We start from the raw sequence: 57671 nt of genomic DNA, 5'->3' as shown, positions 1-57671 counted from the left end.
ATACCGCTTCGAAAGGGGCGATAAATAGCCACTCTCAACCTTACTTTTACGCTGATGGTAGTCGCTATCAGGGACGCCGTGGTGACACCGGGATGACGGCAAAATGGAGTAGCTGGCCAATCGAAGAATACACCTATTTTGTTGGGCTTGATCACGCGTTTGAAAACGATTGGCAACTCCATGCCATCGCGACTTACAATACTATTGAGATGCAAGGTGGGCAGCTCTTTTTCGTCTATCCTGATGGGCCTATCAACCCAGATGGCAGCAGCGATAATGGATTCGGATACAGTGCTGTAATAAGTAGCTCTGAAGATGAACAAAAGACAATAGACTTGTCACTCCAAGGCCCAGTTGAGCTATTTGGTCGTACGCATGATGTTATTTTTAGCTATAACCAATTCAAGCGAGAGCGTACGTCATTTGGTAATGAAGCCGACCAAACCACGATTTCATTGGAAGGGTTAAATTTTCATGATTGGACAGGTGACGTGCCGCGCTATCCATTTAAAGATTTAGGCCGTGATAGTTTGACGGTAACAGACTCTAGTGGTGGGTTTGTGGCCGTGCGTGTTAACCCGCATGATGATGTTAAGCTTATTGTTGGCGCTAGGATCACCAATTGGGAGTATGATATTGACCTTTATGATCCTAATAACGGTAAGTTTCTTCGTAATCGCTATCATGAAAAGGTAGATACAGAAGTTACGCCTTATGCCGGACTCGTGGTTGATATTAATGAACAATATAGTGTTTACGCGAGCTACACAGAGGCATTTCAGCCGCAAGCCTATTTTGATATCAATGATAAAATGCTCGACCCAAGCACAGGCGAAAGCTATGAGCTAGGGATAAAAGGTGAGCTACTTGATGACACCTTGAACTTTACAGCGGCGGTGTATCGCAATGTTGAGAATGGACTTGCGATTGCCGATCCAAATTACCCAGACAGCTATCTAACTCCGCAGGGCAATAGACCATATATTCAGCGCGGTGAAGGCGATACGACAGAAGGCTTTGAAGTTGAATTTACAGGCTCTATCAATGAGCAGTGGAATATCAGCTTAGGGCTATCAAAACACAAAACTGAATCAAAAGATGGCAAAGAGCTGTTAACGGATCAGCCCAAAGAGCTGATCAACCTGTATACCACCTATGACTTTAGCGCGTTTGTTGACGGCTTTACTGCGGGGCTTGGAATTAATTGGCAAGGTAGCTTTTATGCAATACCACAAAGGCCATTGCCGGGCGGCGGTAGTGAGGCGTATAAGATCACACAATCTTCCGGTGCGTTACTTAATTTAATGGCAAGATATGAAGTGAGTGAACAGCTTAGTGTGTCGCTTAACTTCAACAATCTACTGGATGAAAGTTACTACAACAGTATTTCATCTTGGGACGGCTACGTAATGCACGGCGAACCGTTCAATTGGCAATTAGGGATGCGCTATAGCTTTTAGTGAGTCAACCTAAGCTTGAAATACGGAATGCACCGCCGAAGCGGTGTATTTTTTTGCCTCAAATTTTTTGCTTCAAAATAATAAGTGAATTGGCATTAGATTTTGCATTGTTCCGCAACTTCGTTATTATATAAAGTATATATGATATGTATATGGTTTATATAAGTGGGTATCGTAAAAATTTCAGATGAACTACACGATGAGATCCGTGAAGCGAGCACTGTGATGTCGCGTTCAATCAATTCACAGGCTGAGTTCTGGATTAAAATTGGGCGACTTGCCGAGCGTAATCCAACGCTTACGTTTACAGAGATCATTGCGGCAGAGATGTCACGAGTAAAGTTACAACAGCCAAAAGGAAATTGAGATGCAAGAGGTTACCTTCAAAACCGCTGATGAGATCCAATTGATGCGCGAAAGTGGGCGATTGCTTACGCAGGTGTTTGACTACATTGATAGTTGGATTGAACCTGGAATTTCTACGCTAGAGATTAATGACAAAGTGCACAACTTTATTGTTGATGAGCTTAAAGCGCGTCCAGCCAGCCTTGGTCAGTATGGTTATCAGTTCGTCCTCAATAGCTCTGTAAATGAGGTTGTGTGTCATGGTGTGCCGAGTAAATCGCAAATCTTAAAGTCTTCAGATATTGTAAACATCGATATTACACTCGAGAAAAATGGCTTTATCAGCGACTCCAGCAAAATGTACGTAATGCCTGAAGCATTACTCCCGGCCAAAAAATTAGTGGCAACGACTTACCAAGCGATGTGGGCTGGAATAAAAATGGTCAAACCAGGAGCAAAGCTTGGGGACATCGGTGCGGCTGTACAGCAAGTGGCTGAGAAAGCCGGTTACACTGTGGTACGCGAGTATTGTGGTCATGGGATCGGTAGAGAAATGCATGAAGCGCCAAATGTATTGCACTATGGCAAAGCAAATACCGGGATGACGCTAAAGCCGGGGATGACCTTTACCATTGAGCCGATGATCAATCAGGGAAGCGCAAAAATTAAAACCAAAAAAGATGGCTGGACTGTGGTAACTCGAGATAAAAAGCTATCGGCGCAGTGGGAGCATACGGTGCTGGTAACAGACGACGGTGTTGAAGTGTTAACCCTAAGAGCGGAAGAAGCGTAAGCAGTGCTGTACTTACGCTTTTTTTAACATCAAGTGGGTATAGCGACCTAGAGACGCATAAGGCTCTTGACGATTGTATTTAAGCTCTAAAGCGAGCAAAGCATCAAAACCTTCATCCGCCTTATTTAACTCCCTTAAGTAGTCATGAAAACAGCGAACACCGGTTTTTTGAATAACGTTGAGCTTTGCCTCATCAAGCCAAGTTGCCATATCAGTTTGGCTAATTGGCTTATTGGGGCTGAGACCTACTTTTTGTTTTACCTTAAGATCTTTTTGCACATAGTCGAAGTTACCGTACACCATATTGGCCATCAGATGCGCCTCATGGTTGAAATACATTAGCGAAAGCAAGCCAGTTTTGCTTAGCTGCGCCTTTAGCAGCATAAGTGCACTTTGTTGCTCAACCAACCATTCAAGCACCGCATGGCACAATACTAAGTCGAATTGTCCTAAGTTCAGCGTATCGAGCGCTTGCAGAGGCGCGTGGATAAAATGAAGGTGGTCATTTAGTCCAGCTTCATTCGCGCGCGTTTTGGCAAGTTCGAGCATCTCTTCTGAAATATCAATCACAGTGACATGGTGGCCAAGCGAAGCTAGAAAGAGCGCTAATTGCCCTTGTCCGCCGCCAACATCTAATATGCGTTTGCCACTTGATTGCGTTAGCCAGTTAACTTGTGTGCTTAAGTCACGCTTGAGCACCGCTTCTCTGATTTTACCTTTATTGGTGCCATAGATATTGTTTTTAAACTTGTGCGTTAGTTCAGCAAAGTTTCTATCTGTCGGTGCCGGTTTTTGCTGCTGCTTTTTTCTAGCCATGTGCGAGGTCACTTAGTTAAGCAAAGTGGTATTAAACTGGGTTGTCGATATCAATAAATTCAACATCCAAACCATATTGTGCAGCCAAATATTCGCCAAGTGCCTTCGCGCCGTATCGCTCTGTGGCATGATGTCCCGCCGCAATAAAGTGGATCTGTTGCTCGTTAGATGAATGAATGGTTTGCTCTGATGCTTCACCCGTTAAGTAGGCATCAATGCCTTGGCTTGCTGCGAGATCGATAAAGCTTTGCCCACCACCTGTACACCAAGCAATAGTGCTAATTGGATGATCGCCTGCAACATTTAAGAGCGGCTTTCTACCGAGCTTCTCTTCAACTAAAGCGGCAAAATCAACAGCTGTCATTGGCGTCGTTAATTTTCCTTTTACCGCTACGCTATTTTTATTCCAAGGTTCAAGCGGTCTTTCAAATTCAAGCCCAAGTAACTTACCGAGCTGTGCATTATTCCCGAGTTCAGGATGAACATCTAGTGGGAGGTGGTAAGCGATTAAGTTGATGTCATTGGCAAGCAGGGCTTGTAGGCGGCGCTTTTTCATGCCAGTGACACATTGATCTTCCCCTTTCCAAAAATAGCCGTGATGAACCAAAATGGCATCTGCACCACGTTCAATAGCGGCATCAATTAAAGCTTGGCTGGCGGTAACACCCGTGACGATTTTTTGGATTTCGTCAGTTCCTTCTACTTGCAGACCATTTGGACAGTAATCGTTAATTTGAAATGGCTTTAGTAATTCCGTTAATTGATTCACTAATTTGGTTCGTTTCATAACACCCCCTAACTCTTAGATAGCGCTAGTTTAACTGGTTTTACGATAGATCAAAAAGGGAGAATATCGTGTGGGGTAGAAAAGAAAAATGAGCCGCTCGTCCATGAGTGAGCTCATTGGGCTAGTAACTGGTGCGATTAAGGGTTTGTCACCTCAACGTCTTGTCCTGTTTGTAGACGCTCTGCGCCGCGAACCGCGACTCTATCACCGGCATGTAAGATATCGCTGGTGCGGGGAGTAATTTCAACCCATTGGCCTTTGCCATTGCCGACGGTGACAGGAATTTGTTCGGCTTTATTTTGCTCGTCTATTTTGACGATATGGGTGCCTTGCTTACGTAATATCAAGGCGTCTCGGTCAACCAGCAATACGGCTTGTTTGCTAGTGAGCGGCACTGCGACATCAACTAATTGGCCAATTGCCCACGTATGGGTTTGATCTGCTGCCAGTGCTGCACGCACTTCAACGGTTTGTGAGCGCGGATCGGTTGAGGGGATCACTGCTGTGACTTTTGCTGACGTATTATCTGGCTGAGATAAGTCGCCAGAACGTATTGGCAGCGCTATGCCTTTTTGCAAAAACTTCAAGTACTTAACTGGCACATATAAGCGAACTTCAAGATGATGGATATCTAATATGGTGAGCAGTTCATCGGCACGGTTTATTTCCCGACCCGCGCGCTTAAAACGTTCACTGATAACGCCATCAAATGGTGCACGGACCGTTGCGCGGGACAACTTATCGTCAATAACCTTAAGTTCGACTTCTGCTAAGGCGATATCTGACAGCGCTAGGTCATGTTTATTTTGCATTTCATCGACTTGGCTCTCTGCCGCACTGCTGGTTTTTGCGAGCTTTTTTAATCGAGTCAATTCTTGTTGATATAAGCGTAAATTGATCTTGGCTCGATTTAATAATTCGGCTTGGCGGGCCTTATCGAGTTCCAGTGGGAGTGTGTCCATCCGCACTAAGATTTCGTCTTTCGCGACACTGGTACCGGGTTCTGCTACGTACAACAAACGGCCACTAACTCCTGCGGTCAGCGTCACATCGTCTTTCCCATAAAGTGTGCCACTGACTTCAATTTCGCTCGTGAGAGGGGCTTTTGTCACTTCAGCGACGGTGACTGGCACCACGGCGACGACTTGTGGCGCAACGATCCCAGCACACAGTGCTAGGGCCTGAAGTGTCTGTTTTATTGGGTTTTTCATTCTGTTCTCACTACTCACTGATTGGCAACTAGGCTGAGCGGGGCTTTGGCCGTTGATTTGTTTGTTTCGGATGGCGGAGTTTGCCGCCCAAGTTGCAATAAACTTGGCATCAACACTAAGGTAAATAATGCACTGATAGCCATGCCACCGACGATGACGGTAGCAAGGCCACGGTAGATTTCTGAGCCGACGCCGGGCATGAGCATTAGTGGCAGCATGCCAAACAGACTGGTCAAGGTGCTCAAGTAAACGGGTCTTGCTCTTAGTAACACTGCTTGTCTGACCGACGCTTCACGGCTCATACCCGATGCCATCGCTACACGAGTCTGATCCACCAGTAGAATGGCATTGTTAACGACCAGCCCAAGCAAGATAATAAAACCTATCATGGTCAGTAAATCCAAGGACTGAAAGGTAAAGAGGTTTAAGATATACAGAGCCAGCACGCCACCTGCGATAGCCAGTGGCATCACTAACAATACCAAGGCGCTGTCTTTGGCGGACTTAAATAGCGCGGTCATCAACAAAAACAAAATGAACAACGCAAGGACAAAATTCAGTGCCATTTCTTCCATTGCGGAATTCATCTTTTGCGCATTCCCCGCCAAAATAGCACCGGCACTGGCCGGCAGGCTTGCGCGCACTTTTGGCATTACCTGTTCACTCAAGATGGTTTGCACTTGCTGCAGGCTCATATCAGCTGGAGGTGTGACAACAATGCTGACCGTGCGACGGCCGTTGACACGTCGCAGTTGCGTTGGGCCAACCGTACGTTCTATATTTGCCAACTCGCCGAGAGTTTGAATTCCTGACTGAGGCGTTACGATAGGCAAGGCTTTTAGTTCCTCAGGGCTTTGCCAAGGGATACCACGAAGAATAACGTTCATACGCTCGTTACCATCAAAATACTCATTGACGAATAATCCACCGGTATAAGCTTGTACCGCTTGAGACACATCTCGACGGGTTAATCCCGCTTGGGTGATCCTGCGATCGTTAGGCGTTAATCTAAGCTCTGGCTCTGCCATATCCAATCGCGGCTGAGGTCTGGCAGTTGCCTCTGGAAGCGCGGTTTGTACTGCTTGCAAAGCCACTTGCGCACCTGAGATTAAGTCGTCCATATTGGGACCTGTAAGGTCAATATTGATATCGCGACCATCGCCACCGTTGGCGACTTGGATCATGGAGCCGCGAAAGAAAAACACTTGAGTATCGGGAAGGTCAACGAAGATTTCTTCTTTGGCCACTTTCATCAACTCTTCCACACGTTGAGGGTCGGCTGAGTAGATAAAACCCCCTGCATTAGAACCAAACGCATAGAAATTAAAGTCTTTAATACCAGGTTCTTTTTCGCCTTGATAATAGGGCATTAAGCGCTTTTTAACACGCAGCAGCAATTCTTCTTCCATAAACTGTACGTTGCCTCCAGGTGGTGTCACTAGGCTAAAGAAAAAGCCATCGGTGGGGGCTCTTGGCATAAAGTCAGTTTTTGGCAGCATGGTCATGGTTGTAACCACCGAGCCACCCAATAATACGGCAATCCAAGTAAGTTGCTTTACTCTATTATTGGTCAACTTCATGATGAAATTGGTGAGCTTTTGCCAGTATTTATGATAAGGATCTGGCTTTAGTTCAGAGTCTGGCCACAAATGGTTTGCCAGTGGAATAAGGGTAATAGCACACAACATTGACGCAATAACGGCAATCGAAAGTGTCAGTGCTAAATCGGAGAATAGTTGCCCCTCAATACCTGCCATAAAGAGAATAGGTAAAAAGATGGCGACGCTGGTGGTTGTCGAAGCAAATAATGCTCCGGTCACTTGTGCTGCTCCTTTTAAGGCGGCTTTTTTGTTATCGAATCCTTCTGCTCTTAAGCGTGAGATATTCTCTTGGACTATGATTGCGGCGTCTAGTACAAGGCCCACTGCAAATGCTAACCCCGCCAGCGAGATCACATTAAGACTACGGTCAAAGATATTAAGTGCTAAAAAGGCGACCATCAATGAAACTGGGATTGTAGCTGCAATCACCAAGGTTGCTTTTAAGCCTCTAAAAAATAGCCACAGAATTAAACAAGATAAGAGTACCCCAAGGCCTAAATTACTTTTTACTAAAGAAAGTGCATTACGAATGTGGACAGAGGCATCAAAACTGAGTTCAATCGACAAGCCATTCTCAGCCAGCGGCCCTTGGTTTAGTTCATCAATTGCAAGGTTGATCTCATCAAGCAAGGCAACGGTATTTGCTTCGTTGGCCCGCGAGATCCGAATATAATAGGCCGGTTTACCATTGCGACCACTCATGCCCAAACGGTCTGAGAAGGTGCGCTCAACACTTGCAATATCACCTAAGTAGATAGGCCTGTCCCCAGAATAGCCGACACGCATTTGGGCCATACTGGAAAGGTCGTATTGGCCGGTGAATCGCACGGTATATTGGCGACGTCCAACGTTGGCGAGACCTCCAGAGGTATCGCGAGAGCTCGCAAGTACATTACTGATTTGATCTAAACTAATACCAAGCGCGGCGGCTTTGTGTGGGTCGAAAGTAATACGCAGCTCTTTTGGCCGCTCACTCGCAAGATCAACGCGTGCTACGCCAGGAATACGTGCAAGTCTTGGTTCAATAAACTCGTCGATTTGCTTTTGAAACTGCGCCATATCAAAATCAAGACTATTTGACTGATAGTCTTTGGGCGTGACCAGCAAAGTGGCTGCTGCTTCACCGTTATTACCGCCGGCGAAAACGACTGGGTCTAGCGCATCAAGTGGCAACGGTGGGGCCTGATTTAAGCTTGTTAGCACATCTAACATCGCTTGTTGCATATTTGCACCCACCGCAAATGTTAGTGTAATAGAGCCATTACCACGATTGATGTTAGTATTAACCTCAAGTGCACCGGGTGTGTTTTTTACCGCATTTTCTAGCGGTTCGATGATCACCGATTCTATTTCTTCTGGTGCTGCTTGGCGCCATCCCGAGAAAATCGTGATCTGTGGTTGCTCAATATCTGGTGTCAACTGTATGGGCAGTTTAAATATACTTAACAGCCCAAATAAAATAATCAACACCAAGATGACAATTACACTCGCTGGATTTTTTAGCGAACTGCGTGTCACGTTCATTTAGTATATTTCCAATCTTGCTTTTTCTGCATTGTAGTGTGATGTAAAAAAAGTGCCAGTAAGATGAATTTCACGTTTACCAAAGTTCGCGATAAATTAGCAAAAATCAGCGATAAAACGTACTTTTGTAATACCTTGTAACGCTTTTTTGTAGTTTGAAAAACTTTTTGATCTGAATTAAAGGCAAATGAACTTGTACTAGTAAGATCAATAGAAGTGGCTAAACTTAGCCGAGTATGATCAGTTCTTAGCAATAATTGATAAATGATGTTCAAAAGGAGGTTATATGTACGTTGCGTTAAAATGGGACCATATTATCGGAGCGCATTTTGTGCAATGGATAGTCGTAAAGTGCAGTGGTGTTACGGATAAGTTTGGATTACCTCAAGCCTTACCACCTAGGTGTGATATTGCCTATTTCACTGATCCACAATCGGCGGAGCAAGATGCTAAACAATTTGCGGATTACAAAAATACCGGGCAGGCGAAATATATTGAAAAAGAATATTCACCTAATTTGGGGGAACACTATGGCTTTAGCCATTATGCATGGGATCACACCTACCTTGGTGAGTTAGTTAAACATGCTGTGCTTTATTGGGAAGATGGCAAGCACTTTTCACCTGAACCACACCGAAGCGATATCGCCTATTTTATCGATCCGCAAACGAGTGAAATGGATAGTATCTTCTTTGCACAATATAAACTAGAGCGAGCAAAAATGCGCAGGCAACAGCAAGATGTTGGCTAACGCACTGAATTAGTTCACCAGTCAGCGAAGCAAGTTGCTCGTAATGATCATTGAGCGTTATCTACATCACTTTGCGCGTAAGTTGGATATTCACCTGGTTTAAAGCGATTGAGGTTATTGAGGAAACGATTATCTTTTACGGGCAGGGTGGCAGAGCCATAATCATACTGATTTAGCTTTTCTCGTAATTCGGAGTTGGAAATTCCATCCCCAGTCATTTTATTCCAACTAATGATTGTGGGAGTAACAAAGCGATGATAGTTATTTTCAGCGATTTCGTTTGATTTGGCGAAGCGTAGTGCATGGGTCAAAATACCATCTTTATGATAGACAATTTTTAAATGACCGTTCTCGAATGGTAGCTCATTGGCGGGTTTAGTGAATAAGTCACCATGTGCGCTATAGCTACCGTGTGTAACTATGCCATCTCGAGTCCATACCGCCGCATATTCCCAGTCATGTCGATGACCACCACCAAAATAATCAAACACTTGGTCTTTTTTAAAGTAAAGTGCATAGAAATGTCCACAATACTCGCCGCTAGCAGTGGTTTTACAAGCGTAGCGATGCACAGTATTAGAAGTATTTAAAAATTGATTATCTCGGCAATCACCTGTGATGCGCCCCGATGTCTTTAGCCCTGAATTTTGCACGCCAGTTCTACTGATCCCAGCACTCGGGAGGCAACCATCACCGTCAAAATCGAACACAGGTTCAGTACCATTGATAATGTAGGGTGCTGGTAGGGCTTCGTCTAATGCCGCAAAGTCATTGGCGTAAGCGTATTGTGTAGACGCTGCAACAATTGCGAGGGACAATAAGGGGAGTTGTGTTGTTGTCATACTGCTTTCCTTAATAAATGCAGTTGTGCCGTTTTGCACAACCGCTAACGATTAGAATCTAAGGTTAAAATAGAAGTATGACTTAAATGTATATCTAATGTTAAGTTTTTTGTTGGTTGTTTAGTTTGTTTTGAAAATCAGATCTGACAATGTCAAGTGCAGCAATGACTTCCTCCGCAGGAAGATCATGCTCCTCCAACAACATAATGAGGTCGACAGCAAGTTTTACATGAGTTGGTGCTTGTTCTAAAGGGGTACTCATACTTGAAATTGTTCCTTTTTAGCGATTTGTGCAATGGCAAAATCAATTGCACGCTCTACCGCTTGCTCCATCTTCGCACGCTCGGGCTGAGGCAGGTAAAACTCCATGTCTACATCGTAGCGAATATAGCGCGATGGCAGTTGGTTCAAAACGGTACAACAAAAGTCAGCCATTACGTCCTCATCATAGATTTTATCTAACTTACGACGGACGATATGTTCGACTACTAACTTTTCATAATAATTATGAATATCATCATGTAACTTCATACAGCCTCCTGCACATTCCTTTTAAGTTTATATCATAATAGCGGGGTTATCGAACAAAGCCAAAAAGGTTTGTTGATGTATATCTACAAGATGATCAACGTCGCGCTGATAGCCCCCACCTAGGGCAAAAGCTAATGGAATATTAAGATGATGCGCATACTCAAATACAATCGAATCTCGAGCCCTAACACCTTGCTTTGAAACACTAAAGTGTCCTAGTTCATCACCTTGATACACATCTGCGCCGGCGTTATAGAGGACGATGTCTGGCTGGTATAATCGAACTGCCAGTTGTAAGGCTTCGCGGACGGTTGCCACATATTGCGCGTCCTGTGTATTCACAGGCAAGGCAAAGTCCAAATCGGATTGCGGTTTAACGCGAGGAAAGTTACTTTCACAGTGGATGGAGCAAGTAATGATATCGTCTCTATCTGCAACGATTGTTGCAGTGCCATCGCCTTGATGCACGTCACAATCAAAGATTAGCACGCGCTCAACCTGTTGATGGGCAATGAGCGTTGCTGCGACCACCGCCCAATCATTAAATATGCAAAAGCCACTACCAAAATCGCGATGTGCGTGATGATAGCCGCCGCTTAAGTTTGCTCCAAATCCATATTCGAGCGCATATTTTGCTGCCGCTAGACCGCCCCCTAAAGAAATCAAAGTGCGCTGTACGAGTTGTTCACTCCAAGGAAAGCCCATTTTCTTAATGGCTTTTTCGCTCAACGTGCCGTTTAAAAAGGCATCAACGTAATTACTATCGTGGCAAAGTTGTAGCGCATCAGCTGTGATTTTTTGCTCGGGTTCTTTGATAAATTTAGCAAACTTACTGGCGTTTATTCGTTGGTATAATTTTTTATACTTGTTGATAGGGAAGCGGTGCTTTTCAGGTAGATTTAGCTCGCTATAAATAGGGTGGTAGTAAAGCATTAACGGCTCTGACTTTTCTCAACTTCTTGAATTTTTTGCTCTGTGGCCGAAATGGCTTTTCTACAGCGGCCAAGACGAGCATGAAGGGCTAATATTTCGGCATTGAGTTTGGCAGCCTGAGAGGGAGCTGCCTTATCCATCTGTAGTCTTCTGAGGTCAATCATTTCTTGCAACCGACGCTCAAACTCATGATTTTGCGACAGCTCCTGATATAACTCATGGGACGACTGCATAATCTTCTGCACTGCCTTCTTATACACTTTGGCTTTTTTTGGTGTATTCAGTTTGTTTTCTTTCGCCCAGACAGGGGTTGATTTTAACACCTTCAACACAGCTTCCATTTGCGAACCTATTCGTTCGATGGCGAATGCAAAGGCGTGACGCTGTTCGCTTGGCGGCAGATGGGACATTGCTTCTACTATTTCTTCAACATAGTCGCTGAGCTTTAAGCTTTTAGTGCGAAATACACGGGCATCAAATAAGCTGGGCTGTGCCTGCATATAACGATTCTTATCAAACCATTTTGCTGAGTCAAATTGCGCTGCTTGTTGCTTTAAGCGGCTGACTTGTTGCTCAAGCTTGATAAGTCCTGTACTCACGAGAAATACGCCTCAAAAATAAGCTTGCCCGCAAGTACAATAACCACAGTGTTAAAGAGAGGTTTGATCAGTTTGTTGCCAAACTTAATAGCTGAATGCGCACCGAGCCAAGCACCAAACATTAAAAATGCGCCCATGGTGATACCCAGCATAAAGTTAACATGACCCAGGGCTACAAAGGTGATAAGCGAAATAAAGTTGGAAACAAAGTTCATTGAACGAGCAAGGCCGCAGTTTAAAAGTAAGCTCATTTTATAGAGCATACTGTTGGACGCAGTCCAAAACGTGCCAGTACCAGGCCCTGCCATACCATCAAAAAATCCCAACGACAAACCTTGTGTCCATTGTTTGATTTTGAGTGCTCGGTTAGCCTCAGGCAAAGTATGGGAGTCTGTTGGGCTTAGCCTACCGACTAAGCTATAAATTGCGACAGCGATGATAATTACGGGAATAAGCTTGTTTAAAAACTCGATACTTAGAAAGTCGACAAGTAGTGTGCCCAATACGGCACCTATCGCAGTGGCAATAATGGAGCCAATCCAAAAGCTAGGCTTGAATAACTGCTTTTTGTAGTAGGTAAAGCTCGCGGTTAAGGAACCAAAACTCGCGGCAAGCTTGTTAGTACCTAAGGTTAAATGTGGAGGAAGGCCCGCAGTAAGCAAGGCTGGCACAGTTAGCAGCCCACCGCCACCTGCAATTGCATCAATAAATCCAGCAGCCAGTGCGACTAAGCAAAGTAACCCCCAAGTTGTGGGATCTAAAGCGAGTTCAAACATTATTAATCAATTTGCCTTTTGTATGGTGGCAGAGTATCAAGCATGGCTTTGCCATAACGTTTTGTAACTAAACGTCTATCTAAGATGGTGATACGGCCGGAGTCTGATTCTTTACGCAGCAGTCTACCACAGCTTTGTACTAATTTCTTTGCAGCATCGGGTACAGTGATAGATAAAAATGGATTCCCACCTTTACTTTGCACGAATTCCGCTTGAGCCTCTTCAATAGGAGAGGTTGGCACGGCGAAAGGGATCTTAGTCACCACGAGGTTCTCTAGGTATTTGCCGGGTAAATCTAGCCCCTCGGATAGGCTTTGTGTACCAAATAAGATACTGCCGCGACCTAAGTCGATATTTGCTTTGTGACGAGTGAGTAAGGCATCACGGGAAAGCTCCCCCTGTACCAAAATATTAAGATTTTTACCTCTTAATTTTTCTACCACATGATTCATTTGCCAATAAGAGGCAAACAGGACAAGGTTGGCCTTATTGGTGTCTAAATAGGTTGGCAGGGCATCCGCTAAATAATCGCTAAAGGCTTTATCCGTTGGATCTGTTTGGGTTTTTGGCAAATGCAATGTCGCTTGATTGGGATAATCAAACGGAGAATCAGCTTTGATATATTTAACACCTGGCTCTTTTGCCAACCCACTTTCGTGGGCGAAATGATCAAATGTGCCCAAAGCACTGAGGGTTGCGGAGCAGAGCACCGCGCCTGCACACTCACGCCAGAGGTTATCCTTCAAATAATAGCCGACTTCGATCGGACAATCACAAAGTAAATGGTCGTGATGATGTTTGTATTCTAAGCGTTTTATCCACCTTGCATGAGGCACGCTGTCGCCTTTTCGCGCGTAGCTAAACCAGAGTTTGTTGAGTTGCTCAAGCCGGTTGATATATTGACCGCTTTCAACCAATAACGGGTCGGCTAAAAAAGCTTGCACATCGCCGTCTGAAACATCGCCCGATAGTGCATCATGCATCTTGGTAAGACAACGCAGTGCATCTTGCGTGGCATCCGCAATATCTTTTGCTTTTACAGTGAGCGCCTCTGGTACTTCGCCATGACTAAAGCGGTAGGTATCGTCATCGTTATAAGTAAAGTCGCTCTGATCGAGTATATCCCTTACCGCTCTAAGGTACTTTGCAGCGTCATTGGCTGCATCATTCAGTTTGAAATTCTGCCCAATGGCTTTTTGTGAAACCACGGTGTTTGCCATTTTTCCGCTAAACTTAAGTAGCTTTTCTAGCCACTCGATAGTGCCTTTAATCGTCGCCGCGGCGGAAGAAAAATCTCTGGTAATATGGGGCAGGTGGTGCGCTTCGTCAATTACATAAAATGTTTCTTCTGGTTCTGGTAATATCGTTCCACCACCCAATTCTAAGTCGGCCAGTAACAAAGCGTGATTAATCACTAGCACATCCATTTGTGCGATCTTTTGTCGCGCTAAATGAAAAGGACATAAATGATGAGATTTTAATTGCCGTTGGCAAGCGTGTTTATCACAAGCGATAACATTCCAAACTTTATCTGGAATTGTGTCTTCCCAGCTATCTCTGTCACCTTGCCAGCGCTTTTCTTGGTATGCAAGTGCTAACTCTCTTAAGCATTTTTGCTCCATTTGAGAAAGTGGGCTGCTGGTTGTCGGCATCATCGACATTTGCATCTCATCATCGCTGACGGCAGCCATCAGTTTTTGTACACAAATGTAGCGTTGACGACCTTTTACAAGGTCAAACTTGAAGTCTATGCCTGAATGTTCTTTTAAAAACGGCAACTCTTTGTTGATCAATTGTTCTTGTAAGGCGACGGTTGCGGTTGAAATGACGAGTTTCTTTTTACTTGAGAGTGCGACAGGAAGCGCTCCGAGTAGATAGGCTAAAGATTTTCCGGTACCTGTACCTGCTTCAATCACGCAAATACGTTGAGTGCGGTGATAATCACCTGAGAGTGTTTTTGCGATTTCGGCGACCAGATAATTTTGACTCGGACGAGGACGAAAGCCATCTAAAGCAGAGGCGACATTTTGATGTGCTTGGCGGATGGTTTTTTTTAGTTTGTCTGAGAGCATAATCTATTTAGCCTAGAGTCCTGATATAAAGCAAGCCTACCACTTGAGTCTCGATTTTTAGTTAATCACTGCGTTAACGGATAGGTTTTATTCTGTTTGTGACTTTATGTTCAATAAACAGGTGGATATAATTACAGTGATTCGTCTATTTTAGGGTGGTATTGGAGTTGGCACAAGCGATATATCAGGGCTTTGTTTTATCGAGACAGCAGATGCAGGTAAGTGGCCAACTGCGCTTGTGTTATTGGCTCAAATCGCAACACCAGTTACTCAAGGTGTGGGTAGAGGATGAGCAGCCACTTTTTTTCATTAAACAAGATAAAAAAACAGAAGTAGAACAGCTGCTAAGTCGCGCTCAGTTGCAGTGTAGTATCTCGCCAAGTCAATTAAAGCACTTCGATCAAGCCCCTGTTTGTGTTGTAAAATTTCGCACCTTGAGCCACTTCTATGACGCAAAACAGCTACTTGAAAATAAAGTCGCATTATATGAAGAGGATATTCGCCATTCCGACCGCTATTTAATGGAGCGCTTTATTCGCGGAGCCGCTTGGGTCAAAGGTAAAGCCACGCAAAAACCGGGCTACATTGAAATTACTCAGGCGCAATTTAAGGCTTGCGATGATTATAGACCACACCTTGAAATGCTTTCTATCGATATAGAATGCAACGGCGAGGGGGTCTTATTTTCGGTAGGTCTAGCGACCGATACGGAAAAACTAGTGATCATGATAGGTGAGGCGCAACATGCTGCCGTCAATGTAGTTTGGGTTGAAGATGAAATTGCGTTACTAGAAGAGCTGGTCAAGCAAGTGAATCGTTTAGACCCAGATGTGTTAATCGGATGGAACGTGATTGAGTTCGATGCCGCAATACTTGTGGAACGCGCGCAGGCTAACAGTGTCGCACTTACGATAGGGCGAGATGGCGGAGCGATGTCGACCTTCAAAGGTAACTATACCCGGGTGTTTATTCCGGGGAGAGTGATGCTAGATGGCATCGATATGATGAAAAATGCGACCTATCACTTTGAAACATTTAAACTGAGCTTTGTGGCTGAGAAGATTTTGGGTCGCACCAAGCTTATTGCACAAGATGACAGGCTTGAGGAAATCATCAGACAGTTTCATCATGATAAACCTGCGCTCGCGGCGTATAACTTACAAGATTGTCAATTGGTGTTAGACATTTTTAGTAAACTAAACTTACTTGAATTTGCCCTCGCTCGAACTCAGCTGACGGGACTGGAGCTTGAGAAAATGGGTGGCTCAGTCGCTGCGTTTACCAACTTGTATTTACCCTTATTGCACCGTAGCGGTTACATTGCACCAAACTTATCTGAGCATGGCATTAACTTTGACAGTCCTGGTGGTTATGTCATGGATTCAAAGCCGGGCCTCTACCAAAATATTTTGGTGCTGGATTTTAAAAGCCTTTACCCCTCAATTATCCGCACTTTTTGCATAGACCCTATGGGGTTGATAGAAGGGTTACAGCATCCTGAGCATGCTATAGATGGCTTTAATAAAGGTAAATTTAGTCGCACGGAACATCATTTACCGGGATTAGTCGCAGCGCTTTCCAGCGCACGTGAACAAGCCAAATTAGACAAAGATATGATGCTCTCACAGGCGATAAAAATCATCATGAATAGCTTGTACGGCGTACTTGGGTCAAAAGGCTGTCGTTTTTACGATCCACGTCTTGCAAGCTCAATAACGATGCGCGGTCATCAAATAATGCAACAAACTCGAGCTTGGATTGAAGAGCTCGGATATGAAGTGATCTATGGTGATACTGACTCAACTTTCGTCTGTTTACCTGAGTCTTTGAGTAGCGAAGCATGCCAAACAATAGGCAAGCAGTTGATGATGGAAATTAACGAGCGCTGGCGCGCATTGCTGATGGAAAGCTTTGGCCTCCACAGTCATTTAGAAATAGAGTTTGAAACACACTATAGCCCATTCTTTATGCCTACCATTCGTGGTCAAGAAGTCGGCTCTAAAAAGCGATATGTTGGGCAGATCACAGAGCTTGGCAAGCACAAGCTGGTTTTTAAAGGCATGGAGACCGTGCGTAGTGATTGGACGGAAATCGCCAAAGAATATCAACAAGCAATTATTCGCGCGCTGTTTGATGGGCTCGACACGGTTGAGATCACCCACCAATATATAAATCAGATTTTCGCTGGAAAAGTAGACGAAAAGCTCGTTTACAAAAAGAAGCTTGGTAAGTCTGTTGAGTTATATACAAAAAATATCCCTCCTCAGGTAAAAGCGGCGAAACAGGCTATCGAAGATGGATTGTTGCAGACCGCCAAAAAGGGGGCGCAAATACCGTATTACTTAAGTACTGATGGGCCAAAGTTCGCGCAGCAAGGCAAGCTCGTAGATATTGATTATTATCAATACGTTGAAAAACAAATTTTGCCTATATATCAGATGCTTCCAAATGCTTCAAAATTATCAATTCGTTCTGATGGACAACAAAGCTTCGATTTGCATTAGAGCCTATTTGCCTTTCAAGTGAATTGGAAGATCAATCTATTTCTACCTGTTAGAGCAAATAGGATATGCCTTGCTTCTCACTGGGAAAGAAGGCTTATTAACAATTTTGTCGATATAGCGACCTTTACGAGTAATAAATCATCATTGCAGATGACTCACGTGTTAAATTAATTTTTTATAAAAAAGCTTTATATATTGTGAGATCATAAACACCAGTATCAAAGTAGATCCCTCACAACATTTTTCAGGTGTACTTTTTCCAATCAACAATTGATGGGTTTGAGCATAAACTAACCAATCTCTTTGTTTTTTGTTAATCCCATGTTCCGATTCTGTGTTTTTAAATTAGCACCAAGAAAAATTTTATAAAAAATTGAACTTATTTCTTATTTTTTAACCCATTGTATTTTATGACTATTTCTTGGTGTTTTGTTGTTAATTTGGGGGCTTGTTGGTTTAAAATATGAAAATGGATGTTGACCCTATGTTGGTGCTGAAAGTAGTATAACTGCGTCATGTATCAATTTGTTTCTGTTTTGGTCCAATTAGGGGCGTAGCAAGTCTATGTTTAATAGGAATAAATTTTTGCATTGCTTCATATAAAAAAAATCAGGGAGTAATCAATGTTAAATAATAAAGTAAGCAAGGCCGTACGCCTTGGTTTAGCGTTTGGTGCGGCATCGACTGCTGTATTCAGTGCAGCAGTTGTAGCTGAAGAAGACGCTTCAGTTGAAAGCGTAGAGCGAATCCAAGTTACTGGTTCTCGCATCAAGCGCACCGATTTAGAAACTGCAATGCCAGTAAGCTCTTTCTCAATGGAAGACATTAAAGCTTCAGGTGTTCCTACGCTTGAGCAGTTTGTTCAGCAACTACCAGTAATTAGCGGTGGTAGCTACGGCTCCAACGTAAACAATGGCGGTAATGGTTCTGTAACTATGAACCTTCGTGGTCTGGGTTCAACACGTACCCTAGTACTATTAAATGGTCGTCGTTTTAGTGGTGATATCAGCACAATCCCAATGGCAGCTATTGCACGCGTTGACGTACTTCGTGACGGTGCATCTACTATTTACGGTTCTGATGCAATTGCAGGCGTTGTAAACTTTATTACAGCGAAAAATTACACAGGTACAGAGCTTGAGTTCCGTTATCAAGAAACATCAGAAGGTGATGGTAAAACTGATTCAATCAACTTTGTAACTGGTATCGAGGGTGAAAAAGGTAGCTTAATCATCTCGGCAGGTTATGATAGTCGTGATGCTATATATGGTCGCGACCGCGATTTCTCTAGCTGTCCGCGTGAAGAAGAAAACGGTAAGATTGTATGTGGTGGTTCAACAACTTCTTATCCAGCTTCGTTCACAATTCCTGGAGAAGGTACGGCTAGATACGTAATGGACGAGAATGGCAATCCAAGACCATTCGTTACAAGTGATAAATATAATCACTCATCTACAAGTATTCTTTATCAACCACGCGAATCATATAACCTATTCGCAGCAGGTCGTTACGAGTTAGCAGAAACTGACTTTACTTCTATTGAGTTTTTCTCTGAGTCTATGTTTACTCACCGTAGCAGTACAACAAACCTTGCACCTGTTGGTACTTTCTGGACTATGAATGTTCCAGAGTCACATCCTAACAACAACACCGGTGGCGATCTAAACGTAAACCGTCGTCTTGCTGAGTCAGGCAACCGTCGTACAGATTTTGACGTATATGAGTACCTAATCACTACAGGTTTTGAAGGTGAGCTTTCAAACGGTTGGTATTGGGACTTTAGCTATGGTGTAAACCACCGTCGTCAAGACGAATTTATTGATGGCCGTGTACACAGAGAGCGCATGAATACACTGGTAGATCCAGAGCTTTGTGCTGCAAGTGCAGATTGTACTGCCGCAGTAGCTGGTACACCAAATGGTATCTGGAACCCGTTTGTTAAAGATAGCTTAACTCAAGATATGCTTGACTGGGTAATTGTTCCACTTACTGATACTAATATTTCAGACGATACACAGCTACAATTTAACCTTGCAGGTGACACAGGTGATTTTGAACTACCTGCTGGTGTGATTTCTTGGGCAGTGGGTTACGAACACCTTACAACGTCTTATGAAGCAATCGTAGATGGTGCATCAGGCCTTGGTGCTATTTATGGTACAGCCCCAGGTGGCTCTGTAGGTAAATACAACACTGAAGCGTTTTATGTAGAAGCAAATATTCCACTACTTGCTGACTTACCATTTGCTGAGCGTTTAGATTTGACAGTTGCGGCACGTCGCACAGAAGTAAACTTGATTGACGATGCTGAAACAACGAAAAAGGTTGCGCTAGAGTGGCGCCCAAATTCAGAGTTAATGGTTCGTGCTAACTACTCTGAAGGGTTCCGTACTCCATCTATCACTAACTTATATCGCCCATATACTCAGTCTGCTAATTCATATACAGATCCATGTGTAAACTATGGCGCTAGTGACAATGCAATCTTAAAAGAAAACTGTGCTGCTGATGGCCTTGCACCAAATTGGTCACAGCCTAATGCGCAATCGGGCTCATGGTTGGGTGGTAATCCAAACTTAGGTCCAGAAACATCAGAAAGTAAGACGTTTGGTATTGTATGGTCACCAGATTTTGTTGAAGGCTTTAGCGCGACGATTGATTACTACGATATTGAAATCAGCAACGTAATTTCAAGCCTAACGCTAGAAACTATCGGTGAGACATGTTACGGAAGTAAAGACTTCTCATCACCAGTTTGTGACTTGATCAAAGGTCCTGAAGCTTACGGTACTAAAGGTATTAGCCCTCGTCGTAACCTAGATGGCAACCTTGTAGGTGTTGATTTGTCGACACAAAACCTTGGTTTCTTTACTTCTAAGGGTGTCGACTTCGACTTTAACTACGCGACAGAAGCGCTAGGTGGTAATCTTCGCTTTAAACTAGCAGGTACACATCTACTAGAGCAAACTTCTCTTGAAGCTGAAGGTTTGGTTGTTGATGAGCTAGAAGGTAAATACGGTGCGGATATCGCGAATGGTGGACGTGGTGCGTTTAATGAATGGCGTGCAAACCTACGTACATCGTATGACCGCGATAACTGGGGTCTAGCACACACTTTACAATATCAAAGTGGCGTGGATGATTCTGCACCAAATGAAAATGCACTTTCTAACAGCGTTGGTTCTGTAATTTATAATGACCTTTCTGGTTATTATCACGCGACGGATAGCTTGACTCTATCACTAGGTATTAACAACCTATTCGATAAGCAGCCTCCTTATGTTAGCCGTGGTGATAATGGTCTTCTTATCCGTGTTCACCGCCTAACTGGTCGTGAATATTACGCGAAGGCGACATTTAAGTTTTAATTAATAAACTTAAATAAAGCGGGGACTTTCCCCGCTTTTTGTGTTTATAAACCAAAAATAAAGAAGGACTTGATATGAAAACAATAATAATAGTAGCTGCTACTTCATTTTTATTTGCGTGTAGCTCAACGGACAACTCCCAAGCAGAACAAAGCGTAGCCAATAAAAAGATTGAAATGAACTGCGAAGTTAGTTCTATGACAGGGAGTAAACTTAAGAGAAAACGTTGTGTTGATAAAAAGCAGGCTGAATATGAGAGAGAAAATGCTCGGCGCCTGATAAGAGATGCTGAAAATAACACAGCAACGACTGATAGGTAGCTCTTTCATATTGTAAACTAGTGAGTATTCAAGTGTGTTGTCTGAATACTCATGATTTGTCTTTTACTTTACATCTACCACTTTACTAGCTTTACGATAGCGTATTTTGAAGCCACTCCAGGCTGGCAATTCCCACCTTTTTGGTGCATCTTTCCTTGTACCGCTGATGTGAGTAAGCTCGATTCTTTTTCCTTTAAAATTATAACTTACTGCCATTGTCAGCTCCGGAATTGACCATGTTAGCGGAAACTTTTCAACAAATGGTGCTAATTCCCACGCTTCAACTTCATTGAATAACAAGTCTTGTTCGTTGATTAGTGCTACATCATCATAGCTTTCTACACCTAGCGCTGTGAGTTTCTCACTTAAAAAGGAGTTGAGTGTGGGTACAAGTTCATCGCGTCCATGAAATTGGTAGAACAATGCTGTTTGCTCAATACTGGCTTCTATTTGCTTGGCCAAACCTGAAAATAGCGTATTATTTTGGATAAGTAATACTAAGGCGGAAACAACATCCTTGGGGTTGTTAAGACGCTTAGTCTGTTGGCCTAAAACCTCGTCACCGTAATGTGTAATAAACTCACCCCAAAGCTCATCATTATCAATATGGGCAGAGCGTAATGTCTGGTTGCCAAGGCCCATTTCAAGTAATTGCTTTTTCGTTAGTACCGCATTACACATCGCGAGCGTCTTGGCTTGCTTGGTACCCTTACCTGCGAGTGAAAAAGTATCTAATACCAGTAATGCTTCTGCCTGTTCCGATACGCGAGTATGGTTTGAAGGCATGACTTCAGCTAGGCCATTGTTAAAGCCATTGCGACGGTTTTGCTTATTGATATAAACCCAATGTGGCATTAGCTTAGCTAACTCAATGACGAGTTTGTCATGGTCAAAACTGGCTGCCTTATCCAAAGGCGGTAATGCGAATGCTTCACGCAATTGCGCGCTAAATTGCTGTGCTTCTGTGAGCGCCTCAGGCGTAATATCAATTAATTCTTCAGTTTGTCCTCTCACCACCGCGATAGCGATTTCTATATCTGAGCCTCGAGTAAATCGGCTATTTAATCTTGTTAAGCGCTCCACATCATTAGGTAACTGGTAAACTCTAGCTGGTACAGACAGTAGCGAAATAAGGTCAATAGCCGCTTGACGTAGCGTGTTTGAAGCCAATTTATGGATCACATAACCAAACTCAAAATCGATGGGCAGCGGGTACAGCAGCTTGCCAAGCGGAGTTGCTATATTTTGTTCATCAATGGCTTCTAATGTAATTAGCTGTTGTTTAGCTTTGCTTAGTGAGCTTTCAGGAAGTGGGTCGATAAAATCAATAGACGAGACGCCTGTTGTTGCACAGCCCGCCGCAAGTACAAGCTCTGCCAGTGATTCTCTTTGGATCTCAGGCGGGGTGCTGTCTATCAAAGGCGCATATTGGCCATATAACCGGATACATAGTCCCGGTTGCGTACGTCCTGCGCGTCCTAGACGTTGCTTTGCTGAATCTCTTGCAATCGCATCTAAGCCTAATACGGTTTTTCCAAGGCGTAAATGAGTACGACGCTCAAGCCCTGAGTCAATCACGCAAGTGACATTGGGAATAGTGAGCGAGGTTTCCGCAACATTGGTTGCGAGAATAATTCGACGTGTATTTTGTGCGGTTAGTGCGATGCGCTGAGCCTCGGGGCTACAGCCACTATATAAGCCAACGGTAGTCGCTGGCAGCGCTTTCACTTTAGCTAAGCTTGCTTGGATCTCGGCCTTGCCAGGTAAAAAGACTAAAATATCGCTCTGGCAATGTTCCAATGCGTATTGGCAAGCTGCAAAAACTCGAGTATCGAGTTGCTCTTTTTGGGGCATAGTTCTTGGATCAGGGGCGTGAAAATACTCTTCAACGGAGTAAATAAATCCTTCAGATTCTAAGATAGGGGCGTCTAAATAAGAGGCTAGCTTTTGGCTGTTTAACGTTGCCGAGGTAACAATTAGCTTGTGTGATTGAGCCTGCTTCAAGAGCGCTAATAATAAGTCCATGTCCCAGCGTCTTTCATGAAACTCATCCAACATCACGACGCTGAATTCCGCAAGTTTGCTCTCAAAAAACCACCTTAATGCTACACCCGGCGTTGCATAAACTACCTGAGTATCTGGTGAAAACCTCCCTTCAAACCGAATTGCAAAGCCGACCTTATCACCAAGCGGTGAGCCGCTTTGAGCCGCGACATACTCAGCTAAAGAGGTACAAGCAATACGCCGAGGTTCTATGACTAATACTCTGCCATGTTGTGAGGCCCAAAGTGGAAGTTGGGTTGATTTGCCAGAACCTGTTGTCGCACATACAACAATCGCATTTTGTTCACTTAGTGTTTGCGTAAACTGAGGGTGTAAAGATTCAATGGGTAGAGACATACTAGTTCATTTGCATTTTTCCGCCATAGTAACAAAGTTTGCTTGAAAAAGTCGGAGTCAGTACCAATTAATATTTGAAGACTTATTCAATAAAGGCCAAAAGCCATGATAGAAATAGTGCTTATTATCGGCCTTATTCTATTTGTTTCTCTGTATTGGAATTGGGAAAAAATTCAAAGACTGCAGTGGCAAAGGAAATATCAAGGTCAAACGCTGAGCGCGTCAGATAAGCAAGTATTGCTAAAATACATGCCTATCTACCGTAAGATGACAGATGCCGATCGCTTACAGTTAGAAAAACATATTGTCTGGTTTCTTGGCGAGAAACGGGTGTTGGGTAGAGATGGGTTAACGGTATCACGACCTATGACCCTAATTATTGCCGCAGATGCCTGTTTATTGGTACTTAAGCAAGCTTGGCCACTCTATCCCAATGTTAAAGAAATATTACTCTATCCCAGTAGCTATTACGCGCCACAAACTTCTAGAGATGGTGCCGGTTTGGTTAGTTTTCACCAAGCCGTTCGTCAAGGTGAGTCTTGGCCTGGAGGTACTTTAGTGCTGAGTTGGCACGATGTACTTGAGGGAAATCGATTGCCTGAAGATGGTCACAATTTGGTGTTTCATGAGTTTGCCCATCAACTTGACCAACAAACTGGTGCGACGAATGGAACGCCCGCGTTACCTGTAGGAATGAGTTACCAAGACTGGGGGAGGGTGCTATCAAAGGCTTACCAGCACTTAAAAATGCAGCTGTCTTACAATATGCCTCATGCTATTCATTCATACGGCGCAACAAACGAAGCGGAGTTTTTTGCCGTGGTAACAGAGACATTTATTGAAAAGCCCCATGAACTAAAACAGGAAAACCCAGAGCTATATAATTTGTTAAAAGACTACTATCAGTTTGAGCCGAGAGATTGGCAACGACATTAAAGCATATAAATAAAAAAACCGCTCAGTTGAGCGGTTTTTTCTTAAGAGCGTCGATTAAGAAAAGCTAATTTCTTTTCTTTCGCGCTTTTCTCTTCTTTGACCTTCAGGACGGCGCTTATCACCACCGCCACTACGTGGGTCTTTAAAGCTACGCTTACGGTCTCTTTGCTCTTCACCTCTACCCTGACCTTGGTCAGCAGGGTGAGTGCTCTTAGTCATGTTCATAGGGCGCTGACAAATGTGAACGCTCTTGAAGTGGCTAAGTACATCACTTGGCATATTCTGCGGCAATTGAACCGTGCTGTGTTCATTGAACAGACGGATTTCACCGATGAACTTGCTTGAGATATCCGCTTCGTTTGCGATAGCACCAACGATGTTCTTAACTTGAACACCATGATCACGACCCACTTCGATACGGTAAGTATCCATTGGACCTGATGCACGATCACGGCTACGAGATTTGCGCTCACCACGGCTACCATCTCTGTCTCGACGCTCTCCACGACGATCATCACGCTCTCTACGCTCGCGCTGTTGAATTTGAATATCTTCAACTTTCAGCGGCGTTTGTTGCTGTGCCAGACACAATAGCGCTGCTGCTAAGTCTTCTTGGCTCAGCTCTAGCTTTTGTGCAAGGCCTGACGCCACTTTTGAGAAGAACTCAATGTCTTTGTGCTCAAGCGCTGCAGAAATCTTAGTCTCTAATGCACCAATACGCTTTTCTTCAACGACTTTCGCACTTGGTAATTCAACCTGTGCAATATCAGAGCGCGTATGGCGCATGATGTTCTTAAGTAAATAACGCTCGTTGTTCTTAACGAACAAGATTGCTTTACCTTGGCGGCCAGCACGGCCTGTACGACCAATACGGTGAACATAAGCTTCACAGTCTTGTGGGATATCGTAGTTAACAACAAGGCTTAGACGCTCTACGTCAAGACCACGTGCTGCAACGTCAGTTGCGATAACGATATCTAGTAAGCCGTTCTTAAGACGGTCTACTGTGCGCTCACGCGCCTGCTGGTTCATGTCGCCGTTGAGCGGTGCAGCTGAGAAGCCTTCACGCTCTAGTAGCTCTGCAAGCTGAACAGTGTCATTACGTGTACGTACGAACACGATAGCACCGTCGTAATCTTCCGCTTCTAAGAAACGTACGATCGCCTTGTTTTTGTGTGCAGTTGCACGCCAGTAAACTTGCTCGATCGTGGATACGGTAGAGTTACGCGGAGTGATCTTAACTTGTTCGGCGTTGTCTAAATACTTATTACAGATTGATTGGATCTGCTTAGGCATAGTCGCAGAGAACAAGCAAGTTTGCTTCTCTTCCGGTGTTTTTTCCATGATGCTTTCAACATCATCGATAAAGCCCATGCGTAGCATTTCATCTGCTTCATCAAGTACAAGTGCGTTTAGACCAGAAAGGTCAATCGTCTTGCGGTTGATATGGTCAATCAAACGACCTGGTGTTGCCACAATAATTTGGGCACCACGGCGTAGAGCACTCAACTGAATGCCGTAGCTTTGACCACCATAAAGCGCTAATACTTCAACGCCTTTAGTATATTTAGCATATTGCTGAAAAGCTTCAGCAACTTGAATAGCTAGCTCACGCGTTGGCGTAAGCACAAGAATTTGCGGTTGTTTAACGGATGCGTCTACTTGGTTTAACAATGGCAGTGCAAATGCTGCCGTTTTACCTGTACCCGTCTGCGCTAGTCCCAGTACGTCTTTTCTTTCTAGCAATAACGGTATACATTGAGCTTGGATCTCAGAAGGTGTTTTATATCCCAGCTCTTCGACTGCTTTTAAGATTGCAGGAGAAAGGTCTAAAGATTCAAACGTGACTGGTTCTGACATTAATGCGCCTCAACTATTTTAAAGAGGCGCGAATTGTACAGGAAAGATAAAACAAAAGCTTGCATAAATTCACACTATTTTATATGTGCATGATATTGATTAAAATTTAATCTGCATGGTTTTGCTAATTTACTGGTAGAGGCCCAAATTTGCTTTTGCGTAGGCTTCAAATTCAGTAAAGCCACCAATGTGAGCTTGGTCAATAAAAATCTGGGGTACGGTAGGACAAGGTTTACCCGCTGACTTTTCAAGGTCGGCTTTGCTTACCCCTTCTTTTACGATGTCAACATAGCGAAAATTGAAATCATCGCGCTCTTGCGTTAAACGTTCCGCTACTTCTTTAGCACGAACACAAAACGGGCAACCTTCACGACCAAAAATAACAGTAAACATATTTTTTCTCCTCTAAATGAATAAATTTAGTATAGAGAATTAATCATGAAGGTAAATTGAATTAACATGATGGGGTTAATCCAAAAAAGCGATTAACTCCGATAGACGGTTTTGATCAAGTGGAATCCAAACTTGGTTTTTACTGGGCCGTGTACTTCAAATAGCGGCTTCTTGAATACCACATCGTCAAAGGCCTTCACCATATCCCCTTTATTGAACTCACCAAGGTCGCCACCGCGCTTTTTTGAAGGGCAAAGGGAATGCTGTTTAGCCAATTTGCCAAAGTCAGCACCTTTGGCTAGTTTGGCTTTGATATCTAAACACTCTTTTTCGGTTTTTACTAAAATATGATAGGCGCACGCTTTAGGCATGAAGGGACTCTCATTACAAAAATAAATGCGATCATGCAGAGCTTGTGCGCCTATGGCAAGTTAAAATGTTACGCTGAAACCTATAGAAGGACGCATTTCAAAGTCATCGCTTTCCTCTTCTATATATAAATCATTGATTGATTTGACTCTATCGTAGTCAAGGTCAACATAGGCAGTATTGTCTCGGCCATATGCATTCATTAGCTCCAAAATTAGCTTGCCATCGAGACCAAATAATTCTGTTTTGCGTTCAAAACGAATATCTAGACGGTGGTAAGTGTCAAAACGCTCTGAGAATGGGTCGCCATACACAGGCAAGTAGCGGTTCGCAAATTCAGGATTCTCTTTTACACCCACAATTGGGGTATAGGCTTGACCGCTACGAGCGGTAAAGTTAAAGCCGCCAGACCACTTTTCACCAAAGTCATAGTGAAACACGGCATTCAGAATAAAAGGAGTATCGGCATAATAGTCACGCTTAATGCCGGTTAGCTCATCCTCACGCTCACTTTTTGCAAGACTTACTGCAACCCAACCATACCAGTCATCGGTTTTGTTTTTGTTAATAATAAAATCAACACCGTAGGCTGTACCGGAAGTCCCATTGATGTAGTTTACCTGAGATAAAGGGGCACTTTTTGGCAGGTCATCCATAGTTTTATAATAGGTCTCGACGGAATATGACCACTCATTTTCTAACTCCTGTTTAAAGCCTAAGGTATAGTGAGTTGAACGCTGTGCTTCAAGTTCAGGGTTACCAACAACAGGTAAAATGTATTCAAGATCTTGAATACGGCTGTAAGTACCAGCCTTGGCTGAGATCACGGTGTCATCGTTATAGAAGTAATTGAGCGCAAGGCGTGGATGGACAATGGTCTCATCACTGTAGTCATAATATTCGCCTACTATTCCTAATTCACTTTGCCATTTTGGTGAAAACTGCCAAACATGATTAATCCCAATAAAGGCAGAATCTGTTCCAGCACTCGATGTGCCCTTAATCCTTTCACCTTTATTTAGATCACAGTCGGGGTCAAACTCGGTGCAAACATAATTAAAAGCGTCGTAGCGGTAGGTGGATTTTTTGTCGTAGTAGCCAGCATCAGCAATGACACGTTGTTCTTTATTTAGTTTATAACTGGCTCGTACTTTATAACTGAGTTGTTCTTCTTCAAAATTCTCAAAATAGCCATCAGATAAAGTCGCACGTTGACCGTAGCGCATGGTGGCTTGGTGATTGAGATACCCGACGCCTGCGCGAATATGTAAGTCTTTGGCGTAGTGGTCCCACAAAATGTTCTGACTATTAAATTTACGAATATAGCGAGCATCACCCTGATATTCTGGAGTTTTAAGAGCAAGATCTGACGCACCTGAAAACCCAGCCGCAACCGAATCTTCCGCGCCATTGATATTTACCGTTAAGGTATTATTTGCATTGATATCCCACAGCCACTTGGCTTGATAGTCGTGGTCATCCGGTGGATCGTTAATGGTGATCCCTGTAGGCTTGCCATCATCGTCCTCAAGCTCCTCGCCATCACTAAAAAATAGCGGTAGGGTACTTTTTCTTGCTGACACATAGAATGCAGAGTTTTCAGTCGCTTTACCTTCAACAAAAATACCTGCGTTAAACATGGTTAAATCTAGTGTGGTGGCAATATCTTGGTATTTTGGATTACGCAGCGTGACGTCAAACACGGCACCAGTGGCATTGCTGTAACTGGTACCAAACCCAGCAGAATTCAGCTGAAAATCTTGAATTGTATTGCGGTTGAAAATAGAGCTGCCGAAATCGTGAAAGATATATCCTGCGGGCATAAAGTCCACTTCAAAGATATTGTCGTCAGGAGAGGAGCCTCGCACGGCAGGTGCGCCCATTGAACCACCCGCGGCAACAACGCCAGGCAGAGCAAAAGCAGCCCTGAGTGGGTCGCCCATAGCTCCTGGCATGTCTACAAGTTTTTGTGCATCTTCGGTAATTTCTGAAATAACTGAGCTGCGTTTGTAAATAACTTCGATGTGTTCAATTTTCTCCTCATCGGCTAATGCGTTATTGGCAAGGGTAGTGCAAAGCACGAGGAGTGAAATTTTACTGAGCGTAAAGTTCGGGGCGTGGCGCATGGTCGGCTTCCTATTCATCCTTTGTTAAGATGTGCGTTAGCCTAAACGAAATAATTGTTGATTAATTTCAGAGAGTCGTAATTAACTGTAAGCGGTTTAATGAAATTTCTTACAATCTCGCTCGGATCCCTATCTCGGATGAGTAACCAACAGAGCGCTCGGTTATTTTGAAGCCTTCATCAAGTACATAATATGTAGGGTAAGCCTGCACTTTATACGCTTGTGCCGTGGTTTGATTGCCGAGTAATACGGGCATGTCTAATTGTAGATCGCTGACAAACTTTGTTACCTCTTCGGTGGAACGATAATCCAGTGCAATCGCCACTGCTTTGACTTTGCCTTGCTGATGTAGTTTATTAATATTCGGCATGCTCACTCGACATACGCCGCACCAAGGCGCAAAAAAATACACGACGCTTTGTTGCCCTTTAAGCTGAATAGACGAATAAGTTTGCTTGGATTGTAAAATGGGTAGATGAAATGGCGGCGCCGTTTGTTCTCCCGAGTCGGTAAGCATGTTTCTTTCTTGATAGGCTGAAACGGCGAAAAACACCAGCACAATGATGAAAGCTTGGCCAAGCAGCTTGAGCATACAAATGATCCCGTAATAACAGTAAGCAACTATAAAGACCGCAGTGTAGCGATCTTTATTGCAGCGGATCAATGTATTTGAGCTTAAGCGTAGGGGTTGTCGCCTAGGTAGCGTTTCGCTTTTTGCTCTTTCAATTTAGCTAAGTCAACGAGTACCAGACCATCGATACAGTTATTAAAGTCGGGATCTATACTAAAGCTCAGAAAGTTCACGCCTTGCTCTTCGCAGAGCTCAGTATACTGTTTAAATAAGGTTGGTACTTGCGCACCCATATTAGCAAGAATATGTTTGAGCTCAGCGAAATCTTCTTTGATGTCATTGCCACTGAACATGTGTTGATAACGGTTAAGCTGATCATTACTCAGCTTCATTTCGTTGTTCGGCGTGGCGATATCAGCAAGGTTTGAAAAGTAATGTTGGTAGTGATATACCAACATGGCTTTTGCTTCATCCGGTAACGCGTTTGATAGACTGACTGCACCAAACATATAACGGTGCTCTGGGTAGCGCTTTACGAATGCACCAATCCCATACCACAGGTAATCTAGGCTCTTGCGACCCCAGTATTTGGGCTGCACAAAGCTGCGACCAAGTTCGAGGCCTTTTTCAAAGTATGGGGTCATGGCTTCACTGTACGAAAATAAGCTGTCGGTATAAAGCCCCGCTTGTCCATGCTCCTCTATCACTCTCTTGGCACTTGCAAGTCGATAAGCCCCCACCAGCTCGAGTTGTTTCGTATCCCATAGCAACAAATGGTGGTAGTGCATATCATACTTGTCGATATCACGCCGGTTACCACTCCCTTCTCCCACTGCCCTAAAGGCAATTTCCCGAAGGCGTCCAAGCTCTCTAAATATCACCGAGCTGCCGGTGTATTGGTAAACGTATATTTGCATGCCATCAGGTGTTTCACCGATACACTCGCATGCTTCCACTGCCTTTTTTAGTTCTTTACGATTTTCTGGAACTGCTATCGGGGTTTGTGTTTTGAGTGGCAGTGGTTTTTTACTGGCAAGACGATAGAGTTGCTTACGAATAAGCGCGACTATCTCTTTGTCTTTAAGGTTATCAATAAGATAAGACTCTGGAGGAATGCTGGCGCCTATTTCAAATTCTAGCGACTTTTGCCTTTGTTTAAACATCTCTTTGACCAATAATAAGCTGGCTAAAGGCTTGTAAATCATACTGGTGCCGTAAAAGAGTGGACTGTTTTTCGCTTTGATAAAAATGGGTAGAATGGGGCAATTGGCTTTTTTAGCCATTCTTAAAAAGCCAGAGTTCCATTTACAGTCTTTAATACCGGTTGGGCTTAAGCGAGAAACTTCGCCTGCAGGGAAGATAAGTAATGCTCCCTCAGACTTCAAATGCTTGTGAATATTTGCCAGTTCTTGCTTTTTACTGGTTCCTGAGAGGTTATCAACAGGCAGTAATAGGGGATGCATTGGTGTAACCGACATCAACATCCGATTAGCGACGACCTTCAAATCAGGTCGTACTTGTGCCAGCACTTTGATTAGTGCCAGTGCATCTAAAGAGCCAATTGGGTGGTTTGCGACGATCACCACCGGCCCTTCGCTTGGGATATGCTCTATTTGCTTTGGTTTAAAACGAGCGTCAAAATCTAATTCATCAAGTACTTGTTCCACAAACTCGAGCCCCTGCAAATGAGGGTAGGTATCAGCAAACGCGACAAACTCTTGCTCATGCAAGAGATAACCAAGTCCTTTTTTTACTAAACCTTTTACCTTTGGGGAGTTTTCAAGTTGTGGAAGATTTGCTTCAATGACTTTATCTACACTGATCATTTTTCATCACCTGTTGGCGCTTTTTTGCAAGAGTAAAAACTATTAATGACAAGCATGTTGCATTGGTATGTCATTTATTTTGCAGTGATAGCGTATAGCGAAAATAAAGGAACAATATGGCTTTACTTATTTGTGTTACTGGTCGTAATAATGACAAGTTAGTTGCTGAGTTAGCAGCGCTGCTGCCGCAGCAAACCTTGCTTGAATGGCCCGTTGATGATGTTAGCTTATTAAAGGAGGTCGAGTTTGTACTGGCATGGAACGCGCCAGAGACGCTATGGTCACAGCTTCCAAATTTAAAAGTTGTGCATTCTTATGGTGCCGGTGTTGATAGCATTCCGATGCGGCTGTTACCACCACATGTAGAGGTTGCGCGGATCGTTGACCCAAATTTAGCTGATGATATGGCTGAATATGTATTAGGCCAACTATTAAGTCATAAGCTTCGAGTTAGAGAGTATGGGCACAATCAATCTCAGCAAATATGGAAGCCAAGGCGCGCAAGAACAGGTCGCACGGTTGGTATTATGGGGATGGGACAACTAGGCCTTGCGGTCGCGCAAAAGCTATACGTAAATGGGTTTAATATCAAAGGCTGGTCCGGCTCTGCAAAACAACTCGACAATATTGAGCACTTCAGTGGGCAAGAAGAGCTCGCAGCCTTTCTTGCAGACCTTGATTACCTTGTGTGTCTTCTACCATTGACTGAACATACCAAAGGAATATTGAACGCCCAGCTGTTTGCACTCGCGCCGGATCATTGCGTACTCATAAATGTCGCAAGAGGTGGCCATCTTAACGAGACGGATTTACTCGACGCGTTAGCGGCTGAGACATTTGGAGGAGCTATTTTAGACGTATTTAACACAGAACCGCTTCCAGCATCACACGCCTTTTGGCAGCAGCCAAACCTTAGCATTACTCCACATGTTGCCGCATTAACCAGTTTGAATACGGCTGCTGAGCAAATTGCTAACAACTATTTAGCGATGCAGGAGGGCAGAGCACTCGTTCATTTAGTTCAGAAAAAGCAGGGCTACTAATTGATTAAATGGTGGTAATTAGCCATAGAGTAAGGTGCAAAGAGAATAGTATAAACTACTGTATAAAAAAACATCTTGAGAGTTTATGAATGATGCATTAATTTAACAAAAAAACAATAATAAAAAGGTCGAACCCATGAAGCAAAGTCAAGGTGGCGCGAAATTATCACTTGTTGTGGTTTCGGTTATTTTGTTAGGCGTATCTGCTTGGTTTAATCAAGCAAGTGCTGGTGAACTTCAGGGGACGATACCCACCGCAAATAGCAAATAAGCCGAGTTTTACTCGGCTTTTTGTTTTTTAGCGTTTAGCGTGGCGCTCTCTGTTTTCATGTTTTTTCTCTTCACTTTTTCTTAGCAGTACGTACGTAGAACCGCTACCACCATGGCATTTTAACGCTGAGTGAAACGCCAATACTTGCGGCATTTCTTGCAACCACTTGTTTGTATAGCTTTTGAGTACTGCAGGAAAGGGTTTACTGTTTAAACCAATGCCGTGCCTTAACAATAACACCCGAATACTTTTTGCATGGCAATCCGTAATAAAGTCAAACAAAGCTCTACGGGCATCATGAAAGGGTTTGCCATGTAAGTCTAAGGTGGCATCAACTTGATACTTACCTAATCTGAGATTTTTATACACGCCATCTTGAACACCACTTTTTTTATAGGCGAGTAGATCGTGCGGATCTAATAGATCAACGTACTCTGTAGATAAGTAATTAGGATCAAACTCCAGTTCTTGCTCGGCGGCTTCGCGTTTTGCGAGTTGCGAAATGGTTGGTTCGTTCTTGTGACGGCGTAATTCTGCTTTTTTGTCTTGAGCGAGAGGAGTGACGTCGCCCATTGAAGCTAAAAATAGCTCTTCATCAGTTATGGCCATACTGCTTCTCCATTAACAAGCAATGATGGCCATAATTTTAGCGCACCGAAGTGAAATAGGGAACTAATCGCTGGGAACTAGTCGCTAGGAACTAGTTGCAGCGGAGAACTAGTGAACTTCCATTTGACCAAAGGTGTAGACTTTGAATAGATAAAAAGTATTTATCAAAATCAGGCTTAGGTTAGAAATTACACTGGTGTTCATCAGATCAAGGCTAAACGAGATAAAAAGTACGCCACATGCGCACACAGCAGCTACTCTTAGTAGCGTTTTATGGTTAATAAAAAAGGCACCAAAACCTAAAGTAAGTAATACTAAGTTAAGTAGCCAGTCGAGCTCGTTTGCCATTGTCTGTTTGGTTCTCCAAATACGTTTAAAGGATCGCCATTATGGTGATCATTTAAGCTTCATTCAACTAATATATTTTATTGTTTTCACATTAGAAATTTTAATGGATTAACAGTGCCTGAATAGTTATGTTACGGCTGTTGCATAAGTCGTTATAAATCTATGTTAACGCTTTTAATTTCTTTATGACTTGACTGGGTTAATATTGAGTATCTTAATGATAAATATAAACAAGTTTATGAATCAGCGCAGATTAAGAAATGCATATCTATACTTAGTTACATATGTACAAACCTAAGAGAATTCCGCACAAGGCGATAACAAAAAGCCGTAGGCGACAAAAATAATTAAGGAAAGGCAATGAAAATGCTCAAGTACTACCTGTTTGCAAGTCTCTGTTTAGCTGCACTCACGGTCCACAGTATAGGCTCTTGGTTAATGCTGCCGCTTGCGTGGTTTACCGTCTCGATATCGTTAGTTACTTTTGCTTATGCTACCAACTATCCCCATATATTTAGAAAGCACGGTACAGGCAAGATCCCTTGGTATGCAACTTGGCTATTTTGGCCCTATTTAGGGTGCGTACATTTGTACAATGCGATTGAACGAGGCAGAGATGTTGTGGACGCGTTTCAGCCGCTAACTGATGACTTATTTGTTGCTTGTCGCTTATTCCCAAGCGACGTGGATATGCTCAAGGCAGAAGGGATAGAGGCTATTTTAGACGTAACTGCCGAGTTTGATGGTTTAAACTGGTCTGCGGAGCAGCAAGGCCTACATTACCTCAATATTCCGGTGCTAGATCATCAAGCACCCACCTCAGAGCAATTAGCGCATGGCATGGCATGGATAGCAGCGCAGCATGAATTAAAGCGAAAGGTTGTGGTGCATTGTGCGTTGGGGCGAGGACGCTCAGTGTTCTTTTGCACTGCATATTTGCTTGCAACCAACCCCGATTATACCGTCCGTGAAGCGCTGGAGAAAATCCAAAACCGCCGTGAAACGGCAAGGCTAAACAAGCATCAGCTAAAAGGACTAACAAAGCTACATCATAGCCAAACTTTTACCCATAACGAACGGGCCGCGTTAATCATTAATCCAGTATCGGGATCAGGAAAATGGTTCACCTACGAAAATGACATTGTGGGTATGCTGACGGAAAAATATAACTTATCCATTCACTTTACAGAGAAAGACACAGACGTTTCGGCATTGGCTACTCGAGTCATGTCCGAAAAACAGCCAAATATCGTAATTGCAGGAGGCGGTGACGGTACACTAGCGAGTGTTGCTCATGGGATGCATCAAAGTGATGTACTGTTTGGTATTTTGCCTTTAGGAACTGCTAATTCTCTAGCGACCGTGTTACTCGGCTCACTGTCCAAAATAGATCCCATTAACCGTTCTTGTGAAGCAATATTAGAGGGTAAAACCAAGCCTATTGATATAATGAACTGTAATGGTCGCACCGCACTTTTAGCTGCGGCAATTGGATTTGGGCAGGAAATGATCGAAAAGGCTGGGCGTGAAGAAAAGAATAGCTCAGGACAACTTGCCTACATTAGAGGGTTATGGCAGGCAGTGAGTGAAAATAAGCCCCTCAATTTTAAAGTCAGCTTTGATGGTGCTGAGCAATCTCAAATAGATTGTGTTAGTCTGGTTATAGCGAATGCGGCACCTAAAACCACCATTCTTGCTCAAGGTCATGGAGAACCAATCTATGACGATGGCAAACTGGACATTACGATTTTACCGGTCGAGCCGGATGGTGCGCAGAACCTTACGGTAGCCGAACTTATTTTACCTAAATTAGACGGCAAACCTTCTAATATTCGCACAGAACAGTGTGAAAAGATAAGTATCGAGTTTGAGCAGGAACAACACTTTGCATTAGATGGTGAAGTGCTGAGTGCGAAAAATATTGAAATAGTGATCCAAAAACACGCGCTGAACGTAATGGTTCCGAATTAGGTATTTTGCGGCCATTCACTTAATGTGCATAAGATAAAGATCAAAAGTGGAAACACTATTAGAGCATTGAGAGAGGGACTCAATTGAAAACCGTTTTATTAGTAGATGACGATCATGATTTCGCAGAGCTGGCTTGTCGTATAGTTGAATACTTGGGACATGACGCGTGTTTAGCAAATGATTTGGCGTCGGCCAGACAATGGTTAGAAACGCAAAGTTTTGATCATATCTTTCTTGATTTTATGCTGCCGGATGGCAGTGGTTTACATTTAGTGGACGAAGTTAGAGCTGCAGGGATCCGTACACCTATAACGATGGTTACGGGACATCCATCAGTAAAGTCAGCCTTGTCTCAACTTTGTCATGACGGGGTAAGTTATCTCACCAAACCCGTTGATGCAGACGATTTTAGAAATGCGCTAAGCCCTTCTAAAAACAAAACTAAACGAACCGAGAGTCAAGCGCACTTTGGTGTGCTGCTGGGTGAGTCTTCCAAAATGAAACATCTATATAAGATGATAGAGCGCGTGGCGGGCACCGACGCTAATGTGATGTTGATGGGGGAAAGTGGTGTAGGTAAAGAGATGTTTGCACGCGCCATTCACAATGCCAGTACAGTAACTGGGGATTTGGTTAACGTAAACTGTGGTGCAATCCCGAAAGACTTGATTGGAAGCGAACTCTTTGGTCATGAAAAGGGGGCGTTTACAGGTGCAAATGCTCAAAAAGTCGGAGTGTTTGAACAAGCAGAGAATGGCACTTTATTTTTGGATGAATTAACCGAGATGCCAATTGAGCAACAGCCAAACCTATTACGTGTACTTGAAACGCATACGGTGACACGAGTTGGTGGTACTAAACCAATAAAAGTAAATTGTCGGGTCATATCTGCGACTAACCGCAGTGTTGAAGACATTGCTACCAATGATGTACTGCGAGAAGATATTTATTTCCGTTTGGCAGTATTTCCAATCCATATTCCACCGCTCAGAGAGAGAAAAGAAGACATTCCTTTGCTCGCTGAGCATTTTCTGCAAGGGTTAAACAAGAAAGGTAATAGTCAATTTGTGATTAAGGCGGCGGATATGAATCGCTTAGTTGAATATGACTGGCCTGGTAATGTGCGTGAACTTAAGCACACGATTCATCGTGCCTATATTATGGCAGATCACGATGATCACAGTTTAGTATTTGATGCGAACTTCGCTTCACCATTTGCGCAGGCAAAGCGCATGGTGGAGCATGCACAGCTTAATCGCACTCCAATTCCACCACAGGTGGGCACGTCAAGTAGAGCAAACGCCATTCAAGTACCGACGCCTGAAATGAAGCCTGGTAAAACGATTGAAGAGGTAGAAAGAGAGCTGATCTACCAGACGTTAGAATCAGTAGAAGGTAATAAGACACTGGCTGCGCGAATGCTTGGGATCAGTACAAAAACACTCTACAACCGTTTAAACGCCTATGAAGGAGAAACACAGTCATAATTTCGGGGAGGAACAATGACACAACATGGTCAAGGTGAGCTTGCGAAATTAGTGCATGACGCACGCAAACCTTTGAATCAAATTTCAATGAACTCAGAGTTGATTAAGCTTATTGCTGAACAACCCGGTTCTCAACAACAGATAATCGAGATAGCTAATACGATTATTAAGGCAACTAAAGAATGCAGCGAGTTGTTACAGACGCTGGTGGAGCAAGGAAATAATGAGTGAACAATGAATCCAGAGTAAGCGCTTTTATGAACTTAAGCAATAAACTGAGTTTCATCTGGTTTGCCGTGATTGTGAGCGTAGGGCTGGTAGCGTCCAATGCGCTAATCGGTTTTAACAATGTTAAAGAGTTAAACCAAGTTCAAGAGAGTATTCGTAATACCAGCGAAGTGATGATGTCTCTGGATCAGCTTCATATCGCGATGTTAAATGCAGAAGCTGGACAGCGAGCATTTTTAATCTCAAATAAAGAAAGTGACTTAGCGCCGTTTGAAAAGTCATTGCAAAATCTTAATGAGAGTATTGCGAGAGTTGCCCAGAACCACTCTGAAAGTGATGTGCAGCAGCAAAAGATAAATAGCTATATTGACGGTGTGAAGAGGCGATTTAAAACGTTACAGAGTACGATAGTCGTTGCGCGTAATACCGATACGGGGAATGAAGCTTTATTACTTGATCGCGCTTCGGACTCTGGTGGCGATCTACGGGAAGAGTATACTCGGATCATGGCCGCGGAAGTGGATATCCGAGCTATTCAATTAAATCAGTTAAAACGGGTACGAAAGGAAGCACAGACTAATATCGTGGTGTTTACTTTGCTAAGTGCCGTGATGATTTTTGCCATATTGCTACTATTGGTCGCAAATCTGCGCAGTACCAAACAAGCTAAGCGCGAGTTAGAACAAGCTAATGACCACCTCGAAGAAAAGGTACAGGCGCGTACTGAAGCGTTAGAACATTACGCTGAAGAGCTTAACCGTAGTAACCGAGAACTCGAAGATTTTGCGTTTGTTGCCTCCCACGACCTGCAAGAGCCACTAAGAAAGATCCGCGCTTTTGGTGATCGCATCGAAAAAAATTATGGTGAACATTTGGATGATAAAGGGAGGGATTATCTGGCTCGGATGACAGGTGCTGCGCAGCGTATGTCGACGCTAATCACTGACTTGCTTGAGCTATCCCGTGTTACCACCAGAGCAAAACCATTTGAAGAGCAAGATCTCAATCAAGTTTTACAGTTTGTGTTGGAAGATTTAGAAATTGCGGTCAAGGACAGCAATGCAAGTGTGAATGCCGCCGTTTTACCGACAGTAAAATGTGATGCCAGCCAAATACACCAACTATTTTTAAATTTACTTTCTAACGCTATCAAGTTTAGAGTAGACGGGCGTGATCCGGTTATTACGATTACAGTTGAAAACAGCCAATTGGTGGGCCAAGATGCCTATACTTTAGTAGTGGAAGATAACGGTGTTGGTTTTGACGTTGAATACGCGGATAAAATATTCTCGCCTTTCCAACGGCTACATGATAGAAAAAAATATGCTGGTACTGGTATTGGCTTAACCGTGTGTAGACGCATCGTTGAGCGGCACGGTGGGGCAATTTCAGCAACCAGTGAAGATGGTAAAGGTGCTAAATTCACGATCACATTACTCGTTGAACCAACACCAATTATTCAGGAACTGAAAAATGAACTATAAAAAAACTCAGCCGATCCATATTTTGATGGCGGATGATGACGAAGATGATCGCTTGCTAGCTCAGGATGCGCTAGAAGAGAGCCGTGTACTCAATGCGTTTCAATTTGTTAAGGATGGGGTTGAGCTTTTAGAATATTTAAGAAATGAGGGCCAGTTTACTGATAAGCAACAGTACCCAAGACCAAACCTCATTTTACTTGACCTGAATATGCCAAGAATGGATGGCCGAGAAGCGCTACAAGAAATTAAAAAGGATCCAATACTGCGCTCTATTCCTGTAGTCATCTTAACGACTTCGAAAGAGGAAGAAGATAAGCTAAGAGGATATGACTCTGGCGCGGCATCTTATATTACTAAGCCTGTTGATTTTGATGGCTTAGTGGATTTGATGAAGCATTTAGGCAAGTACTGGATTGAAATAGTAGAACTGCCAAATTAACCCTATTGCGCTTGTGCAAGCAAGCGCTCACACACTCCAAGTCGTCCTATACTTGTTTCAGCCTGTCGTGACGACCTAAACGAGTTACTATCACTTCATTTACGGAGGCCAATATGACAAAGGAGTCAGTCAGTGAAGTCAATGTGTTACTCATTGAAGATGACGAAGACGATTATATTTTAACCTTAGATTATTTGGAGTCGATCCCTAACTTTAAATTTAATCTCGTTTGGCAGAGCCAATACCACCAAGCTCTAGAAGCGCTGGAGAGCAATGGCTTTGATCTTTGCTTGTTGGATTATCAGTTAGGCCCGCAAACTGGGTTAAGTGTGTTAAAAGAAGCCAAAGCAAGACAGGTTCATACGCCGATAATCATGTTAACGGGACAATCGGACGAAGTCTTGGATAACGACGCATTGAAAGCGGGCGCTGAAGATTTCGTACTTAAGTCAGAAATAAGCAGCGCGCGGTTTATTCGTTCTATCCGTTATGCTTTGGCACGGAAAGAGCTTGAACGTGAGCGTCTTGAGCGATTGCGAGTAGAGTCTGACAGTCGAGCAAAAGACCGCTTTTTGGCTCATTTAAGTCATGAACTAAGAACGCCACTCACTTCTATCTTGGGATACACCAATCTCCTCCTATCCCGGGAAGAATTACAAAATGTTAAGCCTGAGCTATCTATTATTAATAACAACAGCGAGCATCTACTTAATTTACTCAACGATGTGCTCGACCTGTCAAAGCTAAAAGAAAACCGATTACAGCTCAATAAACAAGACACATGCTTGAGTAGTTTTCTTAGCGACTTGTATAGTTTGTTCAAAATGGCTGCTGCGAAAAAAGGCTTGAGTTTTAGTATTGAAGCTAAAACGCCACTCCCTCAAGATGTAAAAGTCGATAAAACAAGGCTAAAACAGGTACTTATCAACATTATTTATAATGCGATTAAGTTTACGAGTTCTGGTTTTGTGAAGGTCGAGATCACACTACAAGCGGATGCAAAGCTTGAATTCAAGGTAATTGATACGGGCATTGGTATTCCTGCAGCCAAGCTTAAACGTATATTCAAGCCATTTGAACAAGTACAAAACGTTACAACACGCACGGATGAGGGCGCTGGTCTTGGGTTAGCTATTAGCTCAGCACTGATTAAATTGATGGGCGGTGAGCTGGCGGTTGAGTCGACCTTGGGAGAGGGGAGTGAATTTGGCTTTTGTATCGATCTAGAGAAGGTAGACGGAGCGGCTCTTGCTCCACTTGTGTTAGATAAAACGCAAAATGCAGCTAATAAAGCGCTCCCATCGGACCTAAAAGGGCATATCCTTATCGTTGAAGACATTAGTGAGATACAGATGTTAATGCGTACTTTGATTGGCCAAACAGGTGCAACGGCTGAAATTGCAGGCGATGGCATTGAAGCGCTTGCGATGCTTAAGGATAACCCAAATAAATATGATTTAGTCTTTATGGACTTGCATATGCCAAAAATGGATGGTCGAGATACTATTGTTGCACTTAGAGAGCGTGATATTGACTTACCCGTTATCGCATTGACCGCTGCCGCCCAAAAAGGTACAAAAGAAGAGTTAAAGGCGCTTGGCTTTAGCGATATGATGAGTAAGCCTATCAATGTACCTGAGCTGGGTAAGTGTTTAAAGCATTACTTGAGTGATAAGTTGCCATCACCTAGCATTGATATGATGCAAGCCGATGGTACTTTGCAGTTTTTAGTGGTAGAAGACGATGCAGATACGCGCAACTTATTGAAGTTGCTACTGAATTCATTACAAGTGAATGTGGTTACGGCCGATTGTGCACAAAACTGTTGGCAACACTTCGTTGGCTCTGAGCGTTTTGACACTATTTTACTGGACATAGGCCTACCTGATAAGTCCGGACTTACGCTAGCGCGAGAGATCAAGGAACAAGATCCCAGTCAACATATTGTGATTGCTAGCGGTTTTGATCCTGAGCCGGAAAAGTTGGCAGAGTCGCAAGTGGATGAGGTGTTATTAAAGCCTATTACCTTGGTGGATCTGAAGGAAGTTAAAGAAAAGCTGGATTAAAGGAAGTAGTAAAGAATAGCTCGAGGAGTTAAATTAAGCCTTGAGCCATTCTTTGCAATAGCACTATTTTCCTTAATGCACCAAATTTGCCGTATTTAGCGCTAAGCGCGCCAAACATAAAAACAAAGCCCATTCCTTGCGGCGAGCTGATCGCGCCGGTGAATACCTTTTTGGCTTTTACATGAGTCAGTCGATTAAATTGTTTAGCATCGATAAGTCTTTTCTTCTCCGCCACTACCTCTTGGTGCAATTTATCTGTAATAAACTCAGCGAGTTTCGTCATTGCTTGCCTCCGACTTCACTACCGGGGTAAAAAAACCGGATGTAAGATCATTTATGCTGTTATTGAACAGCTTAAGCCCTGTCACAATTAAATAATATATCACCGCGATATTGATAGTCAGAACAATGCCTGCTGAAATAAACCAGCTAAGCCCTGCATAGGTTAGTGCATACGCGAATAACGCATGTAGGCTACCCCACACCATTGCCGTTAATATTAACGAAAATAGGATCAACCCTAGTGCAATACATAAAGTTTTAAGGTTAGCTCTAAATTTGGCTCCTAATAAGCTAATTTGTGCTTCGGCGATTTGCTGATAACTGTTTATTAATAGAGACACAGAGTCTTTAAGCTCAGCGAGCGCTGGAGTGCGCTCGTGAGCAGCTGCTTGACGGTCTCTTACTTGAGCTTGGTCTTGCATGATTACTTATTCCTTAATAGCATAGTTGCCAACATACCCAGTGAAAATGCGATACCAGCCGTTTTTACTGGATTTTCGGTGGCATACTTTTTAATACCTGATGTGTTCCACGCACGTTCCCACTCTTTACGCTTAGCACCGATGGCTTCGCTTGAATTGTGGCTCTTCTCTCGTAGCGACGTTTCAGTGCGAGAAGCTGAAGCGTGCAGTGAATCTACAGAAGCATGCAATGTGTCTGCGATTTGATCCGTAACAGGATGGCTAGAATCGTGTCCATTTGCCTGCGGTTTAGCTGTGTTGCTTGTCTGTGTTTGATTTGCTTGATTACTCATAAACTACTCCTTATTCGTTTAGTTCACTCTTACTAATGCAAAGGCTTTGCCATAATTAAAGTGTTTTAAATTCAATTGCTTATGGTTTTTCGTGTTCAGGATTGATACGTAGTTACAAAGGTTGTAAAAATTTCATGGAAGAAGTACAGGGTATCGTGTAGCGAGAGTAAGGGTTGAATCTTGCCGCTGGCGCAAGGTTAGTGCCGTCTTTTCTTGCTAGAAGGCACTAACCATTGACCAAGTTATTGTAACCCTCTGTGATTGTTCGGGTAGCGATGCTTTCGGAATTGAACTTTACTGACCCACGTTGTAAAAACATTTACTACAGCAAAGCAACCCAGTGCGGCACTTATACCGATCAACATATAAAGCATAAAGTCGAAATAGAGAGACAATTCCATATAACCTCCAAGCTCAATATAGTAATTCAGGTCTTATAACTCGGTATTAGTTGTATAAATTCAGTTCTAAGGTGGTGACAAAAAATGGATTTTCAAGTCTGCTTCATGGCTGTTTAATTGATGTTTAACGTGGACTCAAGGATAGAAGATAGTGAGTTGACAAAGCCCGCTCAAAGAAAAAATTGTTCAATGGATATTAGCCGAGCTGAAAAGTAGAGGACAGCCAACCATAAAGCGATTAACTTAATATGCCAAAATGAAATCTAAAAAAGGCGCTACCAAGTGATAGCGCCGAAACCAAGCTCTTGTGGAAGAGCTAGGACTGAGTCAAAGGGGAAATAATTGGGGGCTACTATGGAGCCAAAATTACTGCTTAAAACTGATATTCGATAGAGACGGCAGCTACGTCCATATCTGGGTCGATATCGTCTTCAAGTTCATAACGCGTGTATTCTAAACGCATATTAATGTTTTCATTCAGGTGAAACTCAACGCCTGCACCGTAAAGCCAGTCGCCACCTTCAAGGTTAGATGAAACACGGCCTACAGCTGGAATATCCGCGTAGATATCAGCATCCCACTCAAGCCAGCCACCTTTTGCATATACCGAGAAATGCTCATTTAATGGGGCTGAGATACGCGTCGACAAAGAAATACCGTCAATTTCAGCGGAGTTATCAATGTCACTTGCTTCGTCGAAGTTTTCGTAGGCAAGCTCAAAGCTCCAATATGGATTGATTTTAGTACCCACATAAGCTTTTAACATAGAAGAGTCATCGTCGAAAGAGGTGTCGTTCTCACGATCTTCCCATTGGAAAGAGTATTGGCCGTAGCCGATACCTGTGTAAATTTTATAATCATCTAGTCCAAAATCAGACTCCGCGTGAGCAGCGGTAGATGCAAGACCTAGAGAGGCTAGTAGCGCAGCGGCAATAGTTAATTGTTTCATCTTTACTCCTTAAATCAATGTAAGTATGGGAGGGGGAAATTCCCCCTCAAATTAAAATTGGCTTATGATTTTTTGGTTACACGAAGGTTGTCTTTTACTTCTTTAACATCATTAGCATTTTTCGCGATTTGAACTGCAAGGTCGCGTTCTGCTTCACTGCCTACGTGACCGTTTAACGTTACGACTAAGCCTTCAACATCAACATCAATGTCAGTGCCATCTACGTCAGTGTCGAACAGGTAACGAGACTTAATTACCGTTGCGATTTTTGCGTCAGTAAAGCCCGTATCACTCTCATAATTACGCTCTTTTTTGCGCTCATCTGACATTTCTACAATTGTCAGGTCATTTTTCACTTCTTTTACGCCGTCGATACCTAGTACAAGCTCTTCAGCTAACTTTTTATCTACTGAATGTTCGACTTTACCAGTAAGTACAACAACACCATTTTTTACGTCAGTATTAATGTCGAAGCTGTTCAATTCACCGTTAAAAAGCAGCGTAGCTTCCGCTTTACCATCGATCCAAGCATCACTTGCCTCTTTTTCCCAAGAGTTATCAGCGGCGAATGCTGAAGCAGTAGTAAGTGAAGATACAAGTACAGTTGCAATTAATGTCTTTTTCATAATGAAACTCCTTTAATTTCGTAGTCGAATTACTTATTGCAGCTGTTGTGCCAGTTTTTAAGTTGTTGAAATTAATGGCTTTTTATTTTTATAGGAAACAGGAAGGAAGAATTTACCGAGAAAATGTGCATATTACTTTGTAATAATTACCTTTTTAATGAACCGCTAATTAATATAACTAGGAACGATTACTGCATCCTAACTTTGTTGAGTACTTATATAGGAATGTGTGATTATGAACTTAGAAAAGTTTTGGACATTAATTAATGATAAGTTAATCGCTTGGCTTGAAGCGGGTGTGCAATTACTGCCCAATATGATCCTAGCCTTAATGGTTATCATATTTTTTACGATTCTAGCTAAAATATCATCTGTTTGGTTTTCTAAAGCGATAAGAAAAGCAATAAAGACCGAACAAGTCGCTTCTCTTATTAGCTCTATATTTAAAGTTTCTATTATTGCTATCGGGATTTTCTTTGCTCTAGATATCGTGAAACTATCAGGCGCTGTGATGTCATTGTTGGCTGGGGCTGGGATCATAGGCCTTGCCATTGGCTTTGCATTCCAAGACATGACAGAGAACCTCATTGCTGGATTTGTGATGGGAGTCAGAAAACCTTTTATGGTCGGTGATATTATAAGAACCAAGGATTGCTTTGGCACGGTAAGCAAAATCAATTTGAGAAATACCTTAGTAGAGAACTTTTACGGCCAACTGTCTTATATTCCCAACAAAATTCTCTTTAAAAATGAACTACAAAATTACACTAAACTTGGCAAGCGAAGAATAGAAGTACCTGTTGGTATCTCCTATGCGGACGACCCAGAGCAAGCTCGAGAGGTGATTGTCGAGGCAATTAATAAGCTTGATTTTGTGGTAAACCAAAAAGAAACGGATGTCTATGCCGAGTCTTTTGGTGATAGTTCTATTAATCTTCTCGTGTGGTTTTGGATAGACTATCCAGCAGATCCCGGCTTTATGGTAGTCAGGCACAAAGCAATTTGCACCATTAACCGTGTGTTAGCTGATAACGATATCTTAATTCCTTTCCCAATTAGAACCCTGGACTTCAATGCAAAGGGAAGCGCGACCTTGAGTGAGCAATTATCACAGGAATAATTTACATCTAGCTTGTAATATTTTCACCTGTCTGTACACGGTCAGATTAAAAATTCTTAAAAAATAAAGGCTTATATTTTGGCACTTAAACTGCATTAGTAAATTTGACAGAAGATAATATTTGCAAAACGCACTTATTAAATATTTAAACTAAAGGAGTTATTTATGGCAGATTCAAATTACGACATGGAGCCGGTAAAAGAGCTCATTAAAGTATTAAATGGTGGTGTTGATTTTTACACTGAAGCTAAAAAGAAGCTAGATAATATCGAATTAAACCGAGTATTTGACCAAATGATTGTAGATAAAGCGCAAGCGATTTCGGATCTACAACCATTTGTTCTTATCGACGAAGGTGAAATCGAGACTGATTCAGCGCTTAGCATCGACATTAGAGAGTCATACACCAAGCTGATTGGCATGGTGAGCACAGATAAAGAGCACACCTATATTTCGCAACTAGAAGAAGTGGAAGACAAAGTGTTAAGCAAGCTTGATAAAGCGCTAAGTAAAGACCTTCCACCAAAATGCAAGAGTGTATTACTGCAAATTCAAACCAGAATGCAAGCTTGTCACGATCAAATGAAGCAGTTGCAAGAGCTGACTGCCTAAGGAGGACGTTATGTTAAGTTGGGCTGTAATGTTTTTATTCCTAGCACTTGTCGCAGCTGTGCTAGGTTTCACAGGAATCGCAGGCGCTGCGGCTGGAATGGCGAAAATTCTATTCTTTGTGTTTATCGCCTTTATGATTATTTCATTTATTTTTGGCAAAGCACGAGCTCCCAGGTAAAAGGGATTTAACGCAAAAAACGGTTTAGGAGATAGATTATGATGAATTCAGCAATTACATTAGCAAAAGCATTTGGTTTTGTTTCAATTTTAGCACTATTTGGTTGTAGTGAAGGTCCAGCGGAAGATGCCGGCGAACGCTTCGATGAAACAGTTCAAGAAGTCGAAAATAGCGTAGAAGACGCTTGTGAAGACGTAAAAGAGAACCTGAACGCTGAAAACGAAGAGTGCTAAGTGAGTATAGTTTCGACGTGGAATAAAAGAGGAGAAGCCCCAAAGCTTCTCCTCTTTTTTTATAATAGATATAAAAATCAAACTTATACAACCAGAAGATACATCGAAGAAGTGTGATGTACGTCAAAAACGAGCCGCTTTATTTACATTTATCATTGTAATATACGAACTTTGAGTAATACTTTATTTCTATGTTCACTTAATAAAAATCAGACTATGCTAAATAGGGTTTCAGTTAAAAGCAGATTGTTGTCGCTTTCGGGCATACCTGCTGTGTTTTTTATTCTTGCTACCATCTTCACCATCGGAACATTATCCAACCTTATCAGCTACATTGACCATATCTATGACGACAGAGTTGTACCACTTAGGCAAATAAAAGTGGTGTCAGATAACTATGCGGTGGTTATTGTTGATACTTTTCATAAGTTACGAGGTCATCAACTCTCAAATAGTGCTGCATTAAAGCAAATCGACGAAGCGAAGAAGGTTGCGGAAAAAGAATGGCGACAATATTTATCGACCGATTTGACAAATGAAGAACGAGAGCTTGTCAAACAGGTTGAGGCTGCAGAACTGACCGTTAAACAGTTGTTGGCTGATTACACTAGCAGAGTAAATGCCAATACATTTGAAGAAATTCCCTACGATAAATTTGTGCATGACCTTTACGCCGTATTTGACCCTTTAAGTGAGAGTTATACTGCGTTGATTGAATTACAGCTTGCCGAAGCAAGTTCGCTGAGAGATAAGGGACGCTCAGAAGCCAGTGCAACCAAAACGGCCATGATCGCGTCATCCTTCATCATTGTGATAGTTATGGTAGTGATTGGTATGCTGATATTCAGATCAATCAATGAGCCACTCAATCGCCTGCGTTTACGCATTGGTAATATCGCAAAAGATGCCGACTTAACTCAGCGTGTAGTGATTGAAGGGGAAGATGAATTGAGTGAGATAGGTAATGATTTTAATACTATGGTGTCGAGCTTACATGAACTAGTCACTAATCTAGTTACTATGGTAAATAGCCTTTCTTCTACGTCCAATGAGCTAAATGGAATTAGCCAGTCAATTGCTGGTACGTCACAAGAGCAGGAACAGCAAACGGTGATGATAGCCACTGCGGCGACGGAAATGAGTAGTGCAATACAGGAGGTTGCACATAGCGCGATGAACACTGCGAACAAGGCTGAGATGTCGGGTAAGCTAGCGAAACAAGGAATGAGTGTAATATCGCAAAATATTCAGGCTATTGAGCGCCTAGCTAATGAGGTTGGGGATAATGCACAGTTGATTAAAGCATTGAACGATCAGTCTAATGAAATCAACCAAGTTGTGTTAATGATCCAAGGCGTTGCAGAACAAACAAATCTTTTGGCATTGAACGCTGCAATTGAAGCTGCGAGGGCTGGAGAGTCCGGCCGAGGCTTTGCAGTTGTTGCTGATGAAGTCAGGCAGTTGGCACACAATACTCAAAAAGCCACAGAATCGATCCGGGATATGATCAGTAAGTTACAAGGCATGGCACAAAACGCAGTGTCATCCATGGAAAGTGCGCAATCGAGCGCTGCAGCTGGAGTGGATAGGGCTAATGAGTCAGCTCAAATCATGACCGACATAGACAAGGCGGTAGATGAAATCGTCGGTATGAACATTCAGGTTTCAACTGCGACAGAAGAACAAACAACGGTGGTTGCGGAAATAAGTGAAAACATAAACGACTTCAGTAGTAGTATTTCTGAAATTACTCGCAATGCACAAAGTAACGCAGATGTAAGTAATGATTTAGAAGCGCTCGCTGAAAAGCTAAACAGTCAAGTACTGGTATTCAAGGTTTAATGATGGCTTTACTTGATAATTAACTTAAGAGGTTTTGCGCTAAAGTCAGAAACCACAATGAAGCTGATTATTTGGGGCTAGAATAGAGCGGGTTTTGTCCATAAACCCGCTCTATATATTTAAGCGTTTTGCATACCTAACCAAGCCTGAAATAGGTTGCTAACCCAGGCCCTACTGTTTTGTGTTAAAACAGGTATTCCATACTTAAATTGTATGCTCTAGGCTCGTTATGTTTTTTAGGTACAAAACCGTACGTGTCGTAAAACGTCTCATCTGTTAAATTGCTGATATTCAGTTTTAGGCTAAGCTGGCTAGAGTATTGATATTTGATGTGTGCATTAAGTAAAAGCTGGCTATCAAGCTCAGCGCGCACAGCACCTCGACGGCCACCTGTTGGCAGCCCAAGGTCAACACCAGGAACGTTTAAAATATCAACTTTTCTGTTTGTATCCCAAGTTGCACTCAAGCCTAAGTTCCAAGCCCCATAAGTATATTTAGTACTTGCATTGAGCGTCTTTCTTGGTGCGTACAAGTTAATATCTTCACCATTTTCGTCGACAACATCGAAATCACTATAACCAAAGTTTGCTTGCCAATCTTCTGTTAGCTTTGCTTCTAATTCAACTTCAAATCCATCAGCCTCTGCACCATCAACGGGTCGATACCTAGCTGGTCGCTCATTCGCATATTCGGGGATAACAACACCAAAGTCTTCCTTTAAACTATCAAAATAAGCGACATTTAAGCGTAACTTGTCGTCCCATAGTGTGGTTTTGATACCTACTTCTAAGTTTCGCGCTGTGATCGGCGCTAATTGCTTTAAGTTCACATCTATTTTATCCAGTTGTGGCTCATAGGCGTCGGTGTAACTTGCATACGTGCTGATCTGATCATTGATATTGTAAACCAGCCCCACATATAGGCTTTCACCAGTTTCTTTACCTTTATCGCTAGAGAATCCGCTCCAAGCAAAATCACGCTCGTTGGTGCGTTCATAATCGAAGAATTTGACGCCTAGAATAGCGTGAAGGTCATCTGTTAACGTTAATTTACTGCTAAGGGCGATACTCTGCTCTTTTGTTGCTTTGTCCCAATAGCCAATGAATTGCTTATCGGTTGCGGTTAAATGAGCAGCAGGGTGAAGGTTATTAATCGATTGGAGTGGATAAAAAATTGTCCTCGCATTTTCATCCAACTCTTCGAAGCGATCGTCAGTAGATTCAAAATCTGCATTTAAATAGGTGATATTTACTTGGTGCGATCGGTCAAATAATTCAAATCGACCAACCAGTCCCAAAATAAAATTAGTCCCATCGACGGTTTCTATCCAACGTCTATCACCGCCTTGAAGACCAAGGCCCGTTTCTTTGTTTGGGTTTCCACTAAAGTAGGTTAAGGTAATGTCAGCTTCTGTTTTACTGTATTGTGCGCCAAAGTTAAGTGCCCAATCTAAATTGATTTGGTGAGATAATTTTAAATGATAACTTTGGTGGGTATTGCCGTTGTAACTATCTGGCGAGGATAAATTTGTTTTCTTGTCTATTTCAACAGAGCTACCATCAGAGTAAAAAATTGGCAATCCCCACGGCGATAGTTTCAGTTCATTGTCTTGGTAATGAACACTAAACGAGGCTTCTGTATCTTCAGAGAAATAATGATGCAACTGAGTGTATGCAACGATCTTGTTACTATTTTCTTTATCGACGAAGCTATCTTTTTCCTCATAGGCAAGAATAACTCGTCCGGCCAATGCTTCATCTTTAGTGAGAGCTCCGGTTGCATCTACATGTGTACGCATTTTATTCCAAGAGCCAATCTCGGCACCAACTTCAACAAAACCGCCTCGATCTGGTTGCTTGGTGATAACATTTAGTGTTGCTGATGGTTGTCCTGCGCCAGCCATCAAGCCAGCAGCGCCCCTAAGAACCTCTACTCGGTCATAGACAATAGTGTCTAGGCGACTCTCTTGTGGTCCAGCAATTGAAGTAGGTAAACCATCTTTGACCAAGGCATTGACGAGATACCCACGAGAGGTAAACTCAGTATTATCACCCGCTCCAAATTTGTATCTTGAGATACCAGTTGCTTGTACCATGATATCTTCGAGGTCATTAAGTTCGAAGTCTTTTATATAATCGTGACTTAAAACGGTGACAGATTGGGGGGTTTCTTTAATAGTAAGGTCAAGTCCTGTGGGACCCGAGTTACGCTTGATTGGCTGGCCAACAACACTGATCCGTTCAATATTGTCGCGATCGACTTCTGCTGCCGCATTTGGAGAAAAATAAAGGAGTGATAACATCAGAGCTAGTGCTGTAGATTGATGCGCTTTGGTTTGCATGGGTGTTTCCTTTCCTAAATTGTTTTTTCGTCACAAGAGATAAAGATGAAAGTTCCTATGAAATGTAGGAGCTATTTTTCTGAGATTGAACCAAGCTTTCGACCAGTTCTAACTGAAAACAGAAATTATTTTCAATTCTAAATGATAATTCTTTTTGTTACCATAAGGGGTAATTCAAAAAATGAATTATTGCAAAAATAATGGCTTACCCAAATCTCAGATTGGTCAGGATCTAATTGTTAGGTAGGGTGTCAATTAGGTTAGATAGCGCTGTCACAGGGGCTTATCTGTGTTTGAATATCAAAGCAAGGGAGTGAAGTCGTTTTATGTCTTCGCTATTAGGTGGTACATGACGGCAAAACAATGGTTCAACTGGCATAGTTTGAGTGGCGTGTGGTTTGGGTTGTTGCTGTTCATAATATGCTGGACTGGCGCGTTTGCGAGTATTGCCCACGAATTAGATTGGCTATTCAATGAGCCGGTGAGGGCAACAGAGGGCCAATCAAACATAAATTTAGCAGCAGCTTATGAGATGGTACAAGAGGCGTATCCTGACGCCCAAATAGGGATTGCCTTTACAGGTCCTGATACTTATTTTGCGCATGACATCGTGATGCGGATGCCAGATAGTCCATGGCAACATGTTTATGTCGATCCATATTCAGGAGCTATCCAAGCTGAAACCAGCTTTTTTAATATTCAGCGCTTTTTTCGCGATTTTCACATGCATTTTTTCGGCGTTTTTGACAGCATCATTTCATATTATCTTGTGCTTATCTTTGCCGTGCCTTTATGTATTTCGACTGTGAGTGCGCTTTATGTATATCGCGGCTGGTGGAAGAAGTTATTTGCCTTAACACTTAGCGGGGATGCTCGAGCCAAAATGGCAAGTATGCATAAAATAAGTGGAGTATGGGGCTTATGGCTTGCGATTGTTATTTCATTCACGAGTATCTGGTATCTATTTGAGTTTGTACGAATGGATCTGGTTGATGGTAAAACAGCCTTTACCGACGTTGGTGATTTTGCCGTTAATCCTTTGCCCGAACTACCACGACAGAATAAGCCGCAATTGTCAGTAGTAGAATTATTCGCAATAGTAAAAGGGGCGAGACCCGACCTTGAGGTGAAAGCGATCCGCTATTCTGGAGGTTATTTTTATGCTGAGGGGCAATCCCACGATTGGGTCGTGCGGGATAGGGCAAATAAAATATATGTAAACCCTTACAGCGGTGAAGTTGTATACAGCCAAACAGCATCGAGCCAAGGTCTGTACTGGCGCTTATCTGACACTGCAGACCCTCTACACTTTGGCAACTTTGCGGGTGTATGGGGGAAAATATTGTGGTTTATATTTGGGATTGTGATCTCATTTTTGGTTCTCAGTGGTACTTATATGTACATTAAACGGCAGTTTAAGTTGCGTCGTAAAGATGAGCATCGAGGTGTTGTAGTGTCACTGTCTTTAAGCTTTGGAATGATCTTATGTATTTGCTTTTACGCTCAACAGACTATTATGGGTTATGGTATTGCAGGAAGGTGGCCAGAGTTACCCTTTGCTTCGTTTATATTTTTATCGGCCTGGGTGTCGTTCACTTGCTTAATTATCGTGCTTTGGAGCGTAGCTCTGCTTAACTTATGTCTTAAAAATCGGGGGTCTTCGTTCAAGTTGGGTATGAATTGATTTTTTGCAGGCCAAAAAAAACCTCGCTGCTGCGAGGTTTCTTCACTCATGAAACTGTGATTAAACAACACCACGAGGTAAGCGACAGTCGTGATCCTTTGCTGCTAATTCAGCAATCCACTGTTCTTCTGCTTTGAAGCCATCTTCGTTTTCTGTAACGATAGTAAAGCTTGCTGATTTTACAGCTGCAGCCTTAGGCGCTTTCTTAGTCGTTTTCGCTTTTTTGGCAGGTGCCTGCGTTGTCTCACTTGCTACAGCTGACCCTGAAGTTAGCTCTTCTGTTAATTCAGCCACTTCAGCAAGACGCATGTTTTTGCCTCCATCGATGCTATACCAACCTGGTTTTGCAGTGATTTCAGGCTTTTTGCCATGTGCAGCTTCGTACGCAGCTTCGAAAGCGCTTAGTACTTCAGTTTTATCTAGTTTACTCATCGTAGATCCTAGTCGTGTTGTACGCGGATACGCGGGTTAAGATTAAACTCTATTTATACCCATATTTGCGCAAATTTTCAATTTTTTACGTTTTTCAGCGCTAATTCATCGAACTTTAGCCTGATTTTGATGTCTTTTTCGACGCTTATAGTGCTTCTGGGTCAATAATACGACGAATTGTGATCCACATACTGCCAAGTTGCTCATGCCAAATCCGGGTGACTACTTCTAAGGCCTTATGGTTCGGGATAAATAGCCTGCTTAGTGGGTATTGCTTGAAGTTATAAAATTCCGTCGTCGCAGAGAACACTTCAATACCTTGCGCTTCAAATAGGTTTTTTGCGCGTTTCATGTGCGCAGCCGATGTAACCAATGCAACGTCATAATCGACTAGCAAAGGTGCTAGCATTTTTGCTTCGTCCGCTGTGTCTTTGGCATTGGGGTTTTGCTTAATACGTGTAGCGGAAATACCTAAGCTCTGTGCGGTTCTCGCCATAAGTCCCGCGCTTGTTGCATGGCCATAGCCGTAACCAGAGACATACAGTTGGGCTTTTGGGTAAATATTAGCAAGTCTTACACCTTCAACTAACCTAGCTAGACCGCAGCTGCCGAGTTGGGCGTTGCTGGGGAGAGATTTATCTGGGTATAAATCACAGCCAAGTACAACGATTTTATCTATGTTGCTGTGCTTACTTGGATTGAATGCAGCGAGAGTGCCAGTATCTCTCTCGATAATATGTTGTGCGACATAAGGAGTCGACAATGCCCAAGTGGTGAGTAAGACGAACCAGCTTGCAATATAAGGTCCTTTACGCATCTTAGAGATAAAAAGCATAAGCCCCATAAGCATAACCAAAGATAACGGTAAAGGCATCAGAAGTTGACCGACAACCTTTTTGACTTCAAACATTTAAACATGTCCTAGATTTAGATAAGCCTAACGCAATGCTAGCATGAGATTGAAGCTGTAGAAATGTATAACAATAAGGGCTCAAAAAGAGCCCTGTATATTATCTTGCGGTGGTTTTGCGGCAAGTGTTGAGGAAATGACGATAGACAGGGTTGTCTTTCATGCTTTTCTTCATAGCTAAATACATCGGGCGATTTAACCCAAGTGCGCCAAGAGGAATAGATTTAATCAATCCTTGGCTTTCATAGGGGGTCACTAACCAGTCCGGTAATGCCGCAACCCCCATACCTGCACTGACAAGTTGGAAGATTAATAAACCTTGATCGACGGTTTTTAGTGTACCGTCAAAGCGTGCATTTTGAATGAAGTGCTTAAATATATCCTGACGCTCTCGTGGAATAGGGTAAGAAATGATGGTTTCATCTTTTAGGTCGAGTGCTGTGACATAGGCCTTCTTGGCCAGCTCGTGATCTGGTGCAACGATTAACTTTAATTTAAAGTCAAAAAGGTGCGCGTATTCCAATTGTTCTGGTTCTCGAATGTCTGAGGTAAGCACTAAGTCCAGCTCATCTTCAATAAGGTCAGGAATAGCGTCGTAGCTAAAGCCACGTTCGTAATCGACCTTAATGTCAGGCCAAAAGGTATTGAATTCTTTAATTGTTGGCAGCAACCAGTGAAAACATGCATGACATTCCACGCTTAATCTGAGTTGCGAGATAGGCTGATTAAGGCTTTCCTTCAGACGACACTTGGTTGCTTCAACTTTAGGTAAAACATCGTTGGCAAGTTCCAATAATAACATCCCTTGAGGGGTAAAACGTACAGGCTGCGTTTTGCGCTCAAAAAGCTGGCAGTCGAGTTTGCTTTCAAGATCTTTGATCTGATGTGATAAAGCAGATTGAGTTAGGAATAGCTCTCGCGCAGTATTCACAAGAGAACCAGTTTCTTTCAAGGTGGAGATAGTCTTTAGGTGCTTTATATCAATCATTATCAACAATTCTCATATTTGAAGTGAGCAAATCTCAGCTTTTCTCAATATTACGATTCTATTTAGTTATTATCAATGTCTAGACGTCTAAATACCTGCGGTGAATTGTTCAAAAATTCACTAATCCACTATAACACTAAAAATGACAGCGTTGTCACTACTTCTATAAAAATTTTGCAAAAAATTACAATTTAATTTTATTCATGTGAACTCTGAGAAAGCATCAATTGTTGTTTTTAAACATGAAAACTATATTTTAGACATCTAAACCTCTAGATGGGATTTAAATTATGGCATTAACACATAACTTGGGCTTTCCTCGTATAGGCAAAAAGCGTGAACTTAAATTTGCAGTAGAACGCTATTGGTCAGGTGACTTAACGAAAGACGACCTAATCGCAGAAGGAAAGCGTATTCGTGCAAAAAATTGGGCGTTGCAAGCTGACGCAGGTGTTGACCTTCTCCCTGTAGGCGATTTTGCTTGGTATGATCACGTATTGAATATTTCATTACTTGTCGGCGCTATTCCTAGTCGTCACAAAAATAATGAGCCGGTAAATCTTGATACTGTATTTCGGATTGGTAGGGGGCGAGCACCTAGCGGCTGTGCGTGTGCTGCCAGTGAAATGACAAAATGGTTCAACACTAATTATCATTACATCGTCCCTGAGTTAACACAAACGCAGGACTTTGCTCTGACTTGGACGGAGTTATTTACTCAAGTAGAGGAAGCACAATTACTTGGCTACCAAGCAAAACCCGTATTGGTCGGCCCGGTAACCTATCTCTACTTAGCTAAATGCGTTGGTCAAGCGTTTGATAAATTGGCTTTATTAGATAAGTTATTGATTGTATATCAGCAGGTACTCGGCAAGCTTGCAGAGCAAGGCGTTGAGTGGGTACAAATTGATGAACCTATTTTAGCATTGGAAATCGACGATGTTTATCGCAACGCGCTGCGCCGAAGCTTTGATGCGTTGAACGGCCAAGGAGTAAAAGTGTTATTGGCCAGTTATTTTGACTCCGTACAAGCGCATCTTGAAGATATCCAGTCTTACCCCGTAGAAGGCGTACATTTTGACTGCATAGCGGCAAACTATGACTTGGCCGTGTTAGGTGAAGTAGTTGGGCAAGATAGTGTACTGTCCCTCGGGATTGTGAATGGTCGTAACATTTGGCGCTCGGATCTCGAAGGCGCATACCAGCAACTTGCTCAGGTTCATGAACGTCGTGGTGATAATCTCTGGCTTGCTCCTTCATGCTCATTATTGCACACGCCAGTCGACTTAGAGCAAGAGCAACAGCTTGACAGTGAATTAAAGTCTTGGCTCGCATTTGCCAAACAAAAAGGGCAAGAGCTGGCATTATTGAAAAATGCATTGGAGCTGCGTGATACTACCAAGTTGGTCGAATATTCTAAGCCTGTAAAAGCGCGCTTGACCTCTACTCGCGTGAATAATAGCGAGGTACAACAGCGTGTTTCAGCGCTTACAGCAAAAGATGGTCAACGCAATAGTGAATTCGCGATCAGAATTAAAAAACAAGCACAGTCGCTAAATTTACCCCTATTGCCAACCACAACGATCGGCTCCTTCCCACAAACTCAAGCTATTCGTAAGGCACGGCGTGATTATAAGGCGGGTATCTTGAATGCTGATGCTTATCATAGCCAGATGGAAGCGGAGATCCGTTATGCCGTTGAAGAACAAGAAGCGCTTAACTTAGATGTGTTTGTACATGGTGAAGCGGAGCGCAATGACATGGTTGAGTATTTTGGTGAATTACTCGAAGGTTTTGCCTTTACTCAGTTTGGCTGGGTGCAAAGTTATGGTTCGCGCTGTGTTAAACCCCCTGTGATTTGGGGAGATGTTTCGCGTGCAGCACCAATGACAGTTGATTGGACGAGTTATGCACAGAGCTTAACCAAAAAACCGATGAAGGGTATGCTAACAGGGCCTGTGACTATTTTATTTTGGTCGTTTGTCAGAGATGACTTAGACAAGCCAAGCATCGCGAATCAAATTGCACTAGCACTGAGAGATGAAGTCGTGGATTTGCAAAATGCAGGGATTAAGGTGATCCAAATCGATGAACCTGCATTTAGAGAGGGGATGCCACTCAAAGCCAGTCAGTGGCAAACCTACTTAGCTTGGGCGGCGTATGCGTTTAGGGTATCCGCAAGTGGTGTGAATGACGAAACACAGATCCATACGCATATGTGTTATTCGGAGTTTAACGATATTATCGCCGCCATTGCAGATATGGATGCAGACGTGATCACGATTGAAACGTCACGTTCAAATATGGCGTTACTCGACGCCTTTGAACATTTTGACTACCCCAATGACATCGGGCCTGGCGTTTATGATATTCATACGCCAAACGTCCCTGAGATGGCATGGATAAAAGATTTAATTCACAAAGCAGCGAAGAAAATTCCAGTAGAAAGATTATGGGTGAATCCAGATTGTGGGCTTAAAACTCGAGGATGGCCAGAAACCCGAGCCGCACTTGAGAATATGGTGACAGCGACCAAGGAGCTCAGAAGCGAATTAGGGAAAAGTTAATCTAAAAAGTCCACATACCTCATTGTTTATATACAATGAGGTGTTTGCTAGTTTCTACTCAGTAAAAATGCCATCGCTTGATCTGCGGCTAA

The 57671-nt window shown here is 42.9% G+C and carries 53 protein-coding genes (2 of these 53 cut by a window edge); 23 read left to right on the top strand and 30 right to left on the bottom strand.

Going from position 1 to position 57671, the window contains the following annotated elements; genetic code table 11:
- From DRB05_RS10845 to map, 3 genes are all read left to right on the top strand, one after another.
- Positions 1-1460: the 3' portion of a TonB-dependent siderophore receptor gene (locus DRB05_RS10845; protein ID WP_128726950.1), read on the top strand. 814 nt of this gene lie to the left of the window's left edge; the window shows 1460 of its 2274 coding nt (coding positions 815-2274); its start codon lies beyond the left edge, outside the window; it ends in the stop codon at positions 1458-1460.
- Positions 1461-1625: 165 nt separating this feature from the next.
- A complete protein-coding gene (locus tag DRB05_RS10840; protein ID WP_128726949.1) occupies positions 1626-1826 on the top strand; it encodes a ParD-like family protein in 201 nt (66 codons plus the stop codon).
- A gap of 1 nt (position 1827) precedes the next feature.
- Complete coding sequence (gene map, locus DRB05_RS10835; RefSeq protein WP_128726948.1) at positions 1828-2598, top strand: type I methionyl aminopeptidase; 771 nt, start codon at positions 1828-1830, stop codon at positions 2596-2598.
- 12 nt (positions 2599-2610) lie between these two features.
- Here the strand turns inward: map and DRB05_RS10830 are convergent, their stop codons facing one another.
- From DRB05_RS10830 to DRB05_RS10815, 4 genes are all read right to left on the bottom strand, one after another.
- A complete protein-coding gene (locus DRB05_RS10830) occupies positions 2611-3414 on the bottom strand; it encodes a methyltransferase domain-containing protein (protein WP_128726947.1) in 804 nt (267 codons plus the stop codon).
- Positions 3415-3445: 31 nt separating this feature from the next.
- Positions 3446-4201: a Nif3-like dinuclear metal center hexameric protein gene (locus tag DRB05_RS10825; RefSeq protein WP_128726946.1), complete on the bottom strand. Its 756-nt coding sequence runs from the start codon at positions 4199-4201 to the stop codon at positions 3446-3448.
- Between the two features lie 137 nt (positions 4202-4338).
- Positions 4339-5412, bottom strand: coding sequence for an efflux RND transporter periplasmic adaptor subunit (locus DRB05_RS10820; protein WP_128726945.1), 1074 nt, complete (start codon positions 5410-5412; stop codon positions 4339-4341).
- A gap of 14 nt (positions 5413-5426) precedes the next feature.
- Positions 5427-8537 (bottom strand): efflux RND transporter permease subunit, encoded by a 3111-nt coding sequence (locus DRB05_RS10815; protein ID WP_128726944.1) that lies wholly within the window; start codon positions 8535-8537, stop codon positions 5427-5429.
- Between the two features lie 286 nt (positions 8538-8823).
- On the opposite strand from DRB05_RS10815, the gene DRB05_RS10810 reads away from it, so the two are divergent.
- Positions 8824-9288, top strand: a complete 465-nt coding sequence (locus tag DRB05_RS10810) for a hypothetical protein (protein WP_128726943.1) — start codon at positions 8824-8826, stop codon at positions 9286-9288.
- Positions 9289-9335: 47 nt separating this feature from the next.
- Here DRB05_RS10810 and DRB05_RS10805 read toward each other — a convergent pair whose 3' ends face one another.
- The 7 genes from DRB05_RS10805 to dinG form a co-directional block, all read right to left on the bottom strand.
- Positions 9336-10130: an NPP1 family protein gene (locus DRB05_RS10805; protein ID WP_128726942.1), complete on the bottom strand. Its 795-nt coding sequence runs from the start codon at positions 10128-10130 to the stop codon at positions 9336-9338.
- A gap of 100 nt (positions 10131-10230) precedes the next feature.
- Positions 10231-10392, bottom strand: a complete 162-nt coding sequence (locus tag DRB05_RS10800; RefSeq protein ID WP_128726941.1) for a DUF2496 domain-containing protein — start codon at positions 10390-10392, stop codon at positions 10231-10233.
- Entirely contained in the window at positions 10389-10661 is a 273-nt protein-coding gene (locus DRB05_RS10795; protein WP_128726940.1) for a late competence development ComFB family protein, read from the bottom strand. The genes DRB05_RS10800 and DRB05_RS10795 overlap by 4 nt, the downstream gene beginning before the upstream one ends.
- A 27-nt stretch (positions 10662-10688) precedes the next feature.
- Entirely contained in the window at positions 10689-11594 is a 906-nt protein-coding gene (locus DRB05_RS10790) for a histone deacetylase (protein ID WP_128726939.1), read from the bottom strand.
- Positions 11594-12193: a primosomal replication protein gene (locus DRB05_RS10785; protein WP_128726938.1), complete on the bottom strand. Its 600-nt coding sequence runs from the start codon at positions 12191-12193 to the stop codon at positions 11594-11596. Before DRB05_RS10785 ends, DRB05_RS10790 begins: the two co-directional genes overlap by 1 nt.
- Positions 12190-12969, bottom strand: coding sequence for a TSUP family transporter (locus DRB05_RS10780; protein ID WP_128726937.1), 780 nt, complete (start codon positions 12967-12969; stop codon positions 12190-12192). Before DRB05_RS10780 ends, DRB05_RS10785 begins: the two co-directional genes overlap by 4 nt.
- A gap of 2 nt (positions 12970-12971) precedes the next feature.
- Positions 12972-15041, bottom strand: coding sequence for an ATP-dependent DNA helicase DinG (gene dinG, locus DRB05_RS10775; RefSeq protein WP_128726936.1), 2070 nt, complete (start codon positions 15039-15041; stop codon positions 12972-12974).
- Between the two features lie 167 nt (positions 15042-15208).
- Between dinG and DRB05_RS10770 the strand changes: the two genes are divergently transcribed.
- The 3 genes from DRB05_RS10770 (at position 15209) to DRB05_RS10760 (ending at position 21233) form a co-directional block, all read left to right on the top strand.
- Positions 15209-17545, top strand: a complete 2337-nt coding sequence (locus tag DRB05_RS10770; RefSeq protein WP_128726935.1) for a DNA polymerase II — start codon at positions 15209-15211, stop codon at positions 17543-17545.
- Positions 17546-18168: 623 nt separating this feature from the next.
- On the top strand, positions 18169-20913 hold the full coding sequence (locus DRB05_RS10765) for a TonB-dependent receptor (RefSeq protein ID WP_128726934.1): 2745 nt from the start codon (positions 18169-18171) through the stop codon (positions 20911-20913).
- A 74-nt stretch (positions 20914-20987) separates the two neighbouring features.
- On the top strand, positions 20988-21233 hold the full coding sequence (locus tag DRB05_RS10760) for a hypothetical protein (RefSeq protein WP_128726933.1): 246 nt from the start codon (positions 20988-20990) through the stop codon (positions 21231-21233).
- Between the two features lie 63 nt (positions 21234-21296).
- Here DRB05_RS10760 and DRB05_RS10755 read toward each other — a convergent pair whose 3' ends face one another.
- Positions 21297-23633 carry a helicase-related protein gene (locus DRB05_RS10755; protein WP_128726932.1) on the bottom strand — a complete coding sequence of 779 codons (2337 nt, stop codon included), beginning with the start codon at positions 23631-23633 and terminating at the stop codon, positions 21297-21299.
- A 105-nt stretch (positions 23634-23738) separates the two neighbouring features.
- On the opposite strand from DRB05_RS10755, the gene DRB05_RS10750 reads away from it, so the two are divergent.
- Entirely contained in the window at positions 23739-24569 is an 831-nt protein-coding gene (locus DRB05_RS10750; RefSeq protein WP_128726931.1) for a M90 family metallopeptidase, read from the top strand.
- A 54-nt stretch (positions 24570-24623) separates the two neighbouring features.
- On the opposite strand, the gene DRB05_RS10745 is transcribed toward DRB05_RS10750, so the two are convergent.
- From DRB05_RS10745 to DRB05_RS10720, 6 genes are all read right to left on the bottom strand, one after another.
- On the bottom strand, positions 24624-26429 hold the full coding sequence (locus tag DRB05_RS10745) for a DEAD/DEAH box helicase (protein WP_128726930.1): 1806 nt from the start codon (positions 26427-26429) through the stop codon (positions 24624-24626).
- Positions 26430-26558: 129 nt separating this feature from the next.
- Positions 26559-26822 (bottom strand): GrxA family glutaredoxin, encoded by a 264-nt coding sequence (locus DRB05_RS10740; protein WP_128726929.1) that lies wholly within the window; start codon positions 26820-26822, stop codon positions 26559-26561.
- 92 nt (positions 26823-26914) lie between these two features.
- Complete coding sequence (locus DRB05_RS10735) at positions 26915-27193, bottom strand: peptidylprolyl isomerase (protein WP_010378882.1); 279 nt, start codon at positions 27191-27193, stop codon at positions 26915-26917.
- Between the two features lie 60 nt (positions 27194-27253).
- Positions 27254-29317, bottom strand: coding sequence for a TonB-dependent receptor (locus tag DRB05_RS10730; RefSeq protein WP_128726928.1), 2064 nt, complete (start codon positions 29315-29317; stop codon positions 27254-27256).
- A 109-nt stretch (positions 29318-29426) separates the two neighbouring features.
- A complete protein-coding gene (locus tag DRB05_RS10725) occupies positions 29427-29909 on the bottom strand; it encodes a TlpA disulfide reductase family protein (protein WP_128726927.1) in 483 nt (160 codons plus the stop codon).
- 83 nt (positions 29910-29992) lie between these two features.
- Positions 29993-31714 (bottom strand): lysophospholipid acyltransferase family protein, encoded by a 1722-nt coding sequence (locus tag DRB05_RS10720; protein WP_128726926.1) that lies wholly within the window; start codon positions 31712-31714, stop codon positions 29993-29995.
- A 116-nt stretch (positions 31715-31830) separates the two neighbouring features.
- On the opposite strand from DRB05_RS10720, the gene DRB05_RS10715 reads away from it, so the two are divergent.
- Together DRB05_RS10715 and DRB05_RS23085 are read left to right on the top strand one after the other, a co-directional pair.
- Complete coding sequence (locus DRB05_RS10715) at positions 31831-32757, top strand: glyoxylate/hydroxypyruvate reductase A (RefSeq protein ID WP_128726925.1); 927 nt, start codon at positions 31831-31833, stop codon at positions 32755-32757.
- 136 nt (positions 32758-32893) lie between these two features.
- On the top strand, positions 32894-33028 hold the full coding sequence (locus DRB05_RS23085) for a hypothetical protein (protein ID WP_268960311.1): 135 nt from the start codon (positions 32894-32896) through the stop codon (positions 33026-33028).
- Between the two features lie 27 nt (positions 33029-33055).
- Here DRB05_RS23085 and smrA read toward each other — a convergent pair whose 3' ends face one another.
- Complete coding sequence (gene smrA / locus DRB05_RS10710; RefSeq protein WP_128726924.1) at positions 33056-33637, bottom strand: DNA endonuclease SmrA; 582 nt, start codon at positions 33635-33637, stop codon at positions 33056-33058.
- Positions 33638-33745: 108 nt separating this feature from the next.
- Positions 33746-33985 carry a hypothetical protein gene (locus tag DRB05_RS10705; protein WP_128726923.1) on the bottom strand — a complete coding sequence of 80 codons (240 nt, stop codon included), beginning with the start codon at positions 33983-33985 and terminating at the stop codon, positions 33746-33748.
- Positions 33986-34345: 360 nt separating this feature from the next.
- On the opposite strand from DRB05_RS10705, the gene DRB05_RS10700 reads away from it, so the two are divergent.
- The 6 genes from DRB05_RS10700 (at position 34346) to DRB05_RS10675 (ending at position 41660) form a co-directional block, all read left to right on the top strand.
- The gene (locus DRB05_RS10700) at positions 34346-35956 is read left to right on the top strand and encodes a diacylglycerol kinase family protein (protein ID WP_128726922.1); all 1611 of its coding nucleotides are present in this window, start codon (positions 34346-34348) and stop codon (positions 35954-35956) included.
- Between the two features lie 83 nt (positions 35957-36039).
- Positions 36040-37443, top strand: a complete 1404-nt coding sequence (locus DRB05_RS10695; protein ID WP_128726921.1) for a sigma-54 dependent transcriptional regulator — start codon at positions 36040-36042, stop codon at positions 37441-37443.
- 15 nt (positions 37444-37458) lie between these two features.
- Entirely contained in the window at positions 37459-37674 is a 216-nt protein-coding gene (locus tag DRB05_RS10690; RefSeq protein WP_128726920.1) for a histidine kinase, read from the top strand.
- Positions 37671-39155, top strand: a complete 1485-nt coding sequence (locus tag DRB05_RS10685) for a sensor histidine kinase (RefSeq protein ID WP_128726919.1) — start codon at positions 37671-37673, stop codon at positions 39153-39155. Before DRB05_RS10690 ends, DRB05_RS10685 begins: the two co-directional genes overlap by 4 nt.
- The gene (locus tag DRB05_RS10680; RefSeq protein WP_010606594.1) at positions 39145-39594 is read left to right on the top strand and encodes a response regulator; all 450 of its coding nucleotides are present in this window, start codon (positions 39145-39147) and stop codon (positions 39592-39594) included. The genes DRB05_RS10685 and DRB05_RS10680 overlap by 11 nt, the downstream gene beginning before the upstream one ends.
- Before the next feature lie 113 nt (positions 39595-39707).
- Positions 39708-41660: a response regulator gene (locus DRB05_RS10675; RefSeq protein WP_128726918.1), complete on the top strand. Its 1953-nt coding sequence runs from the start codon at positions 39708-39710 to the stop codon at positions 41658-41660.
- 28 nt (positions 41661-41688) lie between these two features.
- On the opposite strand, the gene DRB05_RS10670 is transcribed toward DRB05_RS10675, so the two are convergent.
- The 5 genes from DRB05_RS10670 to DRB05_RS10650 all read right to left on the bottom strand — a co-directional run bounded on the left by DRB05_RS10670 (position 41689) and on the right by DRB05_RS10650 (position 44672).
- Positions 41689-41943: a hypothetical protein gene (locus tag DRB05_RS10670; RefSeq protein WP_128726917.1), complete on the bottom strand. Its 255-nt coding sequence runs from the start codon at positions 41941-41943 to the stop codon at positions 41689-41691.
- Positions 41927-42364, bottom strand: a complete 438-nt coding sequence (locus DRB05_RS10665; protein WP_128726916.1) for a phage holin family protein — start codon at positions 42362-42364, stop codon at positions 41927-41929. Before DRB05_RS10665 ends, DRB05_RS10670 begins: the two co-directional genes overlap by 17 nt.
- Before the next feature lie 2 nt (positions 42365-42366).
- The gene (locus DRB05_RS10660; RefSeq protein WP_128726915.1) at positions 42367-42696 is read right to left on the bottom strand and encodes a hypothetical protein; all 330 of its coding nucleotides are present in this window, start codon (positions 42694-42696) and stop codon (positions 42367-42369) included.
- Positions 42697-43470: 774 nt separating this feature from the next.
- Positions 43471-44046: an outer membrane beta-barrel protein gene (locus tag DRB05_RS10655; protein WP_128726914.1), complete on the bottom strand. Its 576-nt coding sequence runs from the start codon at positions 44044-44046 to the stop codon at positions 43471-43473.
- 62 nt (positions 44047-44108) lie between these two features.
- Positions 44109-44672 carry a BON domain-containing protein gene (locus DRB05_RS10650; RefSeq protein ID WP_128726913.1) on the bottom strand — a complete coding sequence of 188 codons (564 nt, stop codon included), beginning with the start codon at positions 44670-44672 and terminating at the stop codon, positions 44109-44111.
- A gap of 235 nt (positions 44673-44907) precedes the next feature.
- Between DRB05_RS10650 and DRB05_RS10645 the strand changes: the two genes are divergently transcribed.
- From DRB05_RS10645 to DRB05_RS10625, 5 genes are all read left to right on the top strand, one after another.
- Positions 44908-45792 (top strand): mechanosensitive ion channel family protein, encoded by an 885-nt coding sequence (locus DRB05_RS10645; RefSeq protein ID WP_128726912.1) that lies wholly within the window; start codon positions 44908-44910, stop codon positions 45790-45792.
- A 165-nt stretch (positions 45793-45957) separates the two neighbouring features.
- Positions 45958-46404 carry a PA2169 family four-helix-bundle protein gene (locus DRB05_RS10640; RefSeq protein ID WP_128726911.1) on the top strand — a complete coding sequence of 149 codons (447 nt, stop codon included), beginning with the start codon at positions 45958-45960 and terminating at the stop codon, positions 46402-46404.
- Positions 46405-46414: 10 nt separating this feature from the next.
- Positions 46415-46582, top strand: a complete 168-nt coding sequence (locus DRB05_RS10635; protein WP_010378934.1) for a DUF1328 domain-containing protein — start codon at positions 46415-46417, stop codon at positions 46580-46582.
- A 41-nt stretch (positions 46583-46623) separates the two neighbouring features.
- Entirely contained in the window at positions 46624-46815 is a 192-nt protein-coding gene (locus DRB05_RS10630; RefSeq protein WP_128726970.1) for a hypothetical protein, read from the top strand.
- A gap of 216 nt (positions 46816-47031) precedes the next feature.
- Complete coding sequence (locus DRB05_RS10625) at positions 47032-48657, top strand: methyl-accepting chemotaxis protein (protein WP_128726910.1); 1626 nt, start codon at positions 47032-47034, stop codon at positions 48655-48657.
- Positions 48658-48841: 184 nt separating this feature from the next.
- On the opposite strand, the gene DRB05_RS10620 is transcribed toward DRB05_RS10625, so the two are convergent.
- Positions 48842-50998: a TonB-dependent siderophore receptor gene (locus tag DRB05_RS10620; RefSeq protein WP_128726909.1), complete on the bottom strand. Its 2157-nt coding sequence runs from the start codon at positions 50996-50998 to the stop codon at positions 48842-48844.
- A 349-nt stretch (positions 50999-51347) separates the two neighbouring features.
- Here DRB05_RS10620 and DRB05_RS10615 point away from each other — a divergent pair, with 349 nt between their 5' ends.
- Positions 51348-52682 (top strand): PepSY-associated TM helix domain-containing protein, encoded by a 1335-nt coding sequence (locus DRB05_RS10615; protein ID WP_128726908.1) that lies wholly within the window; start codon positions 51348-51350, stop codon positions 52680-52682.
- Between the two features lie 60 nt (positions 52683-52742).
- On the opposite strand, the gene DRB05_RS10610 is transcribed toward DRB05_RS10615, so the two are convergent.
- The 3 genes from DRB05_RS10610 to DRB05_RS10600 all read right to left on the bottom strand — a co-directional run bounded on the left by DRB05_RS10610 (position 52743) and on the right by DRB05_RS10600 (position 55012).
- Positions 52743-53114, bottom strand: coding sequence for a hypothetical protein (locus DRB05_RS10610; protein WP_010606607.1), 372 nt, complete (start codon positions 53112-53114; stop codon positions 52743-52745).
- A 145-nt stretch (positions 53115-53259) separates the two neighbouring features.
- Positions 53260-54024 (bottom strand): ElyC/SanA/YdcF family protein, encoded by a 765-nt coding sequence (locus DRB05_RS10605; protein ID WP_128726907.1) that lies wholly within the window; start codon positions 54022-54024, stop codon positions 53260-53262.
- A gap of 100 nt (positions 54025-54124) precedes the next feature.
- Positions 54125-55012 carry a LysR substrate-binding domain-containing protein gene (locus tag DRB05_RS10600; protein ID WP_010370874.1) on the bottom strand — a complete coding sequence of 296 codons (888 nt, stop codon included), beginning with the start codon at positions 55010-55012 and terminating at the stop codon, positions 54125-54127.
- A gap of 290 nt (positions 55013-55302) precedes the next feature.
- On the opposite strand from DRB05_RS10600, the gene metE reads away from it, so the two are divergent.
- Positions 55303-57579, top strand: coding sequence for a 5-methyltetrahydropteroyltriglutamate--homocysteine S-methyltransferase (metE, locus tag DRB05_RS10595; protein WP_128726906.1), 2277 nt, complete (start codon positions 55303-55305; stop codon positions 57577-57579).
- Positions 57580-57626: 47 nt separating this feature from the next.
- Here metE and DRB05_RS10590 read toward each other — a convergent pair whose 3' ends face one another.
- Positions 57627-57671, bottom strand: partial view of an EAL domain-containing protein gene (locus tag DRB05_RS10590; RefSeq protein ID WP_128726905.1) — the final stretch only. The gene runs 2316 nt beyond the window's last position; only the last 45 of its 2361 coding nucleotides appear in the window; the start codon falls outside the window, past its right edge; it ends in the stop codon at positions 57627-57629.

The sequence above is a fragment of the Pseudoalteromonas sp. A757 genome (assembly GCF_004103285.1).
Lineage (GTDB): Bacteria > Pseudomonadota > Gammaproteobacteria > Enterobacterales > Alteromonadaceae > Pseudoalteromonas > Pseudoalteromonas galatheae.
The sequence above is the reverse complement of the archived record's forward strand: the minus strand, read 5'-3'. Positions and strand labels throughout refer to the sequence as shown.

Excerpts from the sequence above, each read along its gene's own strand:
- map (WP_128726948.1), top strand. The coding sequence starts at position 1,828 with ATGCAAGAGGTTACCTTCAAAACCGCTGATGAGATCCAATTGATGCGC.
- DRB05_RS10830 (WP_128726947.1), bottom strand. The coding sequence starts at position 3,414 with ATGGCTAGAAAAAAGCAGCAGCAAAAACCGGCACCGACAGATAGAAAC.
- DRB05_RS10825 (WP_128726946.1), bottom strand. The coding sequence starts at position 4,201 with ATGAAACGAACCAAATTAGTGAATCAATTAACGGAATTACTAAAGCCA.
- DRB05_RS10820 (WP_128726945.1), bottom strand. The coding sequence starts at position 5,412 with ATGAAAAACCCAATAAAACAGACACTTCAGGCCCTAGCACTGTGTGCT.
- DRB05_RS10815 (WP_128726944.1), bottom strand. The coding sequence starts at position 8,537 with ATGAACGTGACACGCAGTTCGCTAAAAAATCCAGCGAGTGTAATTGTC.
- DRB05_RS10810 (WP_128726943.1), top strand. The coding sequence starts at position 8,824 with ATGTACGTTGCGTTAAAATGGGACCATATTATCGGAGCGCATTTTGTG.
- DRB05_RS10805 (WP_128726942.1), bottom strand. The coding sequence starts at position 10,130 with ATGACAACAACACAACTCCCCTTATTGTCCCTCGCAATTGTTGCAGCG.
- DRB05_RS10800 (WP_128726941.1), bottom strand. The coding sequence starts at position 10,392 with ATGAGTACCCCTTTAGAACAAGCACCAACTCATGTAAAACTTGCTGTC.
- DRB05_RS10795 (WP_128726940.1), bottom strand. The coding sequence starts at position 10,661 with ATGAAGTTACATGATGATATTCATAATTATTATGAAAAGTTAGTAGTC.
- DRB05_RS10790 (WP_128726939.1), bottom strand. The coding sequence starts at position 11,594 with ATGCTTTACTACCACCCTATTTATAGCGAGCTAAATCTACCTGAAAAG.
- DRB05_RS10780 (WP_128726937.1), bottom strand. The coding sequence starts at position 12,969 with ATGTTTGAACTCGCTTTAGATCCCACAACTTGGGGGTTACTTTGCTTA.
- dinG (WP_128726936.1), bottom strand. The coding sequence starts at position 15,041 with ATGCTCTCAGACAAACTAAAAAAAACCATCCGCCAAGCACATCAAAAT.
- DRB05_RS10765 (WP_128726934.1), top strand. The coding sequence starts at position 18,169 with ATGTTAAATAATAAAGTAAGCAAGGCCGTACGCCTTGGTTTAGCGTTT.
- DRB05_RS10760 (WP_128726933.1), top strand. The coding sequence starts at position 20,988 with ATGAAAACAATAATAATAGTAGCTGCTACTTCATTTTTATTTGCGTGT.
- DRB05_RS10755 (WP_128726932.1), bottom strand. The coding sequence starts at position 23,633 with ATGTCTCTACCCATTGAATCTTTACACCCTCAGTTTACGCAAACACTA.
- DRB05_RS10750 (WP_128726931.1), top strand. The coding sequence starts at position 23,739 with ATGATAGAAATAGTGCTTATTATCGGCCTTATTCTATTTGTTTCTCTG.
- DRB05_RS10745 (WP_128726930.1), bottom strand. The coding sequence starts at position 26,429 with ATGTCAGAACCAGTCACGTTTGAATCTTTAGACCTTTCTCCTGCAATC.
- DRB05_RS10740 (WP_128726929.1), bottom strand. The coding sequence starts at position 26,822 with ATGTTTACTGTTATTTTTGGTCGTGAAGGTTGCCCGTTTTGTGTTCGT.
- DRB05_RS10735 (WP_010378882.1), bottom strand. The coding sequence starts at position 27,193 with ATGCCTAAAGCGTGCGCCTATCATATTTTAGTAAAAACCGAAAAAGAG.
- DRB05_RS10730 (WP_128726928.1), bottom strand. The coding sequence starts at position 29,317 with ATGCGCCACGCCCCGAACTTTACGCTCAGTAAAATTTCACTCCTCGTG.
- DRB05_RS10725 (WP_128726927.1), bottom strand. The coding sequence starts at position 29,909 with ATGCTCAAGCTGCTTGGCCAAGCTTTCATCATTGTGCTGGTGTTTTTC.
- DRB05_RS10720 (WP_128726926.1), bottom strand. The coding sequence starts at position 31,714 with ATGATCAGTGTAGATAAAGTCATTGAAGCAAATCTTCCACAACTTGAA.
- DRB05_RS10715 (WP_128726925.1), top strand. The coding sequence starts at position 31,831 with ATGGCTTTACTTATTTGTGTTACTGGTCGTAATAATGACAAGTTAGTT.
- DRB05_RS23085 (WP_268960311.1), top strand. The coding sequence starts at position 32,894 with ATGAAGCAAAGTCAAGGTGGCGCGAAATTATCACTTGTTGTGGTTTCG.
- smrA (WP_128726924.1), bottom strand. The coding sequence starts at position 33,637 with ATGGCCATAACTGATGAAGAGCTATTTTTAGCTTCAATGGGCGACGTC.
- DRB05_RS10705 (WP_128726923.1), bottom strand. The coding sequence starts at position 33,985 with ATGGCAAACGAGCTCGACTGGCTACTTAACTTAGTATTACTTACTTTA.
- DRB05_RS10700 (WP_128726922.1), top strand. The coding sequence starts at position 34,346 with ATGAAAATGCTCAAGTACTACCTGTTTGCAAGTCTCTGTTTAGCTGCA.
- DRB05_RS10690 (WP_128726920.1), top strand. The coding sequence starts at position 37,459 with ATGACACAACATGGTCAAGGTGAGCTTGCGAAATTAGTGCATGACGCA.
- DRB05_RS10680 (WP_010606594.1), top strand. The coding sequence starts at position 39,145 with ATGAACTATAAAAAAACTCAGCCGATCCATATTTTGATGGCGGATGAT.
- DRB05_RS10675 (WP_128726918.1), top strand. The coding sequence starts at position 39,708 with ATGACAAAGGAGTCAGTCAGTGAAGTCAATGTGTTACTCATTGAAGAT.
- DRB05_RS10670 (WP_128726917.1), bottom strand. The coding sequence starts at position 41,943 with ATGACGAAACTCGCTGAGTTTATTACAGATAAATTGCACCAAGAGGTA.
- DRB05_RS10665 (WP_128726916.1), bottom strand. The coding sequence starts at position 42,364 with ATGCAAGACCAAGCTCAAGTAAGAGACCGTCAAGCAGCTGCTCACGAG.
- DRB05_RS10660 (WP_128726915.1), bottom strand. The coding sequence starts at position 42,696 with ATGAGTAATCAAGCAAATCAAACACAGACAAGCAACACAGCTAAACCG.
- DRB05_RS10655 (WP_128726914.1), bottom strand. The coding sequence starts at position 44,046 with ATGAAACAATTAACTATTGCCGCTGCGCTACTAGCCTCTCTAGGTCTT.
- DRB05_RS10650 (WP_128726913.1), bottom strand. The coding sequence starts at position 44,672 with ATGAAAAAGACATTAATTGCAACTGTACTTGTATCTTCACTTACTACT.
- DRB05_RS10645 (WP_128726912.1), top strand. The coding sequence starts at position 44,908 with ATGAACTTAGAAAAGTTTTGGACATTAATTAATGATAAGTTAATCGCT.
- DRB05_RS10640 (WP_128726911.1), top strand. The coding sequence starts at position 45,958 with ATGGCAGATTCAAATTACGACATGGAGCCGGTAAAAGAGCTCATTAAA.
- DRB05_RS10635 (WP_010378934.1), top strand. The coding sequence starts at position 46,415 with ATGTTAAGTTGGGCTGTAATGTTTTTATTCCTAGCACTTGTCGCAGCT.
- DRB05_RS10630 (WP_128726970.1), top strand. The coding sequence starts at position 46,624 with ATGAATTCAGCAATTACATTAGCAAAAGCATTTGGTTTTGTTTCAATT.
- DRB05_RS10625 (WP_128726910.1), top strand. The coding sequence starts at position 47,032 with ATGCTAAATAGGGTTTCAGTTAAAAGCAGATTGTTGTCGCTTTCGGGC.
- DRB05_RS10620 (WP_128726909.1), bottom strand. The coding sequence starts at position 50,998 with ATGCAAACCAAAGCGCATCAATCTACAGCACTAGCTCTGATGTTATCA.
- DRB05_RS10615 (WP_128726908.1), top strand. The coding sequence starts at position 51,348 with ATGACGGCAAAACAATGGTTCAACTGGCATAGTTTGAGTGGCGTGTGG.
- DRB05_RS10610 (WP_010606607.1), bottom strand. The coding sequence starts at position 53,114 with ATGAGTAAACTAGATAAAACTGAAGTACTAAGCGCTTTCGAAGCTGCG.
- DRB05_RS10605 (WP_128726907.1), bottom strand. The coding sequence starts at position 54,024 with ATGTTTGAAGTCAAAAAGGTTGTCGGTCAACTTCTGATGCCTTTACCG.
- DRB05_RS10600 (WP_010370874.1), bottom strand. The coding sequence starts at position 55,012 with ATGATTGATATAAAGCACCTAAAGACTATCTCCACCTTGAAAGAAACT.
- metE (WP_128726906.1), top strand. The coding sequence starts at position 55,303 with ATGGCATTAACACATAACTTGGGCTTTCCTCGTATAGGCAAAAAGCGT.